Source organism: Paenibacillus sp. JNUCC32 (genome assembly GCF_014863545.1).
GTDB lineage: Bacteria > Bacillota > Bacilli > Paenibacillales > Paenibacillaceae > Paenibacillus_AQ > Paenibacillus_AQ lautus_A.
The window spans coordinates 5,782,843-5,840,513 of sequence record NZ_CP062260.1 but is presented as its reverse complement, the minus strand read 5'-3'; the positions used below and the strand labels follow the sequence as shown (position 1 = coordinate 5,840,513).

Genomic DNA, 57,671 nt, shown 5'->3' with positions numbered 1-57,671 from the left:
ATGCGGACTGCCGTGATATTCGGCAATCGAGCCCGGTTCGACGACAGCGTCCAGCTTCTTACCACCTATTTTCTTAATCAGGAGCAAGAGCCCTATATCCAATGGAAGCTCAGGCCGGACGGTCAATCCGAGGTCACAACCAATGCGCTGGGCGATGATCTGCGAATCCTCGATGCCCTGCTGAAGGCGTTCAATCGCTGGGGCGAGGAAGAATACCTTCAATTGGCAAAAAGGATCGGGTCTGCACTCCTTGCGATTCAAACCGAAGGTTACCTCGTCGATTATCATGATTTTGCACGGAATGAATCCGCCGCCGCGTTAAGCCTGGTCTACGTTGACTTATCGGCACTGCGCGAAATGCATAATAACGGAATCCTACCCTCCCAGGATTATGAACGATATCAAAACCTGCTCGCTCATATGCCTTCGGACGGCGTTTTCTATCCCAAAACCTATCACATCGGCTCCGGCCAATATGAGTACGACGCATCGGTCAATCTGATCGACCAATTGATCGTTGGCGTCCATCTCGCCGAGATGAATCATCCGCCGACAGATCTTATAGCGTTCCTGAAGGGAGAATTCCGCCAGCATCAGCGGCTGGCAGGCCGCTACACCCGTGAAAGCCGCAAACCGGACGCGGATTACGAGTCGCCTGCCGTTTACGGTCTGGCCATCATTCTGGCGCTGCAAACCAATGACCTCCCATGGGCGCAGCAGCTGCATGAACGCATGCTCCAATTCCGGGATCAGGATCCCGCTTATCCGGGAGGATACGTGTTTGACGGGAATACGCATGCTTTTGATAACCTGTTTCCCTTGCTGGCCGAGACGCTGTTCGAGCAGTCCAAATGATGATCCTGCCATCTTCTTTGGCATGACTACAAGCTTTCGATCAGCATGTACACACCGGTAAAGATCAAAATGATATAGGTAAAGATCTGAAACACGCGCTGGTTGATAACGTTGAATAAGCGTTGTCCGATAAACAGCCCGATGAATACCAGCGGCAGCGCGATTCCGCTCGATACCCAGACTGTCTTGGACGTTCCCGCCACGATCACCTGAATGATCAAACTCAGGGAGTAGATGAACAAATAGAAGGCCAGGGTCGTCCCTCTCAGTTTGGCCTTTTGCGTATCGGTGCCCGAAAAATATAACAGCAGGGGCGGACCCGGCATGCCGATGCTCGTCGTTAGAGAGCCTGAGAGTCCTCCCACCGCCAAGTCCCTGCCGCGGCTTTGGTTTATTCTAAACTTCAGCATCAGCATGACGGTCAGGGCCAATATGATCAGACTGACGCCCCGCTTCAGATAGCCGATATCGATGAGCGAAAAAATAACGATGCCCAGAGGGAGACCTGCCGCGCTTCCGATCACCAATCGTTTAAGGATGCCGTAGTCGATGTCCTTGCGGATTTTGGCAATCAGGGCAGCCGATATGACAAGCGATAGAATCAGATTAATCTGGATGGCCTCGGCGGGCCGGAACAACAACAGCAGAAACGGCGTAGCCAGGATGGAGAACCCAAAACCGGTACTGGTCTGGAGAATCGACGCCACGAATATGATAACCGCAAATAGTATGATATCCACGCTGCACCTGCTTTCTTCACCTATTCGGGGAGCTCCTATACGAAGCAAGCCCATCCTGTCATTGTACCATAAGGCCATCACAAGACTGCTCCTCATTTGTTGCCGCAATAGGCTGCAAAAACCCTGGTTAGACGAGAAAAACCCTCCTTGATGGAGGGTTTTTGCTGCTGCTATTCATGATGGAACCGTGCTAACACATCTTAACTCTTTTTAACGAATTCCGATTTCAATTTCATGGCCCCGAATCCTTCGATCTTGCAATCGATATCGTGGTCGCCGTCGACCAAACGTATATTTTTCACTTTCGTGCCTATTTTTAATACGGATGAGCTGCCTTTTACTTTAAGATCTTTGATTACCGTTACGGAATCGCCGTCGGCCAATACATTTCCGTTCGCGTCTTTAATGACCCTCGCATCTTCCTCATGCTCTGCTTGGGACCCCGGGGTCCATTCATGAGCGCATTCGGGGCAAATCAGGAGGTTCCCATCCTCATACGTATATTCTGAATTACATTTCGGGCAATTCGGCAAAGTAGACATCGTTTCGTTTCTCCATTCGTTTTACAATAACTATACCCTATATTCGAAACAGATGTCCGCTATATACTTCCGCCCCTGAAAGATTAAGCCTTACCCCGTAATGATCGACTTGGCCTTCTCCAGCGCGGAGATGACCTTATCGCACCACGCATCAAACTCTGCGTCCTCCCGCTGATGTTCCGGGTGGGCTAATATATAGTCCACGGTCTGCTTGATCCCTTGATCGGCACGGATGGTTGCCACGAATTCAGGGACCAGCCGCTTCAGCTTGCTGTTATCGAACACCACCGTATTCGCTTTGTCTCCCAGTAACGACCCGCGGAAATCCTGCGTGCTGGTAGCATCCAGGAACTCGGAAGAGACATGCACCGCATTCAGCTGTACGCCAAGGGCATCCGCAATGATTTCATAAATTTGATTCCAGGTAAGCGACTCGTCAGAGGTAATATGCACCGACTCCCCGATGGCATGGATATTGCCCATCAGGCCGATGAAGCCTTTAGCAAAATCGCGGTTATGCGTCAGGGTCCACAGCGACGTCCCGTCTCCATGAATAAGGACCGGTTTATTCTCCAGCATGCGCTTTACGACCTGCCAGCTTCCCTGGCTGCCGTGCACGCCGAGCGGAATGGACCGCTCATCGTACGTATGGCTTGGCCTTACAATAGTCACCGGGAAGCCATGCTCCCGATACTGCTTCATCAGATAATCCTCACAGGCTATTTTGTTTCGGGAATACGCCCAGTATGGATTGGATAAAGGCGTCCCTTCCGTAATGCGATAATCGGATAGGGGCGTTTGATAGGCTGAGGCCGAGCTGATAAAGATGAACTGTTTGGTTTTTCCTGCAAACAGGCGGTAATCCCTTTCCAGATGGGCGGGCTCGAATGCAATAAAGTCGGCCACAACATCAAAATCGAGATGCTCAATTAGTTTCGTTACTTGGTCTTCGTCATGAATATCGGCTTGCAAAATATGTGCGCCCTCGGGCAACGTGTCGTTTCGGTTCCCTCGATTGAGCAAGTATAACTCGCAACCTTGTTCAAGCAGCTGCTTCGTAATCGCCGTGCTGATCGTTCCGGTTCCTCCAATAAACAACGCTTTCATAAACTGCACCTCCGGTAGCAATAATGAGAAGACTGACTGCAACTTGACCTTCTATCCCTTACCATAGCATGGGCACGGGTGCATTACAATTTCCAAAAAGGGTTGACCCGCACAAGACTTTGAGCAGAGTGTGGAGCAGGAAGCATTATAGGTCGTGCGTGAACCGGCATGAGGCTAAGGTGCTGTTGTAACGCGCAGAAAGACTCCCGTCTGCTTGCGGCAGGCGGGAGTCTTTTCGTTTCTAATAATGTCGCATGCTTAGGTTATTTCACCCACTTATGCAGCAGAGGCCCTTCCTCTCCAAAGACAGGATCCGTTTCCGGTACAGGCACGCTTTGGATTTCGTTGATCGCCTGGGCCCGATCCGTCGGATTACGCTCCCTCATGTTCGGCGTATTCCCTTCGGGATAGGCACCAATCACTTCGAAGTCGGGCGTACTGGTAAGCTTCATATGTGCAGTACCCGCCGGCAGGACGATCACGTCACCTGTAGCAAGCTCCAGCCGCTCCCCTGCATCCCCGCCCACAAGGACGGTCGCGCTTCCGGACCGCACGCCAAGGACTTCGTGCGTATTGCTGTGATAATGATGGTAATCGTATACGCCGCCTGACCAGCTGCCGCTCCAGCGATGCCGGTTAAAGGCTGCCTCCAACCCGCTCGGGTCATCCGCGAATACCCCATTGTACACAATGACAGGCAGGTCGGGATTGTTGGGAACCTCTCCATCGTCATTCACGAAAAATGATCTGACATGTACTTCCACGGTCATCCACTCCTTTCGATTCATTGTTCACTCGTGTACCAGTACCCGGGCCGAGCGTGTCTCAAACAATCTTCCTACAAGAAAATTTCCATATAACCCGCCATAATATAGAAAGGAATCGACCCAGTTTCTCTGTATTATATTCACTAGTTCTTTAGTCCGGAAAAAATGATTGCCAACCCAGAACCTGGAACTATATTATAGAATCACGAATCCAGCGAAAGAGCCGGATTACGGTATACATCAAAACAAGGGGGAACATGCTTGAAACACAAATTAATCGTAAAAGTGATGACCACAGCAGCATTGCTGAGTGCTTGCGCCTTCCCTGCGCACGCAGCTCCGACATCGCTTACGGACATCTCCAATTCTTATGCAAAGGATGCCATCCTGGAGCTTGTCGACAAAGGAATCATCAATGGGAAAGGCAATGGCACGTTTGATCCTACCGGTAAGATTTACAGGCAGGACTTCGCCATTATCTTGGCCAAGGCTTTGTCTCTGGACGTAACATCAGCGCCTCCGTCACCAACATTCAGCGACATACCGGCCACTCATTATTCTTACAAATTCGTGGAGGCTGCAGTCAAAGCCGGCCTAATCAAAGGCCAGGGCAATGGGGAATTTGGCTTAGGAGAGAACCTATCACGACAGGATATGGCCGTCCTATTCATCCGGGCTCTCGGCGTAGATGCAAGCGGAAAGGCTGCCGAACAGGGTAAATTGAATTTCAGCGATGCAGCCTCAATCTCAAACTACGCGAAGGATGCCGTTGCTGCAGCCGTTGAACTAAAGCTGCTCAATGGCCTAACGGACGGCTCGTTTAATCCTGCCGGCAGTGCGGACAGGCAATCGGTAGCCTTAGTAGCAAGCCGCTTCCTAAAAGCCAAGGACGAGCTCCCTCAAATTCCCGATACGACACCGGAACCAGGCAATCCAACACTTCCTCCAGCCACTGAAAAGCCTGTGGCACCACCTACTACCAATAACAATTCTAGCGGCGGCGGTTCTACCGCTCCAAGCAATCCCGGCACGCCCAGCCAAGCCGATACGACACCACCTACGGTGACCATGGTTTCAACCTCTCCGGTCATGGCTGATCTGCACGTTATCGTTAAAAGCACAGAATCAGGCATCGTGTATCTTGTTCCCGCTTCAAAGACAGCCACTACCAAAGCCCAACTAGAATCGTTGGTGGCCGAGAAGCTCGCTAACAAGGCAATCGTAGCCTCCGCCAATGCGGAAACCGCCATCACAACAACCCATTTGGCCTTGGGCAACTATAAAGTCTATGCAGTGGATTCTGCAGGCAACGTATCTGCGGCTACCTCCACGATCGTGCTGCAGGCACGGGTGATGGAACAGCCTACCCTTTATTTTTCCGATCAGCGCACCCTTGTATTCGCCTATAACGAGAACCTGAATCCTCAGTTTGTTCCTAAGGTTGAGGACTTTTCCGTTTATACCGAGGATGGAACTCTAAAATTCCCGAAGGCCATAGAACATGTACGCATCATAGAGAATAAAGTGGAGATCGTGCTTGCGGAGACGTTACCGCTCGGGAGATCCGTAAAAGCAGCTTTTAACCCTCTTGATTCCGGTGCTTCAGTCCGCAGCCTCACGGGAAAAATCTCTCCTGTTGTAGGTCCCGCATCCGTTACCTATTTGCCGGACAACGTAAAGGAAATGCTGGACGATCTGATTGCGGAAGCCAATGCATTGATGGAGAGCGCCGAGATCGGAAACACGTTGGGCAAATATCCGCAAGAGGCGGTCGAAAGCCTTAACGGGGTGATTCAACTCGCATCATCCGCAGCTGAGAATCCGGATGCAACACCCCAGACTCTCGCAGAAGGTTATAACAGTCTGTCTTCCTTTATGGGAGTTTTCCGGAACCTTCAGGTTAAGCCGTTAACGATATCGCTTGCCCAACAGGATGATGTGTTCATTCTGAACAGCCCTATCCATTCTGTAAACAGCTTGGTTACAATAACAGACGATGATTTTTTTCATACTCCGGGTGACACATACACCAAGCGGAACATTAAGAATTTGGTTCAGGTGCAGCGCAATGGAAATCAAGCACCTATTCAATATCAATACAATGACGCCCAGCTAGCATTCGACATTTATCAGAGTAGTGAAGTGATTGGTCATATTGAGATCGAGTCTACCGATCCAACCATTGTGCAATTGACCAACGAATCCCATTATGGAATTTCGGTGAAGCCTACTGCAAAAGCTGATGAATCAGTACAAACTTCACTCATTTTCAAAGTGATTGAGAACGACAATGAGACGGGTCGGGTGGAGTTGCCCGTAAAGTTCGATCTAACGGCTCCTACGGTAACCCAAGCCACCTATGATCCCTATAATGGGCTCTTCACTTTAAGAATAGACGAAGCTATTAATAATGACATATATAATTTACAAACGCCATTATCAATGAATATCGCGCATTCACCAAGTGGAGATTTCACCGATCTAATTCAGCTATCTCAACAAGATTTCTTTATCTCGGCAATTACCGGCCAAAAGCTCATTCACATCACTCTTCAGCCTTCAGGTATTGCCAAAATATCGACCAACCCGCCTGGTGGTAAATTCAAAATCAACGTCAACGGTCTGAGCGATTTTGCTCGAAATCACAAGCCACAAGTTATTGAAATTGATGCATTCTAATTGCCATGAAAACATCCATTGAGGTTCGCGCTTTCCAAGGCGCACTGCCTTCAGAGTTCAGCTCGTTGGTCCCCCCTGAGCTGCGGGACTATCTGCGCGTACTGCCGCCGAACTGCATCGCATTGGGAGCGATCGGCGGAGGCATGCCGCTTGGAATTGCGATTGCGAAGCGGAACGGTGCGGAATTGTCAGCCAACCTGCAAGCACTAGTCATAACCGAACCCTGCCGACGGCAGGGGATCGGGCTCCAGCTGTACGGCATGCTCGAATCGCTGCTGCGGCAGCAAGGGATATGTTGGATCAGGACCGAATACTTGGGGGCCAGCCATGTTGCATCGTTGGAAGCTTCCTTTCTTCAGTCATGCGGATTTCCTGAGCCTGCACCCGGTATCCATGTATGGAACGGTTCCTTTGACATCCTGAAAGAACTGCCGCGGATCCAGTCTCTGAAGCTGCCCGGCGATTACCTCGCTATTCCGTTTCACGAGCTTACGGGCAAGGAACGAGTGGAGATGGCCAAAGGAAACGGCGACTGGTATCCGCCCATCCTGGATCCTTTTGCCGAAGAGGATTTGATCGACCGACAGCGGAGCCTGGCATTGCGGTATCGGGATGCGATCATAGGCTGGATGATACTGGAGCCGTTCCATGCACAAACCTTGCTCTTTAAAACGATGTTTGTGAGGCAGTCCCATCAACGAACAGGGCGCGGAATTACGCTTCTGGCCGAGGCTAGCCGGCGAATTGTGCGTGAAGGGCAATACAAAGATTGGATATTCTTCGTCGAAGCGGACAATGCGGACATGGTCCGATTCATGCAGCGGCGGATCCATCATCCGAATGTTCAGAAGGAGATACTATGGAGAACGGTCAAAGCACTTTGACCGTTCTCTTGTTGTATTCGGACATCCGCAGCCTGATATGTCATCATACCCGCTGCTCTAACGCCTGTTTCAACCGATTCAGCTGTCGAACATGATGACGATAATGCATCTCAATGAGCAAAAACCACTCTTTGGCATGCAATCCTCCGAACCTCGGATGGGGGACGGTATGCTGCAAGGATGCCTCACCAAGCTTCGGTTCGGTTTCTTTCACCCGATGGAGGACGGCATTCAAGCCTTGAATCAGCTGCTCCTTGTCTGCGGGCTGTTCCGGGGTATACTGCGGAGACGGCGGAACCTGAATGCGGATGGGCGGGAAACTGCCCTGTTCGAATATCGCCGCTCCCACTTCCGTTTTTCCGGCCGGGGAAGCTGCCGCATCTCCATTCATGTTCAAGCACTGGTCGATGTTCCGCAGATGCATGTACAGTGCGGATTGAATCAAGTGCTGGTACATTTGCCCGATCGACCACTCGTCCTCCGCTGGCCTATATCTTAATTGCTCCTCGCTGAATCCATCCAGCTCCTGCACATATACCTTTACTGTCTCTTCCAAGCGCTGCAATGCTTCCTTTGTATTCATATCAACAACCCCTTCATCGTCTTTGTACCGAATATACAAAAACGCTACTGACAACGTCATGTCAGTAGCGTTTAAACATCTTCTCCGCTTCGTCACGGATTCGGTCTCGGAAGGATTGCGGTTCAAGCACAACGACATCCGATCCCCAGCCGAGCACCCAATGCAGGATCTCCTCAGGACGGCGGACGCGAAAGCTCACAAGCAGTCCTTCCTCGCACTCCTCTAAAGTCTCTATATAATAGTTGCCGGCTTCCTTCACTCGATCCGCGATGCCATGACTTGCCAGAACCCGTACCAGCAAATTGCGGTCATCCCGTGGCCGATAATTCTCCAGATGAAAATCCGGCGGCATCTCAAAGCGCTCCTCAAGGATCGTCAGGTCCTTCATGCGGGACAACCGAAAATGACGAATGCCTTGCCGGAGGTCGCACCAGGCAATCAATGTCCATGAGCCTTGAAGAAAGGCCAGGCCATAAGGGGCCGCCGAGCGAAAGCTCTTTCGGTTGCCTTTGGAATCCGGCATGTTCTTCACGTAATGGAATTCTATCTTCCGTTCCTCAAGTATGGCCCTACGAACCAATTCCAGATAATCCCTCTCTTCTCCTAAAGCTGCCTTGCTGCCGGGAGCAAGGAGCCGCATGGTCTTTCGAACCCGGGCAGCGTCTGCGCGGACACGGTCCGGCAGAATGGACTCTATCTTCTTGCGGGAAGCCCTAGCCTTCTCGCCATAGTCTGCGTCAAAGCGCTGCTCGACGAAATCCGTTCCTATGAGCAGCGCCACGGCTTCCTCTGCCGTGAACATGATGGGCGGCAGAAAGTACCCCTCCATTAACGAGTATCCTTGCCCGGGGGCTCCGATCACGGGTACGCCTGCTTCACTAAGAGCCTGAATATCCCGGTAGATGGTCCGGACGCTCGTTTCGAATAGGGATGCCAAATCTTCGGCCCGCATAACCTTGCGCTGCTGCAGCTCAAGCAGGATGGCCAGTAATCGATCGGTCTTGTTCATTCTATGTTTACCTCCGAAAGGACTTAAACCTCTCCCCAGTACACCTTCGTCTCGTAGTCAAAAAACACGCAGCCATCCTGCTCATTCCGCTCATAGATGGTTTGGAGCTCCTTCATCATCGGCTCGTAGTTCGGATGCCCGGGCAGGGGAGCATAAGATGACGAGTGAAGGCGACCGCATAAGCCTTCATAATCGAATGTCTGCCGATTGAAGAATTTCGCCTCCTTCATATCTCCTGAACAGAAAAAGGCCGCCAGCGTTTCATGCCCAATATTCTTCTGGTCCACTTCTTTATAGTCGGTGCCATAGGTAAGGAGCAACTGCTCATATGCCCCCAGGAACGGCGTTCCCTCCGTGAGCCTGGAATTCCATATCAGGGCAACCTTCCCGCCCGGCCTCAGAATCCGCCGAAACTCCGACTGGGCCGCATGACGGTCAAACCAGTGAAAAGCCTGGGCGCTCACGATATGATCCACCGATTGATCGGGCAGCCCCGTCATTTCGGCCGAACCGGAAACCATGCGGAAGCCGGGCTCGCCGCCAAGGTCCGACTCGGCAGCTTCCCGCATCGCCTGATTGGGCTCCACGGCGGTCACATGGCTCCCCCGTTTCAGCAGCAGCTTCGTGAATATCCCCGTCCCTGCGCCAATATCGGCGATATCGCCATGCAGTCCCACCGTGTCATACAGATAATCCATGACCTCCTGCGGATAACTCGGGCGATACTTCGTGTACGAATCCACGCGATTCGAAAACCGTTCCTTGCTGTTCATCCTAAACCACGCTCCCATCCAAGATATAAGCGAATCCTGACTACGACACCCTTTCGTTTCATTAGATGAAACTTCATTTCATTTTCATAACTCCATTTTATAGCAAATGCTGTTTAATCTCCAGTACTTGCTGCTGGGAGGGGCTCCCGACCTTCATCATCCACGAACTGCAAAAAGCCCAGCCTCATCTGGATGCAGACTAAGCGGGCTTTTTCCTTATTTCGTAATAAGGTAATAGCTGACACTGCCGAGCATAAATGGATGCGCTTGAAGCTGAATGTCTTAGCAACCGTCCGCCTTACAAGTTGGTCATGTCCGCAGGATGCCGACAATGCTTTGTGAAGTTCAAGGCTCATACTCGCTCAGCTTCCCTTCATATATCAACTGCAGGCGCTCGCTTTGGCGAAAATCGTCCGGCGTCACCAAGGCAGGCAGCTTATCCCATAACCTTACTCCGGAACGCTGCAGAATCTCGGCCACGAATTGCGAACAGAAATAGGAATTGCTGAATTCGATCGGTTCCTTCAGGGCGATGCCCAGGACGCCCAATATGTTATAGAAATACTTTTTATCCTTTCGGATAAAAGCCTGCAAAACCCGCTTCATCTTCGCGATGTCGCGTTCGGATACCTGAAGCTCATAGATCACGCAGGTCGTGTTGGGGTACTTGCTGAACGTTCCCGTCTTCAAATCCTCTTTTACAAATCCGCCGTTCAGGGGGTTGTTAGGATTCTTCCTCCCAAAACTATATAACTCCGACAGCTCCCGGTTAAAGGAGATCGAGGCATGATTATAAGGCGCTCTCGTATAGCCCTGAATGACTTTCGTAAAGAGCGTTCCGGTATTGGTAAGCAATATAAAGACCGATTGATCGTCTACCATTTACGAAATTTCCCCTTATCCGTATTGAATTATTCCTTCATAATAACATATGATTCTTTTAGTAGAACAAGAATCGTACCCCGTGACAAGTTGGTGATGACAGGCATATGGAAAGCTCGCTTTTAACCTTGATCCTTATATTCTCCGTCTTATCGGTCATCCAGCTCCTGTATTACGTGATGAGTAAGACGCAGCCGAATATCGACTATACCGAAGTAGGATTCCGCATCAAAACCTGGTGGGGCATGCTCGTCATCTTCTGTTTGGCGACCCTTTTGAATCCCGTCGTATCCCTGCTATCCCTTATGGTGCTGACCTTCTTTACGCTCAAAGAATATTTCTCGATGATCAAAACCCGGAAGGCCGATCGCCGTTTATTTCTGTGGGCTTATCTAACCATCCCCGTCCAATTCTATTGGATCTATATCGAATGGTACGGGATGTTCATCGTGTTCATTCCAATCTATGTATTCTTGGTGCTGCCGCTTCCACGGTTGATCAACAAGGGCACCGTCGGATTTATGCGCAGCGTCAGCTCGACCCAGTGGGGACTCATGCTCATGGTATTCGGTCTCAGCCACCTGGCTTATTTTCAATTTGCCACGCCCCAGTATGGAGCTGGGCTCGTGCTGTTTCTCGTCGTCTTAACGCAGCTGAACGATGTGGTGCACACGATCGCTTCCCTCTATTTCGGCAAACGGAGAATCGTGCCGACATCGAACCCGAATCTCACTTGGGAAGGCTTTGCGTGCGCGTTTCTCGTTACCACCGGATGCTCCTATCTCATCTATCCCTATCTGACGCCGCTTAGCCCGACCTTCGGCCTCTTGTCCGGCATGCTGATCAGCCTCGCCGGCTTCTTCGGCAGCTTGACGGTTTCCGTGCTGAAGCGCGATTTATTAATCGGGGATGACGGACGATTCGATGCTTTGAAGAAAAGTTACCTGAGCCGCGTCGACAGCCTGACGTATACCTCGCCGATCTTTTTTCATTTCATCCGTTACTTTTACGATTTTATGTAGTTTCGCCTCTCACGCAAAAAATAGGTTAACAAGGCTCAGGGGCCTGAACCTCTATAAGCCATAACCATGCGAGCTTAGGCTCAACTTGGTTATGGCTTTTTCGTGGATAGAATGTATTAAGGCGAATATCCCTGGAGCCTCAAATCCTCATAATGGGAAACCTGGTTTCGTCCATTTTGCTTGGAGGCATAGAGAGCTTCGTCCGCTTTTTGCAGGAGCGTCGCTTCATTGGCGTCCGGACTGGCCGTGATGATGCCGATACTGATCGTCATGCTGCCCGTTTTCCAGCTGAAATCCTGGACTGCCCGCCGTAACCGCTCCGCGCCGGCCTTTGCTTTCTCCGCATCCGTTTCCGGGAGGATCATGACAAACTCCTCTCCGCCATAGCGGGCCACCGTCTCCCCTTCGACGGCGTGGGTCTTCAGGATGGTTGCTACATTAAACAGAACCTCATCCCCATACCCATGTCCCCAAGTATCGTTCACGCGCTTAAAATGATCAATGTCGATGATGAACAACGAAAGCGGAATCCGGTTATGGTTATACTGCATCAGCTGCTCTTCCAGCTTCTCCTGAAAGAATCTCCGGTTCTTCAATCCGGTCAGCTTGTCGGTATTCGACAGTTCCAACAGAACCGCGTTAATCTCCATGAGCTCCGTCTGCTTCCGTTCAATCTCGGCATGGATCTGCTGCAGCTCGGCCAATGCCTGGTCTTTTTCCCAATAGGCCTTCTCAATCTGCTTGTTGGCCATCCGAAGCTCCATTTCATAATCGAAACGTTTGCCCATCTGCACCAATACGCAGTCCAGCCGTTCCTGGCCCTCACGCTCCAATTTGCGTCCATTCAATATAAACGGCACCGATTCCCCCCGGCTGTTCTTAAGCCGGATAATCAACTCCTCCACATGCCCGTCCAGATTGATATGCGGATAGAAGTAAGAGTGGAATATAAGCTTGTTCGCCGTCGACATCATAGCTTCAAAATGCTTCTGCACCACGTCTTCCAGCCGATACCCCATCATGTCGAGGAAGGTCTGGTTCACCTCCGCCACCATGCCTTCGTGGGTGATGGAGACATAGCCGCATGGCGCATAGTTCAATCGTTCATCCATTGCTTATCGATCGATCCTTTCCAAATACATTCCCGCTAGCCTGTATACGCCGCTTCAGATTTCAGATAGTCATTGATCAACGCAATCGTCTCCTCGGGATGGCTGATATGCGGATAATGCCCCTTCGCCTCCATCAAGCGGAACGTACTGTTATCCAGATGACTGTGCAAATACTCGCCTGCGGCAATAGGGACGATGCTGTCATCCGAGCATTGCAGGATCAGCGAGGGAATCGTGGCTTGGGATAACGCCTGCCGGCAGTCCGAGAAAAAGGTGACCTCGGCGAACTCCCTCGTAATCGCCGGATCCGCCGAAATAAAGCTGCGCTCCAGCTCTTGGGTCAGCTTCGGCATCTCCGGGTTCTTCATCGCGATCGGCGCGAGGAAGCTTGCCCATCCGGCAAAATTCATCTCCATCATATCCAGCAGCTCCGTCACATCGCTTTTATCAAATCCTCCGACGTACCCGTCATCATTCAGATATCGCGGAGATGGCCCGATCATGATTAATTTCGCGAAATACTCCGGATGTTCGATCGATGCCAGCATCCCGATCATGGAGCTGACCGAATGACCTATAAAAATCACGTCCCGAAGCTCCAGCGCCTCCACAATGTCCAGCACATCCTGCGCATAGCCGCGAAGGCTGTCGTACCTCTCCGATGTATACGCCGACAAATTAGAACCGCCCGAGCCCACGTAATCGAACAGCACGATCCGATAAAACGGTTCGAAGGCAGGCAGGATGTATCTCCACATGCTCTGGTCGCAGCCGAAGCCGTGCGCCAGCATGAGCGTACGCTCCCCTGTCCCCAGCACCTTCACGTGATTCCGTGCAATAACCTCATTCATGACATAAACTCCTCTATGCTCTTCCTTCTTTCTCTCCATTCTAAGGGACCCTATGTAAATATCAAGTCATTTTGCCGAATGTTTGTCGATTTAAGACGAGTTGAACCGAAGTTAGGCGAAAGATGAACGGGCTCCATGTACATAGATGCTTAATCGCTTTAGCCGCCTAAAATATAGAAAGAAGAACCTATACAGAGACTGTTCTCGAAAAGCCTCTATGTATTCGTTTTCTTGATCCATGGAGCGGGTTTACATTTCTAGCACGATTGCGATAGTTTATTACATAGGATGTCATTTGTATTTATATGGAATTAGAGGTTATAAATGTATGATTTTATCCCTCTATGCCCGATTTTATCCCTTGACATCGAATGGACAGAAAAAGCGCTCGCCTAATCCGCACCCCATAGAGCAGGCCCAAGGCGCATCATACTGGTCTTCATCACAAAAAGACAGAGAAAGAGAGGAGTGAGGAGTTTGCAGTACTTTTTTTATGGATTAGCCGGCGTGTTTCTCGTGTTTCAGGCCCTCTACACGTTCATCCCGCTGCTATGCAGCAAGGTGAAGAAACTGAATTCCGATCTCGCCGAAAAATCAATCACGGTGCTCGTCCCCGCTTACAACGAAGAACTGACGATCCGGAATTGCATCGATGCCATGGCGGGCTTGCGCTACCGCAACTATGAGATCATGATCATCAACGACGGCTCCAAGGATGGAACCTTATCCGCCCTAGATGAGCTCCTGGATTTGGAGCCGAGTGTCAGGACGGCCGATAGCAAGCTGAACTATAAGCCAATAAAAGGATTCTATCGTTCCAATCGATACCGCCATATTTACGTTATCGATAAGATGAATGGCGGGAAAGCCGACTCGCTGAATGCTGGTATCGACTATGCCGTCTCCGACATCGTCATCACCCTGGATGCGGACAGTATGCTGGAAGCCGACTCGCTCAAGTATGTGAATCAATATTTTCACGATGACGATATCATTGCGCTAGGCGGTACGGTCAAAATCGTGCAGGGTGCCGTCCGGGACAAGAACGGTGCCGTCGTCGAGAAATTTCGCGGAAAAGGGCTCATCAAAAGCCAGATCATCAATTATACGCACGGCTTCTACGTCCGCAAGCTCACGCAATCGTATTTTAATTCGATCGTGGTGATTTCAGGCGCCTTTGGCGCCTTCTATAAAGACGTCCTCGTTCATGTCGACGGCTTCCGCAGCACGGTGGGGGAAGATATCGACATTACGCTCAAAATTCACGAGTACATCAAAGCCAATCAATTGAAGAAAAAACTCGTCTACGCCCCGGAAGCGGTATGCTACACCGAATGTCCGGAGAATCTGCCGAACTTCTATAAACAGCGCATTCGCTGGCAGAAGGCCTTCATTGACTGCATTCTGATCTATTGGTCCAGGCTGTCCCGGAAGTTCAGCGTCAGCGTGAGCCTGTTCTTTGCGATTGACGGATTTATGCTGGGGACGCTCTCGGCGTTTACCACGATATTTTATCTGGGGCAGACGCTGGTTGTGGGCGGGAACCTGTGGCATGCCATTATCTTTCTGCTGATGAGCGTGGTGCTGAATGCCGCGCAGATCGTCATCTCCCTGTACTTATGCCGTAAATATGGCAGCACCTATGCGTTTAGCGATTACGTGAGGATGTTCCTGTTCAGCCAAGCGGAACTGCTAACCTATCGGAATTTGCTGCTGTACATTAACATTGCGGGCACGTTCAAATATTTTGACAATGATGAGGGCTGGGGATTCGTGGAGCGCAAAGGCGTGGCCGCCATCAGCCAGAACATTGCCGCTGGATCGAACTAAATTATAGTGAAGGAGACTGCCGAAACCGCATGGTTCCCAACAAACGAATCGTCTATGTCGATATTCTAAGAATTCTATCTATCGTAGCCGTCATTATCCTGCACTACACGGCAGAGGTGCTGACCAGCACGAATGATTTCCACTCCTCCTCATGGTGGATCAGCAACGGATTCAATTCCATTTCCCGGTTCGCCGTCCCGGTTTTCTTCATGATCAGCGGAGCGATGATTCTGCGGACGAAGATAACATCCTACCGTGAGTTCTATACGAAGCGCGTCGTGCCGTTGCTCATCCCCCTCCTGACATGGTCGCTCATCTACGGCTTGTACAATCAATACTATCTGATGCGAAGCAAGCTGAGTGCGTACGAGTTCGTTATCGACTTCGGCTACCGGCTGCTGACCGACCGAAATTACGTCCATCTCTGGTTCCTGTACGCTATTATTGCCATCTATATGACGGTGCCGCTAATCAGCAAATTCATCCAATCGTGCAGCGAGAAGGATCTGCGATATTATCTGCTGCTCTGGTTCATCGTCAGCATCGCCTATCGTTTCATCTCGGATGCCGTCTTCCGCGCAACGGATCAATACATCAACATTCCGATCATGAACATCCCGTTCTTCATGGGATTTCTGGGTTATTTCATCCTGGGGTACTATCTCTTCCATTTCGAGCTGCCGCTTAAAGCCAAAAACATTCTGTACAATCTGGGCATCGTCTCTTTTTTTATCACGCCGGTTGCCACCTACTTCGTATCGCTGCGCAGCGGCGTACTGGATGAGATGTTCTATGGCAATTACTCCATCACCACGTTCTTCATGGCTGTCGGGTTGTTTATCTTTTTCAAGGGGAAGGAAGCCCGAATCAGCGATAAAGTGAATCATAAAGTCCAAAAATTGATCAGCTCGCTCTCCCGTGCCAGCTTCAGCATCTACCTGATTCACCTGCTCGTTGAAATGATGCTATCCGGCCGAACCGAAATCGAGGCCACGTTCCTGGAAGCCTCCCTTAGTCTGATTGTGAATATCACCATTATCTTCGCCATCAGCTATATCACCGTCAAGGTGTTAAACCTAAGCAAAACGGCAACCTACATTCTATTCGGCGGGCGGGGTTAAAGGACGATGAGAATAACGATATATACGAAAATATTCATTGTGGTGCTGCTTGCAGGCATGGGTCTTTACTTCTATCAGATCTCCGCGGCGGAGGACCGGAAAATCACGGCGGTCTACGTGGAGGCTTGGCAGGATTACCGAAACATCAAGCTATCGGAGAAAGGCGTGGACATTGCGTTTATCGCTTTTGCAAAGATCAAGGGAACGGAGCTCTACTTCCATGAAGACATCACGACCAACAACCAAATCAAAGAAAACATCAAGCAGTTGAAGGCGGCGAATCCGAAGACCCAAATGGTGCTGGCTGTAGGCGGCTACGGAGCCGACGGCTTCTCGGACGCTGCGCTGGACGGCAACCGGTACCTCTTCACCGAGAGCATCATCAACCTGGTCAAGGAGCTGGACCTGGACGGCGTGGACATCGACTGGGAGTATCCGGCGTTCCATGCCTGGAACACGCAGAAGGCAAGGCCGGAGGATACGAGGAATTTTACCAGTCTGATGAAGGAGCTGCGGGAGAAGCTGTACAGGCTGCCTCACAAGAACAAGAAATATCTGCTGACCTTCGCTTCCGGAACGCAGGACTGGTACTTCCAGAACGTCGAGGTCAAAAAAGTGGAGAAATACGTGGATTTCATCAACGTCATGACCTACGACCTGACAGGCAAGTGGTCGGATACCACGGGCTTTAACTCCAATCTGTACGCAGACAGCCAGGGGAAATCCAAACACTCCATTGACGGCATCATCTCCATGTACCTGGACCACGACATCGACAGCAGGAAGCTGCTGCTCGGCATCCCTGCCTACTCGTACGGCTGGAAGAACGTAAAGGAAAACAAGGGGGCCAAGAACGGCCTCTTTGCTCCCGGAACGCCCATCGACATCGACAAGGTAAATCTGCATTATAAGCAGATCGAGAAAGCCTACCTGAACAAAAATGGCTTCAAGCGCTACTATGACAACAAAGCCAAGGCTGCCTACCTCTATGACGGCCATACCTTCATCAGTTACGAGGATCAGGAGGCCTTGAAGGAGAAGGTGAGCTACATCCAAAGCAAGAATCTCGCGGGCGCGATGGTCTGGCAGTATTCGCAGGATGCAGAGGACGGCATCGTGAAATATTTAAGCGAGCATTTGAACGAGCGTCAGCAAGCCGCCAAACGGTAACATGCGGTGCCTGCCTTAAGCGGAGCTGCACCCCTGCCCTGGGGGAGCGGTAGTTCTGGTAGCAACCAACTCTATACGTGAAAAAAAGCCGGTGATCCTCGCAGTCGAATGCGGATCATCGGCTTTTTATTATGTAGGCAAGACTCCTGCGGTGCTTACCCCCGGCTGTATAGAGGGTAGGGCTTGCCGATTGACATCATTATCTTCTCTTGAGAATTCCCAAGTACTCGATCCAGGGCCCCACGTCATGCCGGTAACGCTCGGCCAGGACCCGCACAATTTGAGACGTATGCGTTAAATCGTGAACCACCCACGTCGACAGCAGCTCTCTTAATTTCACCACGCCGAATGCCGGGTGCAGGCCCGTCCGTTCGAAATCCGGCGCCGAATCCATCAGAACCTTCAGTTTAGCCAGATTTTGAGTACGGATGGCCTTGAACGCCTGCAGCTTTTGATCGATGGATTGCTCAGCCGCCTCGTTCAAGTGGGCGTAACGGTCAAAGGGCGGAAACGGCTTGTCCTCCCCTTCCTGCAGCATAAACTCCAGCCGCGGTATCCAGTTGGTCCGCTCAGCTTCGATAAGGTGCTCGATCACCTCCATGGCATTCCAGGTGCCTTCCCCTTCATGGCTCCTAAGCCATCCATCCGATAAACCGGATAACATGTGCTCCAAGGTGACGGGGGTTCGTTCCAGAATCTCAACGGCTTCCTTGATATCAAAATTCATGCTCCCTCAGCTCCCATCTGTTCCGTATTCACCATGCCACTTCCTATGGAAACCGGAATCGTCTCGATTTAATAACGCAATCGACTTATTCTTGGTTCCATATAATCCGTAATTTTTACATTGATCACTTTTCACCCGTGATTCTAACAGCCTCTATGCGACTGTATCGATTAAAGTAAAGAACGTTGTCCTTTTTGATCCATCTAATCACGATATGGCAGAAGATAAAGAACCATAACAGGCCTGTAAGGAAAACCACCCCAATTGCAAAAAGGTTGGCTAGAAGATCTTCTCCCATATGATTCGAAAATATCTCCGATAAGGCTGAGCACAAAAAAGGCAAATAGACAATGGCGTAACGTCGGCTCAAGCTTCCTATCCAATTCCCCTTTTCCGGAAGTAATCTCATGCGAACGATCTTGGAGCCCAACGTATTTCCCTTCCAAATCACAGGGATAACGACCATCAACACAAAGAAAACAATGGCAAAGATGATCTCGTCAACCAATAATCCTCGACTCTTCAGTAGCCCTAATATAAAGCCGGTTATCACTCTGGCAATCATAATATTTAGAAGAATCTCCATGAGTTGGGCACCAAAGGTTGCTTTTCTCTGATTGTGAAAGAAGTGGCTTTGCTCACTAAGGGTTTCCCGCGATGGTATTAACACCAAAAACATGGGGGCGAGTATAAAGCCAAGTACAGTCCCAACCGTATTCGTCAACAAATCATCTACATCAAATATACGATAGGGGCATTCAAAAAAGCCAAACAAAGCGGTTCGTTGGGTGATTTCAAAGAAAAGCGAAACACCAAAGCCAATAAGAGCAGCATGAAACCATTTTGCTTTACCTTTGAAAAAATACCTCAGAAACACACCTAAAGGAAACAAAAGCAAAACATTAAAAAACATTTGATAAAAGGCCCGCGTTGTTAACAAATGGAGATAACTTGAGGGGTTCGTCCAATGAAATCCGCTTTCACGCTGAATATCCCGTATAAATTGAAACGGTCGATACTGAATGAGAATCGTACCGGGATCCATTGAAGCACAATTATTCCGAGCACTGGGGAGTGGAAAAATCACTAAAAAGAAAGCACTTAATCCATACAAGATAAAACTAAAGATAAGTAATGTTCTCCAAAAGCTAAAGTACCCATGTTTACGGTACTGATAAACGGCCCAAGGAAGCGTCAGAAAAGACGCTAATAAAAAACATACGGAGATCGCAATGAAAATAGGCAATACATAAGCTTGCATTTCATTCTCCCTTTCTAGAAGCAGCTAGAGAAATTACAACTGAAAAGATAAATAATCTTTAGTCTTTTATATAAGCATTTCCAAAAGATCGATCTGGCAATACGTTATGATCCATTTCATCAAAGGGCACAGAGACGTAAATGATCTGTGAATAAAAAATAGATATTGACTTGGTGTTAACACCAAGTTGTACGATAACGTTGCAACCCGTTACGAGCTGCAGAAATGAGGTGACCTCATGGGAGAAACATTCTCCATCAAGCAAGTGTCTGAACGAACCGGATTGACCGAGGATGCCATTCGCTATTACGAAAAAATCGGGCTCCTCCCCTCTCCCAAAAGAAAGGATAACGGCCATCGTGTCTATCACATAGAGGATGCCGAAATTATGGAGTTGATCACATGCCTGAAGAAGACAGGAATGTCGCTGGAGGATATGAAAGCCTATGTGCATCTTCCCTTTAAGGAAAATATTCAATCCGTTCCGGAGCTGAATGCCATGCTCCAGAATTACCGCCAAAAAATTACCGGTCAGATTTCGGACCTGCAGCGCATTCTGCGTTTCATCGATGACAAGTTAAACCAAAATCAGTCCCTGCTTAATCCCGACAAGGCGGCCAGCAAAGAATCCGAAGTATAGGAGATTTACACATGACAGAGAAAAGAATGAATAACGTCGCCTTGATCACGGGAGCAAGCTCCGGCATTGGCTTGGAGTTAACCAAGCGATTGTTATCCGAAGGCTGGCAAGTCCTCGCTTTGATCCGTTCTGCCTTTCCAACAGACGATGCACGGATTCAAGATGCACTGCGATTGCGGCAGCTCAGAACGTACAAGGCTGATTTATCGGATTTCACGGATCTCCAAGCCTCGCTGGATCAGATCAAGAAACACGAGGGTCATATTGACTTGCTGTTCAATAACGCAGGCGTCTCCTTCGGCGAATTATCCTACTCCCAACAAGGACGCGAGATGCATTTTGAAGTAAACTCTATCGTCCCTTATATCATCTTGATGGAACTGAAGGAGCTTCTTGGGAAAGGCAGCTTCAAGACGGTAATCAATACGTCTTCGAATGCGTTGTTGTATCTCAAACAGTTCGATCACCGTACCTTGGCGTCCCCTGTCGGGTTCAAGAAGCTGATTGGGCCTTATGCAGCGAGCAAATTAGCCTTATCGTTGTGGACTCAGGAGATCGCCCCTTCCATGCAGGCAGATGGCATTACGATCCGAAGCGTCTGTCCGGGAGGGAATAAAACAACCATGACCACAAACGCCGGGATGCCAAAATTCATGATTCCGATCCGTAACCTGTTCTTCTCCCATCCCAGTGAAGGAGCTTCACGCCTGTATGAAGCAGCGCTAGGTCAATCCCGACAATCGACGGGGGCATTTCTCAACAAGGGTAAAGCAACGCCTTTAAAATTCTCAAGCCAAGGTGCAGAGCTGCTTAGCAAGATCGAGCTAATCTATAAGCAAGAGTTTGCAGCCAAATCTTAGAACCTATGCAGTTGAGAGTTCGTGATGTTTCCAGCCTAGCTCATGAAGGCTAGTTATCGAGCTGCCATTCCTCCATGAATCGTAGGGTGTTGCGAGCATGATAATCAGCCAAATTCGAAGCAAAGACCCGATCCGGAAATCCACGGTGAAGAAGCTTCAAGCCGCCCGAGGTTAATGAGATATAGTGATGCAGACGGTAAAATAGCATCCGATTCGGATCAAGCCCGTTTTGTTGGAAATACCGATAATGCTTCCCGAATCGCAGCTCCAGAAATGTATGCTCATGCTCGATGTCGAAGAATTGCGCACCTTCAATATCAATGAGATAAGGCTCTAAGCGGTCTGTGACCAGGACATGGTCGGGTCCCAACTCGCCGTGGATAAAACCATATCGCTTGCGTGAATCTATCCTGGATTCCAGTTCATGCAACACAGCGAGCAGCCTGTCGTGATTCTTCCGGATACTCTCGTTATGCAGGACGATGTAGGACAGCTGTTCCTTGGCATTTTCCAGTTGTACAAGATGGCATCGCTCCCGTTGGTTCCCGCTTTGATCGGGCTTTCCGTAACTCTGCCTGTGGTTTGCATGCATGCGTTCGATCATGCTGCCTATCCGTTCCAGGACCTCATCCCGGACCCGTTGGTCCGGGTCCTGAAGGTAAGCTTCTGCCTTCTGTCCTTCAATACATTCAACAAGAGCATAGTCAAACGGGTAACGGTCCTGTCCCGTGTGAAGATCATATAGAGCAGGCGTAGAAATACCATGATTCCTTAACCATCGGTTATTGGTTTCGAACGAATGACCGCCAAAGGATCGTTCATGCACACGCTCGTTCGCTATTTCTTCCTGAAAATAATTCTTCGTCAAATCCCACACATACAGCACGCAGGCAAATCCATTGCGACAGTGAATTTTATAGACCACCTTTTGCGCTCCGCCATGCATCTTCGTTATATCCGCGACAATATATCCGGTACCCAAAACCTTCCCGACATACTCCTGTACTTCTGTTTCATCGAGGTGACAGGTCCAACTCATGAAACCACGCTCCATTCCATTGTTTTTGCCGGCTCCCCCACTCTATGGCATTTCCGGGCAAAAATATAGACTATTTCTTTCGGCTCTGCTATGATGTTGAATTAGGTCTCGAATAAAACAGCCATACGATTTATAGCCCTTGGACGCTTGGTCCAAGGGCTTTTTTGATGTGTTTTATATATAAAAAAGACCAAGCAAGGTCATTCTTGCTTGGTCTTGATGCATCTCGGATATCGGATCTCGCATCCGCTGCCCGTGGTACACGATGATCAACTATCCATCCATCATCTTCGGGACGTTCCACGGGTGGCAATCCTTCCCTTACGTGCCGCAGAAGGTACGGTAAGGACGGGAACGCTCGGGCACGATCGCATATTCCGCTTGTTCCGGGGAATGCGCGTATGGATCAGACAGAACGTTCAGCAGCTCTTTCATCACGCTGTAGTCCCCTTCGTTCTCCGCGGCTTCCAGCGCTTCCTCCACCCGATGGTTCCGCGGAATGACCGCAGGATTGCTGCTGCGCATCAGCTGATGGGATTGGTCCCTGGATTCCTGCTGGCGGCCAAGCCTTGCTTGCCAGCGCTCGTACCAGGAAGCTAATTCCGGCGTGCCGTTTAGAGGCGTGTCCTCCAGCTTGTCAAACGTTAGCGCACGGAAGGTATTGGTATAGTCTGCCTGCTGATTTTTCATCATCTTGAGCAGGTCTTCGATCAGGGATTCGTCCTCCTCCTCTTCATGGAAGATCCCCAGCTTGGCTCTCATGCCTGCAAGCCACTGCTCGTGATACAGATCGGTGAAGGACCCAATCGCACCCTCGGCGAGCTTGATTGCCTGCGCTTCCTCTTCATGCAGCAGCGGAAGCAAGGCTTCCGCCAATCTTGCGAGATTCCAAGCGGCAATATACGGTTGGTTGACATAGGCATAGCGGCCTTGAGAGTCGATGGAGCTGAATACCGTATTCGGGTCAAAGGCATCCATGAAGGCGCAAGGCCCATAATCTATCGTTTCGCCGCTGAGGGTCATATTATCGGTATTCATCACCCCGTGGATAAAACCGACAAGCTGCCATTTGGCGATCAGGACCGCCTGGCGCTGGATGACCTCCTGAAGCAAGACCAGATAACGGTTGGCACCGTCACCAAGGTCTGCCTTAGGGTAATGCCGCTGCAGGGTGTAGTCCGCCAGAGCCCGTAAATCCTCGGTTGTCCCCGCTCCCCTAACATATTGAAACGTCCCCACTCTTACGTGACTTGAGGCCACGCGGGTCAGGATGGCGCCCGGCAAATCTCTTTCACGGGTGACAGGCTGGCCGGTCGCCACAACCGCCAGGCTGCGGGTAGTCGGAATGCCCAGCGCATGCATGGCTTCGCTGATAATATACTCGCGCAGCATCGGACCCAGGGCAGCCCGGCCATCGCCTCCCCGGGAATACGGCGTCCGGCCCGAGCCCTTGAGCTGAATATCCATGCGATCTCCCTGCGGCGTGATTTGTTCACCCAACAGAATCGCACGGCCGTCGCCCAGCATCGTAAAATATCCGAATTGGTGCCCGGCATATGCCTGAGCGAGCGGCTCGGCCCCCTCGGGTATCTCGTTGCCAGCAAGCATTGCCGCTCCCTCCGGGCTTTGCAGGGCATCGGCGTCCAATCCCAACGACGCTGCCAGCGGTTCGTTTAGAACAATCAGTTCCGGCGAGCGCACCGGCGTGGGATCTTGCTTGGTAAAAAAAGATGCCGGCAATAACGCGTAACTATTGTCAAAATTCCATCCTATATCGTTCAAAGCTTTCCGGTTGGTCATGGGATCTCCTTCTTCAAGCAATTTGATGATGACGGTATCTACCTATTATTTAAACACAAGTCGCTCTTTGTAGGGTTTACTGAGGGAAATTTATTATTCTGCTGATTAATTGCTGCATTCATAAAAAAAATCGCCATCGAGAATCCCTCGACAGCGATGTTTGGTTCTTACGAATCCTTAGTCCCGATTCGCCAGCTTCGCCAGCAACCGGATAATTTCGATGTACAGCCAGACGAGTGTTACCAGCAAACCAAACGAGCCGTACCACTCCATATACTTGGGTGCGCCATGATGCGCGCCCTCTTCAATAAAGTTAAAATCCAGCACGAAATTGAGTGCGGCGATGATGATGATCACAACGGAAATTCCGATACCGATCGGTGTGCTGTCATGCAGGTAAGGTACCGTTACGCCGAACAGGCCGAGAACCATGCTAAACAGGTAGACAAGCGCAATGCCGATCGTTGCCGCGATGATCCCCTTTTTGAAGCCTGGCGTCGCCCGGATCAGACCCGTCTTATACGCGAGCAGCATGCCCAGGAATATGCACATCGTCAGTAAAGCCGCCTGCAAAGTAATGCCATAGTACAGATATTCGTAATGCGCGGATAATGCACCCAGGAAGAAGCCTTCCAGGATCGCATAGATCGGCGCCAGATACGGCGCTGCCTTCGGCACGAAGCTGATGATCAGCGCCAGGACAAAACCGCCGATCGCTCCGCCGATCATGAACGGGAATACCTCATACCCGTTAAAAAACATAACCCAAGAAATGACCGCTGCCCCGATCAGCAGCGCGAGCAGCATGAACGATTTGTTCACCGTTCCGCCAATCGTCATCGTTTCCTGATTGTTGTAATACCCACTCTTCTCAAAAGTTTCTTCGTTGAGTGTCGGATTTCCACTGCGCCCTATCAAATAAATTGCCTCCCTAACCGTCTGTTTTATATCCATTTTAACATAGGTTGGAATATTTTAGGATACGCAAAATATTGCATTACAGACGAATCCAACCGAATTAGAAACTAACGGTATGCAAATAGAAAAAAAGCATCTCCTGCAGGGGATGCTTTCTTTGTTAGAAGCGAGATCATGGATCGTGAATTCGCCTTGCCTATCTTTTTACTCCAATCCACTAATGAAGGCCTCGAAGTTCGCGGCAAGACGGGTGATTTTGTAATCGCTGGCCTTGTCCACATGAATAACCTCCGGCTCTCCATCGTTCCCCGATGAACGGTAATCCAGCATCACGACCTCGGACGGGGAAGGACAATCGCAGATCACCACGCCAATCTCAGGATATCCGCCGTTCTCGATCATAAAGCGGCTGCCCAGGCTTCCGCACAAGGATTTTTTCTTGTCTCGTCCGATTCCCAGAATACCTGATATTTCAATAAAATCCTGTGCTCCACCCTCTATAGGGAATTTCCGGTTTCGGGGAATCCCCCCGTTATGTACTTTCATGGCTTGAATATAAGATGCCGGCAGCTTGAAGACCAGCGCTTCCTCCACGGATTCGATCAGCTCGTCCGTAGGCGGAGCAGAGACGTATTTATCGGCCTCCGGGGCGCCGTCATCCCAGAAATTCAGTACGTCTGGATCCATATAAGACACGGCGGCACTGGACTTCTCTGCTGGCTTCGGAGCCGTTTTGTTCCGGATCCATTCCAGAAACTCCAGCGTATCCTCATCTCCAGGTTCTAAATGATCGGCCACTTCAAACGCTTTGCGAGCATCTTCGTAACGATCCAAATAGTAATATGCGAGCCCAATGCGGTAATGCCACAGCGGATCGTCCTTGCCCTCTTCCTGAATGGACAGAAATTGCTCAACCGCCTCTTCGTAGCGTTCGAGATTGTTCAGCGCCCGGCCCAAATGGCTGATCAGCGCATAATCCCGCTCTTCTTCCGGGATCTCCGAAATCGCATCTACGATTTCTTCAAATTCGTCCTCTTCATGCCACTCTTCCAGCTGCTCCAAAAGCTCCTCATTCATCGTTCATGCCTCCCACTCTATTCATCCTTTCTGAAATTATACCATTCCAGCATAGCCCTCTCCAGCATGGAAGCTACAGAACTGATCGAGTATATGACAACAAGCAAGCACACCTGCGGTTATTACGTTCAATACAAATACAGAGGACACTTTTTCGGCGTCCTCTGTATTCATCGCTAAACTTTATTTGGATTGACCTAACATGCTCATTAGAACGGTTACGGCCTCTGCCCTCGTGGTTTGAGCGCTTGGATTAAACTCGCCTGCGCCAATTCCCTTAACAATACCAAGTTCCTTCAGCGCTTCAACAGAGCTTTTCGCCCAATCAGGAATAGCCTTGTCATCTGAAAAAGAGGTTGTGGGGATGTCCTTGATGGATAGCTCGAGCGCATTCGCAATCATTGCTGCCATCTCAGCACGCGTCATTTTTGCATTTGGACGGAAAGAGCCATCCTGATAGCCTCGAATAATGCCAGCCTGGACGGCCTGCGAAACTGCCTTCCTAGCCCAGTCACCGATCCAAGCTGTATCTGTGAATATCAACTCCGCTCCAGCATCTGTCGACTTCAGCGCATTCATCAGCATGAGGGAAAATTCTGCACGCGTCACGGTGTTGCCCGGCTCGAACGTTTCATCCGGATATCCCGTCACGATACCCTCACGCACCGCTTCCTTAATGCTTACTTCTGCCCAATGTCCGGAAATATCGGTAAAGGAAATTTCCGTTGACGGGTCTGTTGGTTTGTCGACAACGGGCATTCCGTTGGCTTTATTTACTACGAGTGCTGCATACTTCGTAAAGTGATTGACCTCTACGGATATATAATTCTCCTGTATGATGCTGCCCTCGACTTTCACCCATGCCTTTTTCACTTCATTAAAGTAAAAGACGGCCGCTGTTTGATCGCTCTTTAAGCTTGCGGCGTCGTAAGCTAAACTCAGTTTCACGGGTTTGTTAAAATTCCCCGAGACGTTTGTTAGAACTTCAAATACCGGGCTTGCCAAAACCTCGTTATTCTTTAAGAGAGCTTCGGTATGTTGTATTTTCTCTATCGATAATTTCAGCTCCTGAGGTGTGGCGCCTGCCGGAATGGAGATGATGATTTCTTTCCCCAGGCTAACCAACCCAGGTCTTCCTGTTGGCAGCGTGATTTTTCCATCGGATGAGGTAACTGTATTGTCCATGGGAGCCGATGGTTTGGACGAACCGCCCTCGCTGGCTGTACCTCCCCCATTAGAAGAACCGCCACCGTTAGAGGAGCTATTCTCGCGGGTCACAGTAATCGTGTAGATTCTGGTCGATTGATCGCTTGCCGTTACAACAATCGTGATCGTATTCGATCCCACGTTTAGCAGTATATTGGAGCTTGCTTGCCCGCTTAGTACTGAAGTACCGTTAACCGTTATCGTAGCATGACTATCAAGTGCAGTCGCCGTTACAGTTAATACGGAAACGGAGTGAGGCACGCTTGACGTGTACACTTCAGTTCCAGAAGCAAAGACAGGGCTTAGTGTCCCGTTCGATAACGCTACACTGCTCAAATCCGCAGATGCCGGCACCGTGAACACTGAGTACGAATTGGATTCCGTCAAGCCTGCTCCCGCATTGCCTGCGTAATCGGTCACCCCCGAGTTATCAAGCGTGATGTTATTCGTCGCAGCATTTACATTGGAATTCGGCGTGAGCGTTGCAGTCCATGTGATGTTGTCAGATGAACTAACGCTGCTTAACGCACCGTTTACCACCGTCAGGTCCCCATTGGCGAAGCCACTAACCGCTTCCGAGAATGTAATGGTCACCAATGAAGTTTCGCCAATAGATAACGCCGTGTCCGCTACTACAATGGTGGCGGTCGGCCGCTGTGTATCGATCGCGTAATTGTTCGAATCGGAGGTACCCTTACCCGCTTTACCTGCTGCATTCTGTACGCCCGTATTGTCGAGCGTAATGACATTGGTTGCATCTGTGATGCCAGTAGTTGGTGTTAACGTCGCCGTCCAGGTGATCCCGCCATCGGACGTACTTAAACCGCTTAATGTGCCATTCGCTACCGTCAGATCTGCTAGCGTAAAGCCTGTTACCGCTTCCGAGAACGTGATCATTACCAATGAAGTTTCACCAATCGATAGCGCCGTATCGGCAACCACGATCGTGGCCGTCAGCTGTGTCGTTTCAATCGCGTAATTGTTGGAGCTAGTGATACCAACTCCCGCATTGCCCGCCAAATCGGCCACGCCCGTATTATCGAGCGTGATGATGTTGGTTGCATCTATGATGCCAGAAGTTGGCGTCAACGTCGCCGTCCAGGTGATCCCGCCATCGGACGAGCTCACGGCACTCAGCGTACCGTTTGCCACCGTCAGATCTGCATTTGTGAAGCCTATTACCGCTTCCGAGAACGTAATGGTCACCAATGAAGTTTCGCCAATAGATAACGCCGTGTCGGCTACTACAATGGTGGCGGTCGGCCGCTGTGTATCGATCGCGTAATTGTTAGAATCCGTGGTACCCACTCCCGCATTACCTGCCGCATTCTGTACGCCCGTGTTGTCCAGCGTAATGACATTGGTTGCATCTGTGATGCCGGCGTCTGGCGTCAACGTCGCCGTATACGTGATATTGTCGGACGTGCTCAAACCGCTTAATGTGCCATTTGCTACTGTCAGATCTGCTAGCGTAAAGCCTGTTACCGCTTCCGAGAACGTGATCATTACCAATGAAGTTTCTCCAATCGATAGCGACGTATCGGCAACCATGATCGTGGATGTCGGAGACGATGCATAGACTACACCGGTCGGCTTGAGAAATAACAACCCCGCTACAATAGATACGATTAGAGATAACAGCCCTATTTTCTTGGCAAAATGCATATGTGCCTCCCCTAATGAGTGGATAAATTCCTCAATCTATCAAATTATGTACGTACCGTCGGAATTATCGCAGTTTACGCCATATTCCATATGATGTGAATTACTTTTATCGACAAATTCCAACCGCCTTCTATTGTATATCGTCCATTTCTTTCAAAATAGTGACTGCTGTCATGAAAATCGTCATTTTACATCCCCATATCATAAAAATGATAGCTCCTATCGTGTTAACCAAAAACTCCCACGCTTAGAAAAAAACCAAAACACTGACATAAAGACGTCAGTCATCACCGCTCATAATAGCCATAAAACCAATCTTAATCGTCCTAGGAGGAAATATATGATAAACACAAACCAAACAATGCGGGGATTTGCGACCATCAGTTACTGGGCAGATGATATGGAAGCGGCAAAGGCTTGGTATTCCGACCTGCTGGGTATTGCGCCATACTTCGAAAGGTCAGGTCCCGACGGGAAACTGGCTTACGCCGAATTTCGGATTGGGGACTACCAGCACGAGCTGGGTCTCATCGATCGCCGTTTTGCCCCTGGTCAGCCAACGTCCGGCCTCGGCGGAGCGATCATGTACTGGCATGTCGATGATATAGAGGCCACCCTCAGCCGATTGAAATCCATGGGTGCCCAAGAATACGAACCGCTCACCCACCGCGGGGAGGGATTCATTACGGCATCCGTCACCGACCCCTTCGGCAACATACTAGGCATCATGTACAATGCTCATTACCTAGAGATACTGAATTCCAGAATCCAGGGGTAACCGGAAGCATGCTACTTCACTCTTCGATCCAGCAAAAAAGGAGCAGCCTAAGCTGCTCCTTATCTTAACGGCATCTACATGGCATCCGCATGAACTTACACAACATAATCCGCCATAATATGCTCGATATCGAACGGGGTCACCCCATGTTCCACCGAGAAGATCGTTTCCGCCTGTTCCGCATGATCTACGGACTCTCCTCTTGCCTTGGCATGCAGCATGAACAGATCATACAGATCGGGCTTCCGCAGGGCTGTCATGGCTTTGCCCATCAAGACCATCCCCTTCTGATTCCCCTCTACATTGTTGTAGTAGTGTGGATGTCTGGTTAGGGACAGATCGGTCCAGATGACCGTACGCTCCACCAAATCCAAGATAACGGGAATAGCGATCTGCGTATCGGCGGCGACATCGATTTTATTTGCCACCGTCGAGGGCTCGAATATTTCACCGGAACCGGGTTTCTTCCGCATCATCCAGCCCACGAAGCACTCCGGCAGGTTGCAGTACGGTTGATTTGTATACGAATGAAGAGTCGCCACAATATAACGTCCGCCGTATTGGACGATGGTTGGAATATGCAGATCAATGAATTCGCATGCTCCTTGAGGAGCTGACACGATATCCCCGCTGTGCACGGCCCTGTAATGGGAGGACCGCAGATTCGTATAAGAAATATGCTCGACGTACTGCCAGTCGTGATCATACATGACGGCGGACAGGTCAATATCCACGCGGCCCGTAGGCTCTCCGTTCACGCGTCCTTCCTTCCACCAGCTGAAGAAACGGATGGTATCCCCTTCCGCCATCGGCACCCGGCTTCCCCGAACCAACGTATGCAGGGCTTTGCTTGCCGATCTCTGCGAGAACGGCACATGATAGTCCTTCAATCGCTTATCGACATAGGCCTTCCCCAAGGGCGGCAGCGCGGCGAACCGCTGGATCAACGCCTGCTCGCATACCTGCACGATATCTCGGCATGCCGCTTCATCGATCTCCGGAAGCGTATGGGGTACGGCAAAGGCTTTAGCCACATTTCCTTTCGGGAAAAAGACGCGCAGCTCTTGAGGCTGGCGGCGGCGGGCAAAATGATTCTTCACTTGCAGCAAGACCGGCGTCGATACTTGATTCGCCACCTCGCCAAACGCCAGAACGACATACTCCGTATGTTCGGTGGAACGCAGCAACTGATCCAATCTGCGGGCAAACTCGCCCGGACGCTGCATCAACAAATCGATCAAATTCCAGACCTGGCCGTACTGAAATGCAAGCTCGACACTCCCGTTATAGGTGGTAAAGGGCTTGTGATTCCGCAAAATATCAAAGGCTTCCTCGCAGCGTTTATACCGGTGCTTATATTCGGAAGGATGGAGGATTTCGCCCAAACGAATCCAGCGGTCCTTAAATCTGAGCATATCCTCCGTTATCGGATGACAGCGTTCCAGCAACCCCAGCAGCAGCCGTCTTTCGCGCCGCTTAAATTTGCGAAACCGGGTGGCTTCCGCCAGGCTGACATCTCCGCCTGACCAAGCCACCGCTAGACGAAGGACATCGGTTGCGGTTTTGAAATAACGCCCGATCCGCTCGACGTTCCCCTTGTCATGCTTCATTAACGCAGCTGCCACGAATCCCGCATTCTCCTTGAACGGAATCTCGGAAGGGAGAATGACATCCAGTTCCTCGGGGTCGACAAGCTCAATAACGGCCTCAATATCCCCTTTATCCGTTGGGGAGATGGAGCCTTTAGCTTGGATCAGCTGGCGTATCATGGCATAGAAATCCGCCCTGCTTCCCAGATCAATGGTTTTCAGGTTGATGTCATCCTGCAGCGGAGGTCTCTCTTCATGCTCATATGCAGGCAAATCCCAAGTCAGATCATGATAGATGGCATTCAGGTACAGCTCCGCATCGTCCTCCTCCATCACCTGCAGCGGGAACGCGGGATACATCGGCACATATTTTACATGCGCGCCTACCATCACCCGTAAATCGTCAATCAGCGGTTGATAAAGCGCTTCGAACTGCTCTTTGGATAAGGCTCGCACGGCGTTCAGCAATGGATACGAGAACGTATACCCAAGCTGCTCGATATTCTTCACGGCCGTCGCCAGATAAGCTTTTGGGAGACGATCCGATTCATTCTCTGCATCAACCATCAATTTGTTCGCTCTTCGTAAATAAATCGAGTTCATCATATCAAGAGTCCAGGAAAGCCATATCCCTAATGTCATTGAAAGAATTATAGAAGGAAGGAATATGATAGCCTGGACGCCTCCTCTCTTGAAACAAACTCCCTCAGGAAAGCTGCGACCCTAGGTTCGCCAAATGAAGTAGAAGGAAGGATCGCAATAGCCTGAAGGCCAAAGGTTCAAAGTCCATGACCTCAAATCTTTGATGAACCCATCATCCCATACCTTGCAGCCGGCCAACAGGGCGAAAGTATTACGACTTTGGAAAATGAGGAATGATTTCACTCTTCATCATGATGAAAAAGCGACCGCCGCAGTCCCGGCAATCGCTTCCTTGGTTAGTGTTATTCATTTTCATGAGAACTGCCAGAAGCCCGCTACCGGGTCCTGAACGTCATTCGTGGTGATTTTGGCGTAAATATACAGAGCTCCAAAGCCAAAAGGATAACTGCTGTCCTCTCGGAGCAGTGTCTCGGGATACCCATCTTCGTCCACCTGAAACAAAAAGGAGAATCCTTCCTCCCTCAGCTTGGCCGAATAATAAGCTTCGTCTTGGACCAGTCTCGGGCTCCCGCCGAATTTGATCAGGAAAGACTGATCCATCGAATGGAGGTCGCTGCATGTCTCTCGATGCGAAATAAGATGCTTGATCAGGTCCGGGTGCGCAAAATGATCGCTCAAGCTCTCGCCAGTCATTGGGTGCTCCATTACCTTGATAGAGCAATCAGGATATTGATTGTGCTCTACGTATTTCTCATAGTCATTAGGGATGAAAATAGAGATCATAGATGCAGGCTTGAAAGGATGAATAAGACTTAAATAGAAGTAATAGCCCAGGTCACCTTCTTGAATGGCATCCGCTTTGTCGTCGAAATAGGCCGGGGCATTGCCGCCGATCCAGCCCGTACTTTGTCCTGTAGATGGACCTCGACCGGCCTCATACAGTATACAGTCCTTGCGCTCAGCTAAAATATTCGCGTAATTTTCCATACATATGATATGAATCCGGTTAAAGGACCCTTTCCTCCTGCTGATTTAGTTCATGCAATGCCAAGTGATTTCGGCTTAATAGCCAGTCCTGCAGAAATGGACTAGAACAAAAAAAAAGCGAAACCCCTAGACTTATCTTTTTTGCTAAAATAAACTTAAAATGGAAGCCGTACGATTTTCGAATTCCCGATCATGATTGGAAAGCGAGGTGCAGCCATTGACGACCCTTATTGTGATCATCGTCATTTTCTCACTGATCACGCCGTCCTTCTTCATCGCGAAATTCACCAAGGAATTACGGGCGAACAACATCCGAAACGTGCAGCGCAAGGCGATTCTCGCGAACGGTACGCCCGCTCAAGCACAGATCAACTCGATCCGGCAAACGAATGTGCAGGTTGACGATCAACCCGAAGTGTTGCTGGACCTAAGCGTCACCAAACCGGATGGCGAGACGATCCATACCGTCGTAAGAACCGTTATCCCGATCATAAGCATCCCCACGTTCCAACGAGGCAATATCATCGAAGTAAAGCATATGACCATAGACAATGAGTTGAAATTCGAGGTCGTAGGCGCCTATATACCTTGACCCTGAATTCTCGATTACAGCTCTCCCTCAAGAAAACGGATGAGGTACGATTCAGGCTGCGCAAGGAACTCGGTAAAGCTGCATAGATCGGCATACGTCTGATGCTCCACATCGTAACAGCCAATCAGGCCCTTTTTCTTCGGATTCCATACGAGCTGCAGATCGGAGTAATTGTCAATGTCGGCTGACAGGCGCAGAAACTTTTGTCGGCCGACTTTCATCTCGATCGTATCTGTCAGGGTGAAGAAATCGATATACCCGATTTCATATTCATTCTCCGGCAGCTTAAGCCGCAGCTGGTCTCCTGTCAGAAAACGGACCAATTCATCGGTCAATTTATACTTTTTCAGCGCATACTTCTTGTTCTCTAAGCTATGAAACTCGGCCGGCTCCAGCGATTTCAAGTAGTCGGCCAGGACGGTATCCTTATTGCCGACCGCAATCGTATACGGCCGCTCGCCGTCCTTTTCCGCCAACGTCACGTCAGCGCCGCGCTCAATCAGATGCTTGACCATGCGCTGATTCCCCATCCGCGTGGCCACGGTTAGCGGAGTCGCTTGATAAGGATAGACCATATCGGGCTGATTATAATTGATGTCCGCCCCATGATCGAGTAGATAATCGAGTGTCTTATAATCATGGTCCGACACGGCTTGGCGCAGCACCGCGCTGCCATGCAGCTTGAGATCCAATCCCAGCTCATGAATGAGCGGGATGTTTTTTTTGTTGCCGTAATAGGCCTGTGCATATGCGCCTGACCCGGTTTGATTGAGTTTATCCAGCTCGGCGCCCTGCGCTGCGATATAACGAACGATATCTTCCTTGCCGTACCGCACCGCTCGCAAAAAAGCCGGATTATGATGGACATTCAGGTTAACGCCGTGCTCGACCAGCAGCTTCACCACATCCGTTCGCTGCGAGACCAACGCCAGATCGAGCGGGCTTAACGTCGTATATCTGCTTAATACGATGCCCTCCTCGATATCCCAGCCAGCGGTTATTGCCTCCTGCAAAGCCGGAATGTTCCCTTGGTAGATGTGCATCGCAATCTCCGGTAATTCCTCGAATTTGCCGATATCTTTCAGAACGATCATCGATATTCCTCCCTGCGTAAATCCTGTGTATGTATGCTTCTTCCTTATTTCAATAATTGGCTGATTGAGCTCGGCGAAACGGCTGTCCCTTACATCGGGGAGCATTTGAATGACAAGCCTAAAGAGGATACGCGGCTGATCTTGGAGACGGCAGTTCGAGATTTGGGACAGCTCTAGCCCTGCCGCTTGATACGCTCCTATCACACGAACAGCTTCGCTCCTTAGGCGCCTACAAAGAATATGGCTGGGCTTTTCCTGCTGCGATGTTATCGGGATGAACGTCTGCAGGCTCATGTCCATTCATGCGGAGATACATATATTCCGCTTCTTCCAGTGGCATTTGCAGCGTTCGGCTGATTTCATAGAGGTCGATGTCCTGCGCCAGAAGCTCCCGTGCCTGATGGATTTTTCCATGCAGCCAACCGTGTTCGAGCATCCATTCTTTCACCCGGTCCAGAAGCTGTTTTTGGGTCTCCGCATCTGCGTGCTTTTTATATTCAGCAACGGACTCCGACAGATAGTCGTAGAGATAACTCCCCAGTGCCTCGCGCTGCTCGTGTTTGGACATTCGTTGGTACTGCTCATAACTTAAACTGATATCCAAGTCGAGGGTATGATCCCTGCTATCAAAACGTCTGGATGTTTTTCGGCCATAACTTTCCGGCAAAACGCGAAATACAACAAAGATATCGAACGGAAACTTCCAGGCGGCAGCCAGTTCCCCTAACGGCAGCAGCTCGTCCCTTAATTGACCTACGCACGTTCCGTGTGCATCCAGCGAAAAAGCCAGCTTCATCCCATGTCCCCCTTATCTTAAACGCAGTTCCCCACTTGATGAGTACCGATATGGATCTAAGCGTTATGATACCCTTTCGCACCCTTTCGACAGGAGCCATGCCTCTATAACGGCAAATGCCTGCCCTGCATCCTGTTCATAGAAGACGGCTACCTCTTGCTGATAAGCATAATTGAATCGTACATATCCGCCCAGTTCCCGGTAGAACAAGCTGCATGTATATTCGTTTTCCACGCACAGATCCGGCGAAAAGGACGCTTGACACATACCGGCCAGCTCGGTCAGCGAAGGCTGATCCTCCCCTGGCGGCAAACGCAAAAAGAGATGGCTCCGCGTACCCGTCCACGGTTCGTAATAGACGACTCCCTCTTGGCTGCTTCCATACACCTGACGGTATATTTCATCCAGCACCGCGGCGTACAGGCCTTCATCGTTCCGCTCCCGTGACTGCAGCAAGATTGCCTGTATATGGTCCGCATGCCGAGGAAGCCAGAGCAACTGAGCCGTCTGGGGATGCACCGCCAGAAAATCACCGTCCACCGTTGTGCCTATAGCGATACACTCTGCAATCTGCGGCTCCGTAATGGGACTGTCATCGTCATGCTCCCATAACCCGTACTCGGCAAAAGGCCGCAGCACCTCCCTATCCGGCTGCTGGACATTCATCCACCCGCAGTAAGTCCCTTCGCCGAATCGCTGCATAAACCGGACGTAGCCCGGCGGATAAACCCCCTCTTCCTCTCTTCCAAGCACTTGACTTTGGCCATCCGACAGCGGCCTCGGTCCCGATACGATGTACATGATCACTCCTCCTGTTTTATTCTATTATTCCACAATTTTCAAGCCATGACGAGAACCCCATCCGACTTCTTCCGTTCGTTCTCCCTGCTTTTATGACACGTGTCATACGGATCTCTTTACAGGTGTGAATGTTGCGCCAGGGAGATCGTACCTACAATAAAAAGACAAGAGAACCTAGAAGAAAGAAGGAATGGAAGAATGGAACAACGTACGGGCAGAATTCGCCTGCTGGATATTTTGCGGGGCTTCGCGATCCTGGGAACGCTCGGGACGAATATTTGGATCTTCGCACATGCGGGGGATCTACGCTACATTACCACCTTTGATCACTCCGGCTGGTGGGGAGCGGACGATCTTCTCCGGATGATCGTCTTGTTTCTGGTAAACGGGAAGCTGCTCGGACTGCTGACGATCATGTTCGGGGTCGGTCTGGAAATGAAGTACCGGCAGGCCAAGCGCAAAGGAAAGCCGTGGCCTGGCGTTTATTTATGGGCCGTTTTGTTTTTAATCCTCGAAGGCCTGCTGCATTTTATATTAGTCATGGAGTATGACATCTTGATGAGTTACGGGATTACCGCCATCATTGCAGCCTTTATCGTAAAGGGCGGCGACCGGCTCATCGCCCGCACGATGAATGTAATCGGCAGTATCTTTGCCATCGCGATCCTGGCCCTTGCGGGACTCATGCTGGCAAGCGGGGCCAGCGTATCGCTGGGCAGCTTTGACGATGTCGCTGCTCTCTATCAGGAAGGCACTTGGATCGAGCAGGTCCGGTACCGGCTGGCGAATTTCCTCCCGTTGCGAGCGGAGGCCATCCTCGTCATCCCGACGAACGTGTTTCTGTTCCTGCTAGGGGTTCGCTTTATGCGCTCAGGCGTATTCGCCCCGGACGACAACGGCAAAAGGCTGCGAAAAAGGCTATTCAAGCTGGGTATATATGTCGGCGTGCCGCTCAACCTGCTCATATTCGTTCCCGGCGGCTCTTTCGATCTACCGGTGCGCTATTTATTCGCTCCACTTATGTCTATGGGGTATATAGCAATCATTGCGAGAATGATACAATATACGAAATGGGAATGGCTATGGTGCCGCCTAGAGAACGTCGGAAAAATGTCACTGAGCTGCTATGTACTCCAGAACATCATCGCATCCACCATCTTTTACGGCTGGGGGTTGGGGCTTGCCGGCAAGCTGAATTCAGCGGCCACTATCGCCATCTGGCTGGTTATCTCCGCATTTCTGCTGGGCATGGCGTCCCTATGGCTCCGCCGCTTTAAGCTGGGGCCCATGGAGACCGCCCGCAAACAGGCGATAGGTTTCTTCGAATCAAGATAGCCGAAATTGGAGGCTTGATATGTTCTATAAGTTGTACCCGAGGGATCAGATCAAAAGTTATTTGCTCATCGATATCATACTGACCGTATTCTTATGCTACCAGGTGTTTCGTTCGGATACGGCGCTGGGACTGTGGGGCAGCCTTTTGCTGCTCCTGCTGTTCCTTGTTTCATTCTATGTCGCATTATGGCGTCGGGGCGGCTGGCTGCTGGCTGCCGTGCTGGCGGGCCTGTTCGCTGTAGGCGTACTCGGGGTGTATACGGGGCCGAGCACCCTGCTGTTCGGGATCATTTTTGCCGATTTGCTGGGCCGGTCCAAGTCCAAGGTACATATCGCCATCGGCTGTGCGGCCATTGCCCTATCATTCCTGCTCGTGTTCGTTTTCCGAAAGGAGCCGCTGCTCGAAACGTCCAATGCCATTTACCTTCCGATCATGATCATACAGTCGGTATATCCGATCGTCATCTACATCAAGGAGAAAGCAAAAAGCCTGCAGGGGGAGCTGGATGAAGCCAACGAGCAGATCGCAAAGTATATCCAGCAGGAGGAGCGGCAGCGAATCGCCAGGGATCTCCACGATACCTTGGGGCAGACCCTCATGATGATCAAAATGAAGAGCGAGCTGGCAACGAAATGGGTGGATAAGGATCCGAGCCAGGCCAAACGGGAGTTAGGCGAGATTCTGGATACCTCCAGAACCGCCCTCAAGCAGGTAAGGGAGCTGGTATCCGATATGAAGTTCATCTCGCTGGCAAGCGAGCTGGAGCATTCGGCCAAGCTGCTGCATACGGCAGGAATATCGCTGAGCATCGAGAATCCGGAGAAGCCTCCACTGTTATCCAGCGTGGAAGAAACGATGCTGGCGCTCTGCGTCCGGGAAGCCATGACCAATATTATTAAGCATAGCCGGGCCGAGCGGTGCACCGTCAAACTGGAAACGAAGGATCATGCCTTCGGGATCCATATCGCGGATGACGGCGTGGGTCTTGCGGGGAACGCCGGCGGAAACGGCCTTCCGTCGATCATGGAGCGGATGAAGACGCTGGGCGGGTCCTCCGCCATCGACCCGTTGCCTCAGGGGGGCACCAAGGTGTACCTGAAACTCCCGCTTCGCCGGCATGAAAAGGAGGACGCATCATGATTCGAATCGTCATTGCAGAAGATCAGCAAATGCTTCGCGGCGCATTCGCCTCACTGCTCAATTTCGAAGACGACATCGAGGTGGTGGCCGAGGTGCCGGACGGGCAGCGCGCCTGGGACGCGATTCGGCAGCATCAGCCGGACGTGTGCCTGCTCGACATCGAGATGCCTCATATTAACGGCCTGGAATTGGCCGAGTCCATACGTCAAGCAGGCCTATCCTGCAAAATCGTGATCGTCACGACCTTCGCACGTCCCGGTTATTTGCAAAAAGCGATGGATGCGCAGGTGGAGGGTTATCTGTTAAAGGACGAGCCCATCGATTTCTTGATTGAGGCCATCCGGCGGGTCATGAAGGGCGAGCGGGTCGTGAGCACCGACTTGGCGGCCGCGCTCTTCATGAAGGAGGAGAATCCGCTCAGCGAACGGGAAATCGAAATGCTCCGGTTAACCAAGGAAGGCATGACTACCGGCGACATCAGCAAAGCCTTGTTTCTGACAAGGGGAACCGTGCGCAACTACCTGTCCTCCGCCATCCAGAAGCTGGAGGCGGATTCCCGGCAGCAGGCCGTCACGATCGCGGAAGATAAAGGGTGGCTGTAAACTCCCCGGGATACATATGTAGGAGGTGAAGGAGATGAACGCTTTGACCCATACGACAGCCAGCGTGCCGTGGCAGCGGTTGACGACAGCCTATGGAAGAGGCACGGATATTCCTCGGCTATTGGAAACACGACAATATAAAGAATTGGCCAGCCTGATCGAGCACCAAGGCACCCTGTGGCAGACGACGCCATGGGCCCTGCTTATGCTCCTGCGGGAGCTTGCCAAACAGAAACCGGAGCAGGTCTCTTCAGAAGAAATGGAATTATACTTATCCGTAGCTTCAGCCATAACCGTGGAATATATGGATTCGGCACAAACGGTTGAAACGATGGATAAGCTGCTGGACGAAAGATACTTATGGCCGGAAGACGACGAAGAAGACGATTTGCGATGGGAAGAAGAGGAACCCCCCGGTTATGAAGCGGAAATCTTCATCAGTTATTATTACTTCAGTTATGTGCTGCTGCAGGAAGCGGCTCATGTTTTCCGAGCGATCATGAACAGCAGCGATCAGCATGCCGACTCCATTTCGGAGCTGCTGGCACTGCTCGAGCCGAAAGATGCCGATATGTAGAAACATGCAGGTTCGGCAAAAAGCGCGAGCCTCCGGTACCGACACCGGAGAATCCTACATAGGACAGCACGGATTTAAACCTTTTTTAAACGAAACCATCCGCTCGTTTTAACCTTGATCCGTTATCATACAAATAATTGCGATAACAAGGAGCGAGCGTGCGTATGAGAGTTCTGGAAATGTTGTGGGTTGCAGCCTGCGTTGCGATGCTGATAATACTGTTGAGCCGTAACACAATAAATCGGAAGGCTGGCGCGATCGTCGGCATCGCTGGCGGTTTGCTGTTCGCCGTGCAGCTGCTGGTCGAGGGATACAGGTGGCAGATGATTCCGGCCTACATCGTCACCGCGTTGCTCTTTGTGTTGGTTCTGTTCAGACGCCGAACGGTCAAGAAACCGCTGCGGTACACGATATGGGGCCTTTCGGTCGTTTTGCTGGGCGGATCGGCTGCCTTATCGGCACTGCTGCCGGTTTTCCATTTACCGACGCCCTCGGGCGAGTTCAGGGTGGGAACGGATACGCTCCATTTCGTTGATGCGGACCGGGAAGAAACGTTTACCGAACAAAAAGGCGACAAACGTGAGCTTATCGTTCAGGTATGGTATCCGGCCGCAGCGTCTGGCCAAGGCGCCGAGAAAGCTACGTTGTTTCCGAAGGATAAAAGGCTCTTTCACACCTATATGCAAGCATATTCCGACTATCTGGGCCTTCCCGCGGCCGCGTTAGACTATTGGAAATACAGCCGGGCCAACGCTAACGGCCATGCCGGTTTGCGGCTGGCGAAGAATCCGTATCCGGTGGTGCTGTTGTCGCACGGCATGGGGGTCGGCAGAATTTTGCATTCGTCCCAGGCCGAACATCTTGCCAGCCACGGCTATATCGTATTTGCCATCGATCATACGTACAGCACGGCCGCCACCGCATTTACCGATGGGCGCGTAACCGGTTTTCTTACGGAACAATCCCAGGAGCGATTATTCGAGGACAGCCGCACTATTTTGAAGGTGTGGAATGAGGATATCGCCTTTGTCACGGATCAGTTGGAGAGGCTTCAATCAGGCGCCGTCGCCAGCAAGTTTAAAGGAGCCTTAGATCTGGACAACATCGGCATGATGGGCCATTCCTTCGGCGGGGCTGCAGCCTTTGAAGCCGTTTATTCCAACCCGCGGATCAAAGCCGGCGTGAATATGGACGGAACGCTATTCATAACGAAGGACCGGGACGACATGGAGAAACCGTTTATGTTCATGGAATCGGAGGATTTTATGAAGGTGAACGAACAGCAGGCGAAGTATCGCCAAACCCCGGCTACGGAAGCCGAGCTCCAAGCACTGGGGTTAACGCGAGAACAATTCGACATGATTCTGGCGAATCGGGAATTGGAACTGAAGCTGATGGATCGCTTATCTCAACAGGGACTAGGACGGACCCTTTATATCGAAGGTGCAGGACACTATAATTTCACCGATCTTCAGCTGTACTCTCCGCTTACCCGCCTGACCGGCATGACCGGAAGCATGAATGGATCTAGGGGAGCCGAAATCGTCAACCGCTACGTGCTGGAATTCTTTAATCAGCATTTGCGCGGAATGGAGAGTAAGCTTCTAACCGGTCCCTCGGAGGAATACCCGGAAGTGAAGTATCCGGACCGGGTGTTTCTGGAAGGCTAGATTGCCTTACGCTCTATACGTGCCTGACATGTCCCTCTAGTTGTTCATAACCAGCCCATATTTCTTAACGACCCACGAGTCAATCAGATCATTCACCGCTTGTTGACTTATGCGAACAGCCGGCTTCTGCTCTTGCATAGCGTTTGCGGCTTGTACCGAGAATCGAAGCGGCTTGGTCATTTTTTTCATGGATGCTGCCATTTCTTCGAAAAAAACATACGTCAACGGCCGGTGTCCCCGAATATCCTCATACAGATAATACTTTCCTCGTTCATCCTCTGCATCGATTCGAATTCCCTTTGGAAGGGAGAGCAAGATATAGGGTAATTCATCTTCTGCCCACTGACCCCGGTAGGGGAATGAGACACCTTCATTTCTGACAAAGAATCCGGAGCTTTCATCCCCCTCAGCAATCGAAATAGAATAGACAAAGAAAGGGTGGTAATCGGGCCGGTCCTGCGCCGTATAATACTGATAATAGGTACGATACGCCTCAGTCACCTGATCTAGATCATGCTGGATCATGGCATGGTTCGTACGATGAAATTTGGCCTGTTTTTGCTCAAAGCGTGCCAACATTTGGTTGAATTCTTCCGGCGTTATTAAAAATTTTAGTTTATAAAATCCGCTGTTTTTCAATCTCTCCATTCATCTCACCGCCTGATATCGTTTTATCCCGAGGTTTAGATGCGTGCATGAAAAGTAACCCGGGTTCCTTCGCCTAACCTGCTCTGAATATGAAGCCCTGTTCCGAAGTGCCGTTTTAATCGCTGGTCCGTATTGATCAATCCGACCCCGGACTGATGATTTGCTGTTCTCTCTAGGATTCGCTGCAATTGAGCTTCATCCATCCCGATCCCATCGTCCTGAACGATTATCTCGGCATGCGTGGCATGGACGGAAATTCGAATATGTACGGTTCCCCCATAAGTGCGCTTCATGACGCCATGCCTTATCGCATTTTCGACCAAGGGCTGGATCGAAAGGAACGGAATTTGCAAGGCTCCGCAGTCGTCTACCTCCCAAACCACCTGCAGCCGATCTTCAAACCGAACCTGCTCGATATAAAGATACGAGCGCACCAGGCTCAGCTCCTCCTCGATCGGTACAAGTCCAGCCGTGTCTTGGAATCTGAATTTATATCTCAGAAAGTTGCTGAACTCCTCAAGCAGATTCCGCATCTTGTCCAAATCAACGTCGCTTAGGGCCGTCACCGCATTTAAAGCATTGAATAAAAAATGAGGCTGGATTTGCGCTTGCAGCCATGCCGCTTCCAGTCGGAGCTGCTCCCGGACCGTTTGTTTAATCGTCGTTAAGGCCTCAATCCTCGACCTGATTTCCAAGGCCTCCACCGGCTTGGTCACATAATCGTTAGCCCCCGCCAGAAACCCGCTTTGGATGTCTTTCGGTTGGCTTCTTGCAGTAAGCAGCAGCACAGGGAGCTCCGTGAGCGTAAACCGCTCGCGAATCCTCCGCGTCAGCTCATACCCGGACATCTGCGGCATCATAATATCGGAGATGACCAAATCCCACTCCTTCGCATCCAGTACAGCCAACGCTTCTTTACCGCTTGTTGCCATCGTCACCTCGTATTCGTCCGGCGGCAGTATGGCTTCAAGCACCTGAAGGTTGACGGGATCGTCGTCAACGATGAGCAATAGCGGTCGGTTACTTCTCCTTTCGGGCAAAGCTCCTTGTATCGCGGCTGGCGGGAAGATCTCCTCTTTTTGCAAACCGGCCCCAATGGTATCCTGCATCGGCATGGTCGGCAATGTTGGCGGTCCGTTAGAGTTCGAATCATGCTGCTCTTCCTCTGTTTCGAGCCCTGCCAGCTTTAACGAAAACGTAAATATCGAGCCCTCCCCTGGAACGGAGGCCACCTCAAGCGTACCCCGATGAAGCTCAATAAGCTGCTTGCTAATGCTTAGACCTAACCCAAAGCCGCCTTCGATCATGGTCTCGCTGGCGCTCACCTGCTCATACGGAAGGAACAAGCGCCTCAGCATGGCTTCATCCATTCCGATCCCCGTGTCGGCAATTGCGATATAAGCTCTGTCATCCTCTGTAAAAGCTTGAATCGAAATATACCCTTCATTCGTATATTTTACGGCATTATGCAGCAGATTGAACACGACTTGAATCATCCGGTTCTCGTCCGCCAAGACGGGAGGGAAATCCTCCGGGATCTGATTGACGATGCTGACCGACTTCACTTCCGCGTTAAATTGCAGCATATCCATCACCCCCGTCACGATGGGCTGGATCGATACGGCTTTTTTCTGCAGCCTTGGATTGCCATCCCGCAGACTCATGACGTCCATCAAATCGTTTAATATTAGTGTTAGACGACGTCCGACGGTCAGAATCGTTTCAAGCTCTTTCACACTCCTGTCCTGCAGCAAAGGCCGTTCCCGGTTCAACACGGATTGCGACATGTTAAGCATGCTGTGCAGCGGATTTTTGAATTCATGGGACGTGTTCGCCAGGAATTGATCCTTATGGTCATTCACTCTTTGCAAGGTTGCGGCAATCTCTTTCGTGTTCGCATGCATCTTGAAATAACCCTTAAACCATACAGCGGCCAAGCATCCCATCGAAAGGATCAGGTCAAACGGATAATGGGCAACACTTAAGGCGCTTTCCCGCAAGAACAACGCCCACAGGAAATGATGGACCAACGCAACCATGGAAAAAAGCAACAGCAAATGGTCTTTAATGCCCTTCATTATGGTTTTGGTGATTGCAATAATCGTGATGACGGCCGTTACGCAGCCCAACAGCAAATAAACCGGGAAAAGCATGATCACCTGAGACGGAGCCAAGAACAAGGTAATGCCGGCTGTTCCTAAGATCGTGGCGGCATAAACGGGATGAACCCTGTTCCAATAAGAGAGTTCGCGATGATTCGTGCATTCCAGCAACGCATAGCATCCAATCATAAAGGCGGCGTTGGACAACCGAAAATCCCAATCGCTGCTGATGTATATGAATTGATGGAACAGCTTCTCATCCGTGCTCAATATGCTCGAAAGGGTTACGCAGAGGGTCAGCAAGGAAAAATACAGCAGCCTCTTTTCCCTATTCCCCAGTAAAAATAAAATGAGTGCATAAACGGAATGCATAAGGAAGATAACGGCTCCCAGTGTTTGCATCGAAACCGAGAGTTTCATTTCTTTGGCCACGGCTTCCTCTGAACCCAATTTAATGGATCTGGCTATGCCGCTGCTTCGGCTATCCACATAATTGGCCGCCTGAATCACTAATTCGATGACGCCGTTGCCGTCCGCCGTAAAGCTTGTAGTATACGGCAGGTTCTTCGCGGTATAGGCTTCCTTCGTGTCCGCCACCCGCCCGGATTTGGCAAGCAAACGTCCATTGACATATAATTCGGATGACGAACGTACGCTAGGCACGCGAATGCTATAATTCAGCTTCTCCTCGGGATTCACTAGAATACGCAGGCGATAGGAAGCAAATCCATATGGAGACGCTTTGCCATTACCATGCAGAGCTTGATTCCATCCCCCCGGAACCGCAATCAGCTTCGGCTTCGGCCCGCCTGATGCATCCTGCCCGCTCCCATCCAGCAGCCACTGCATGGGATAAAACTCCCACTCTCCGTCAAGCAACAGAATGCCGCCTTCTTCGGCATCCCATTCCCGCAAATCGAGATGCCCCTTATTTATCGTCACCTGCTGTTGATCAGGGAACACTTCCACCCACAGCATGCGCATGCTCGATAGAATCACTATGAGTAATCCTATTAACCATAAAATGTGGCTCTTTTTTATTTGGTGACTTGGTAGGCTCTTTGCCAAAGATATTCCTCTCCTAATCCACTTTAATGTAAGCATAGCTCCATTATTTACAATTGCAAACCCAAATGAAAGAACAACCATTGATGACTGCCATGCCATCAATGGTTGTTTGTTCTACTCATTATTTATCGGTCAGACCGGTCACTTTCAGCATTCTTGCCATCAATGCCGTCCTCAGCTTGTGTCATTTGCGCAGCATCCATATACTGTCCTACATAAGATTAACAACCCTATCTATACAAAATCTATACACGACACGCTGGCTCAGGGGCCTAAACGGCGCTTCTATGACGGATCGGGACGATATAAATAACCAAAAAAGAGTGTTCCCCCATGAAGGGAAACACTCTTTCTAGTCATCCGTACTATTTCAAGCCCAGCACTTCAACATCGTAAATCCGTGCAGCCGTGTCCCCGCCCTGTGTCGCCTTCTCGATCTGAAGACGCACGTACCGTGCGGAGGTAAGTTCGATGGCATGGCTGCTGATCCCTTGCGTGTTGTCTTTGACCGAGACGGCATCCTTCCACTCCTTGCCGTCCGAGCTTACTTGAATGGAGAAAGCCCGCGTGTTGAACGCGGCAGGCTCGCCTCCGGCTTCCGCGTGCTTGATCACGAATTCGCTGACCTTGTGCTCGGCTCCCAAGTCTACCGTCAGCCAGTGCGGCCCGTCTCCGACGGCACACCATTTGGTGGCGGCATTGCCGTCCACTGCAAATGGCGGCGCTTCCTTCTCGTTCACGAAGCTGGATGCGGACGCGCTTTTGCCAAGAGCAAGGTTGCCGACGCCGTTCTCGGCTTCCCGGGTTACCGTGATGAGCTTCTTCTGGATCCGATCCTCGCCAACGCTATTTTTAGCGGTCAGCGTGACCTCGTACGTTCCTTCCTCGGGATAGGTCACTTTAGGATGCTGGTCCGTACTGGACGCCGGCTGCCCGCCAGGGAAGCTCCAGCTCCAGGACTCCGTCACTTCCGAGGAAAGATCCGTGAATTGCACCGTTTCTCCCGGCGCAATCAGGGTTTTATCCGCCTTGAAGGCTGCCGTCGGCTTCGGATATTCCGGCCAGTCGAAGCTGGCGGATGCCGCCTTTCCTTGCTGGTAGTGGCGGTTTACCGGAATCACAACCATTTCGGTTGCCTCCTCCTTAAGCGAACGCTTCATTTCCGGTACGTAATAAACGGTATTTCCCGTCATGCCCATCAGTTCGTACTTGCCGTCCGGAAGGATGCGATAAACCTGATAGTACAGTACGTCTTCATTCTGTTTCGGCGCTTCCCACGACAAGCGCGCATCACCATATATTCCATCGCGGAAATCATTCTCGATAACCTTCAAATCGGTTACCGCGTGCGGTTTCTTCGCCTTGTCGTTCACCTGCGTAACCGCCAGGCGGCCGATGTTGGCCCGATAATCCGCCTGATCCGCCGCGGACTCGAATTGAAGCGAGATTCCGGCAATCGTGCGGCCTTTATACTTGTTCAGCTTGACGCTTCCCTGCTTCCAATCCTGATTCGCGCCCGTGGCGGTCCACTTGCCAGGCTCGAAAAATTCGTACCGATCCGGCGCATCGGAGAATGCCAAGCCGATCTTCACCTTGGCGTCCTTGGCATTGTCGGCATACACGAGTGATACTTCCGTGGTCGCTTCCACCGGGATATTCGCCTTATACAGCTTGAGATGGGTGGAGGAGCCTTTGCTTACGGCACCCGCCACTTGAAGCGAGCTGCCGCCGTAGTAGGATTTGCCGAAATCAAATCCCGGTTTCAGGGCCTCGCCTTTGCCGTTAGTCTCCGCGATCCATCGCCAGGTCGGCAAAATATCCTGCAGGCTCCGGTTGCTCCAATCGCGGCTTCGCATCACTTTGCCGTCCACCGCAAACAAATGGCCGTTGCCCGTATTGAAATGGGTGACGAATTCGGAGTCGGTCAGCACGGTTTTTGCAACGACATCATGGGCAATCCCTCTCCAGGCAAGCGGATCGGTCCCTGCAGGCTGTGACGTGTTCGCTGGATTCATTCCGGGTCCCACCCAGAAAATCTGCTCCTTATTCATGTACTCCTCATGGGTTTCGGAGCTGTTGTACGCCCAATCCGGACGGTAAATGCCCAGGGAGGTCGTGGCTTTCTTCCCGTCCGGGAACAGAACCGGCCAATTGAACCTGCCTTCGTAGCCCTTCGCCTCCACGTCGATGCCGGCATATAGATCATACGGACTGCGGCCAAGCTCCGCCGCTTTGGCCGGGGAGTTCAAGAACGGAGTAATGTAATCGTATTGGCCGTTCTTCTCGTCTTTGAACTGCCAGCGGAAATCGATGAACATGTTGTCGGAAACCCGCTGATTTCCCTGTTGGAAGAACATTTCGTTCTTATCCGTCAGGGCCCCCTGCCACTTCACCGGTCCCTCCTTGATCATGGAATCGTACCAGATCACTTCCATGCCGGGTCCTTGGTTCTGCTGCAAGTAAGTCAGAAACTCAGCCATCTTGGCCGCATCTTCCGGCGTTCCGCCCTGCGTTTCCTGATTGATGAACCAGCCGTCGAATCCGTAGTACGTCGCTACCTCGATCAGCTTATCCGCAACCGGGAAAGAACCGTCCTCCCGCTGCTTTAACAGATCATGCAGCCACTGGATTTTGCCTCCGTGCTCGGTTTGCGGCAAGAAAACGGTTCCAAAAACAGGAACCCCATTCTTATGGGCCGCATCGATGACGTCGCTGCTTGGCGGAACGATTAATCCTTCGCCTGCGGAGCCGCCCCACATGACCAGCTTGTCGATGTACTGCCAATTGCTGAACGTATAGGTATGGAACTTCTCCGAGCCCTGCGAAGGAGCTCCGCTTGTGCTCGGATACATGGAAGCGATCGATAGCACCTTTACTTCTTCCTTGGCGTTGCCGTTTACTTTGCTTCCTTGGATGCGCTGATCCTCCAGCTTCACCGTTCCCCGGTTAAAACGGGCATCCTTGTCCTTGGACGGCGACCATTCCAGCAGCGTGTTCGGATACCAATACGACGAATCCGGCTGGGCCGCTTCGGCTTCTCCGGCAAAGCCCGTCAGGGATGCGGCAAGCAAAGCCGTGCTCATCCATGCCGCCATTCTGCGCTTCCACTGGGTTCTTGCGTAATAATCCGGTTTGATTCGTTTCATGGGAAAACCTCCTATTATTCGAAGATCATTTCGCTTACGCACATTGGAACCTTTTTCGGTGAAGAAAGAAAGGACAGAGAGAAACGGCCGTAAGGAACAGCCGCTTCTACCCTTCATACCCTTTACGGATTACTTGTTTTGAGCCTTCCACTCATCGAACTGCTTTTGAGCTTCGGCGATCACTTTGTCGATGCCGGCATCCTGGAACTTTTGTTTAGCCTTCGGCAGATATTCTTCAGGATCGACGGAGCCGGTGTACAGCGCCGGAATAAATTCCTTGGCTACGTTCGTGATGGCCGCGACCTCCGTTTTGACCGGAGCCGTGTCGAAATTAAAGCCGAACGTAGGCGCCACTACGGCAGAGGTATTAAATTTCTCGAATGCTTCCCATTTGTCCTTCGGCTCGCCTTCGTGAAGGTACGTCAGGAACATGTTGCCGAGCGCGAAACCAGGCATCGCATAGTTCTCCTGCATGGCAGGCATATCCTCGATATACGGCTCTTCAAGCTTCTTGTAGTGCGTTCCTTCCAAGCCGTATTGAATCATGTTCCGGAGTTTCACGTCCGTGTTCAGCAGGTTCAGGAACATCATCGCCCGCTCCGAATTTTTGGAGTAAGAAGAAATGGCCATCATCGAACCTGCTGCGGAGCTGGTGTAAATGACAGGATCATGCATCGGTCTGGTCACGATGTCATAGCCCGCGTTTCTGGACCAGCCAAGCTCTGCGTATGGCTGCGTAATTTCGCGGTCCACGAGCCATTTGCCGGTTTTGATGTTGTCGATGCCGTCCAGCGTTGCAATGTCCTCACGCACATAGCCCGCTTTATAGTATTTGCGCATGGTCGTCAGCGCCGATTTCAATTCAGGCGAATCCAGCAAATTCACGAATTTAAAGTCCTCGGTGTCCAGATACATGCCGATCGGAATTTCATCGCCGAGCGGGTAGTCAAACGGCATGTACGGTTTAAAGCCTTTCGGTACGGCAAGCGGCGTAATTTCCGCAGGCTCGTTCTCTTTAATCGTTTTGAGAAGCGGTTCCAGATCTTCAAGCGTGGTCACCTTGGAAATGTCCAGGTTGTACTTATCCAGATACTTTTTGTTGAAGCGCCATACAAATTGCTGTGCCAGTTCCTTGTTGGCCGGGATGCCATAGTTGACGCCGTTAACCTTCGTTCCTTCCAGGAAACGGGGATCCAGTACTTCCTTAATGCCTTTTCCGTACTGATCGAGCAGTTCGTTCAACGGCTTAAACGCGCCTTTTGCCGCATTTGGAAGGTAATCGAACGCCCACGAGCTGGTGAAGGCGATGTCGTAATTCTCGCCGGAGCTCGTAATCACCTGCATCCGCTGGCTGTAATCGCCCCAGTCGATCATGCTGATTTCGATCGTTGCATTGATTTTTTCCGTCAAATATTTATTGATTTCCTCTTGAACCATAGGCAGGTCTTTCTGATTTGGCCCGATCATGTACATTTTCAGTTTGACCGGATCCAGTTTGGAGGCATCAATGGTGCCGTCGCTTTGGACAGCCGCCTCTTCCTTCGCTGGTTCACTTGGCTTACTGCCGCCTTCCTTGCTGCCGCAGGCCGACAGTACAACGGTCAGCAGAAGCACGAGAGCAAGGGACAGTAAAGAAATCTTCTTCTTAAACATGAGTTTTTCCCCCTGTGTCACTTAATGGTTATTGCTATATTGATACCGCTTACACACCCGGGACATGAAAGCCGGATTTCTCCGGCAGTGTGCGCTTGCGGGTTCAACCTTATGAAATTATCCTTTGACCGAGCCTACGGTCAGACCCTGGACAAAATACCGCTGGAAGAACGGATACGCCATGACGATCGGCAGCGTGGCCAATACGACCATCGCCATCCTTACCGTCTCCGTCGGCAGGCCGGCGGCCACATCGAACGAGCCGATATTCTGCGCATTCTTCGTCAGGAAGTCCATGTTCTTCTCGATCTGCATGAGCATGAACTGCAGCGGTGGCGTCGCCTGCGGATTGTTGTAGTACAGCAAGGCGTTAAACCAGTCGTTCCAGTAGCCCAATGAGCTGAACAAGCCGATGGTGGCGATCCCCGGCAGCGAGACCGGCAGGACGATACGGATAAAGGTCAGAAATTCGCCGGCGCCATCGATTTTGGCGGACTCGATAATCTCATCCGGAATCGTCGTTTGAAAAAAGGTCCTCATGACGATGATGGAGAACGCGCTCAAGGATAGCGGAAAGATCAGCGCCCAGATCGTGTTCTGCAGATGCAGGAACTGGGTCATCACGATATAACCCGGTACCATGCCGCCCGAGAACAACATGGTGAAGAACGCCAGAAAGCTGAAAAACCCTCTAAATTCAAAGTTTCGGCGGGACAAGGCATACGCATAGGTCGTAACCAGCGCCAGACTCACCAGCGTTCCCAGCACCGTGACCAGGAGCGTCAAGCCGAATGAGGACAGCAATTCGCTTCCCGTTTTGAAAATATACTCGTACGCGGCCGTGCTGAACTGGCTCGGCAGCAGCCTAAAGCCTTCCAGGACCAGCGTCTGTTCGTCCGTCAGGGAAATAATGATAACAAATAGGAACGGAAAGATACAGGAGAACGAGAAGAGCCCGATCACGATATTGAAAATCGTATTCCACAAAGGGGAGATGGCATTATAGTCTCTCTTCCTTGAACGCTTGGCCGACTGGCGGGCGGTTTGCGTTGATAGCTGCGACATTGAAGTTACACCTCCCTCGGATTAGAAGATCGCATGATCTTTTTCGATTTTTCGAACGATATAATTGGCAACCAGAATCAGAACCAGTCCGACAAACGATTGGTACAAGCCCGCTGCCGTGCTCATGCCGATGTCTCCCATGTTGATCAGACCGCGGTAGACGAAGGTATCGATGACGTTCGTAACCGGGTACAGCGCGCCCGAATCCTTCGGAAGCTGGTAGAACAATCCGAAATCGGAACGGAAGATGCCGCCGATCGCCAGTATGGTCAGGATGATCATGAGCGGCTTCAGCAGCGGAATGGTGATGTACCGCACCTGCTTCCACTTGCTGGCGCCGTCGATGACGGCCGCTTCATAATAAGACTTGTCGATCCCTGTGATAGCCGCAAGATAAATAACGCTGTTGTAGCCTACGCCTTTCCAGATGCCGACAAAAATGATGATGAAGGGCCAATACTTCGCTTCCGAATACCAGCTGATCGGCTCTCCTCCGAAATAGGTAATGATTTGGTTCAGCGTTCCTTTGTCCACGCTCAGAAAGGTGAACGCAAAATAACTGATGATGACCCACGACAAAAAATGCGGCAGAAACATACCGGTCTGATATACCTTGGCCGTCCGCTTGTTGACAAGCTCGCTCAGCATGATCGCAAACCCGACCGCAATGACCAGGCCCAGAATGATAAAGGCGAGGTTATAAAGAATCGTATTTCTCGTAATGATATAGGCATCATTGGTCGTAAACAGATACTCGAAGTTTTTGAATCCTACCCATTCGCTGTTGAACACGCTGGCGAAGAAACCGTCCGGGCTGATGCGGAAATCCTTAAAAGCGAGCACGGTGCCGAACATGGGCAAGTATGCAAAGATCAGAAACCAAATGGTTCCGGGCAGTATCATCAGCAGCATGAACCGGTTGCGTATAACCTTTTTGATGAACCCCGACATGGGCACTCCTCCTCTTCCCTGTTAAATGCAAGTGATGCGACCGAAGCTTTAAAATGTCCCATGATCGTTGTCAATGCGGCTTTATCCAAGAGCCGGCCGTTATCTTCTCACTCGTCCTTTAACTACTTTTATTGTGCCAAGTAAGCGCTACCGCCCTCAAGTTGAAAAATACTAGAACGGTATGGATAAATTAAAGAATCCTTCACAAACAACAAGAAAAACAGGCCAAAGCGGATTCGCCTTGAGCCTGTCGCAAAGAGAAACGTTGGTGTTAGATCCGATACATGGACCTCATCTCGGTTGGAGATACGCCCGTATATTTTTTGAACTGCCTGTAAAAGTACGAGCTGTCCGTGTAACCTACGCTGAAAGCGATATCCGCCGTCTTCTGATCGGTATGCAGCAGGAGCTGCGTCGCTTTCTCGATGCGGTAATGGTTCAAATAATCCGAAAAGCTTGCGCCGACCTCCTGCTGAAAGAGCTGCCCCAAATAATTCGGATGCATCTGCAGCCGCTGGCTCAGCGTCTTCAAGGATAGCTCTTCCGGATAATGGTGCTGCACCTGCTCGACAAGGAACGATACATGGGGGCTGTACCCCTGTTCCGCTTCCTGCAGGCGCTGGAGGCTGCGCTCGACAATGCGCCATACATGGCTTCGGAGCCCCTGGAGCGTATTAATCCGGTGCATTGGCGTGAACACCTCGCTGTAGTCGGGGCTTTTCTCCACATCCTTTGCCGCTATCATCAATTGGACAGCCGCATTCATGCAGGCTCCCCTGGGTACCGTCTGCGCCCCGCTGCCGCCGTCAAGAACGGATTCGATGTAGGCCTGCAAGGACGAAACATCGCCTTCGATCAGCAGCTTCGCGAAGGCATCGGGGCGAACCGACGGCGAAGATGCCGGATCGGACTCCGGTTCCGCAGGCGGATGGTATAAGGTCTCTTCATCTCCTGCAATCAGGCGGGCGTTGAAGTGGCCTTTCGCTAGCCTGTAGCTCTCCTGAATATCTTTAAAATCATGGACAGCCGCATGACCTTCGGCGCACCACATGCGCAAGCCGGTCAACTGCCGCAGCTTGGCCATGGCTCCTCTCATCCCTTCCCGCGCAGCATCCTTCCGCTCCTTCATCGAGGCCGTCAAAACAACGATGTCGTCATCCGCATCGGGAAAACAAATGACCTCATGATCTCCCCCAAGCTCCTCCGAAAGAGCTTGGCAGCATTCATCCGCCAGGCTGGTCAGGCGGAAGAGCTGGGATACCGAGCGCTCGTCGGATATGAGCCGCAGCACGTTAACCTGGTATGACGGATAATGCAGCGGAATGCCGAGAAGCTCGGCTCTTTGCTTGAGCTCCGAGCTTTTGATTTCGCCGTTCACCCATCGCTGCAAAATATTGCTGCGGAGAACCTTCCAATCCTCCTCGGAGCGAAACCGCTTCAGCTCCTCGCGTTCCCAATCGCCCCGGATATGCTTGATCGTTGCTTCCAGCTCCTCGATGTTGATCGGCTTCAAAATGTAATTTTGGATGCCGAGCGTAATCCCTATCTTCACATATTCGAATTCCTCATACCCGCTAAGCACAATGAACTTGGTGCGGGGATGCATGGCTTTCACCTTCTTAATGAGCTCGAGTCCGTTCATTCTTGGCATCATAATATCCGTGATCAGCAGATCCACAGGCTCTTCCTTCAATTTCTCTAGCGCCTGCAGCCCATCGTTGGCCGAACCGGACACGTGCAGATCGTATTCCTGCCAATCCACAATCGTGGCCAATCCCTGAGCAATCAAAGGCTCATCATCAACAAAAAATACGCTCCTCATGTCGTCTCCCCCTTGCGAAGCTTCGGTATTTCCATGCGGACCTCCGTTCCCTGCCCCTCCGTGCTGCGGATGGTCACGCCGTAATCACTTCCGTAATTCAGAACGATCCGTTCATGCACGTTCATCAGCCCGATCGACCGGTAGCCCTTGTCGGGAGGCTGGAGAACCTTGTCCAGCGTCTGGCGGATCTGGATCAGCTTTTCCTCCGGTATGCCCGTTCCATTGTCTGAGACGGTAATCACGACCCGGTCCTCTGCCCCGTGGGCCCGGACAGAAATTTTATTGTTGTCCTCAAGCGGACGGAATCCGTGAACGATATAGTTTTCCACGATGGGCTGGATGAGCAGCTTGATAATGCTAAGGTTTTGGATTTCCGGGTCGACCTCAATTTCCGTCTCCAGCCGCCCTTCATAGCGGATGCGGAACAAGTCGAGGTAAACCGAGCACATATCGATCTCCTCTTCAACGGTAACCATCGTGCTCTTCTTCACCATGTTCTTGAACATGACCGACAGGCTGTATATCATTTGGCCCACTTCCTTCGCTCCCACGAAATACGCCTTCATGCGAATGGATTCCAGCGTATTGTATAAAAAATGGGGATTGATCTGCGACTGCAGGGCAACCAGCTCCGCGTTTTTTTGCTTGATTTCCGAGGTGTACATCTTATCGATGTACTGCTCCAAACGGTCGCCCATGTCGTTGAACCGGCGGGAAATTTGCTGCAGCTCGTCTTCGCCGGACATCTGGATGCGCGTCGACAGATCGCCTTCGCCGATGCGGTTCATCGAGCGGATGATCCGCTGCACTTTTTTGGAGAATTTTCGAACGATCGTGAACGTAATTGCAAAGCTGGCCGCCATAAATACAAGCGTGACCAGGATCAGTCCGGTCCTCAAACTCTCCGTATTCTCCTCGATCGAGGATTTCGACACGATACCCACCACCGACAAGCCCGCATTCCCGACATTCAACATGTTCACCTTGGAGGGTTCGTCCAGCTCCACCCAGTCTCCGGCTTTTTCCGGTTCCAAGTGGTAGGGATAGGTTTGACCGTAATACACATCCTCCGAGTCGTAAATCACGGTTCCCTGGGCGTTCAACACCATGATCCGGCCTTTGACCGAAGCTCTGCTCTCGAGCCAGGTCGATATTTGCCGGGCGTCGAACTCCACGTTCAACATGCCTACCCGTTCCAGGGTCCAAGGGTCCTTCAGCTCTCGCGAATAGGAATAGGACCTTGCACCGGAGCCTGCGGCTGAACCTGAAAGCTCGTTTAGCGGCATGGTATCCCAGCTGTGCTGCTCCCGGCGGGCGAACCAGTTCTCCCATTTGCTTTTGGAACCGGATTCATTATTCAGCTGCTGGTTGGTCCGGCTGATGTGCATATAAAAATCGTTCGGATAACTGTAGATGGACACGCTTTTGGCGCTGGGCTCCTGCTCCAGGTAATTCTTCAGCAGGGTATTGAAGGACCGCAAACGCTGCTCCCCCGTCTTGGTGTACAAATCCAGGCGGTATTTGAGGTAACTCTCATATTCGTTGTTCAAAAAATAGATCAGCTCGTCGCTCAGCGTGGCGTCGCCGTAAATCTGCTGGAATATATTCTGGATGCTCTCATACTGCCGGCTCAAATAGATATTCAGGACATGCGCGGATTTGAGATTCGCATCCGTCTGCTCACGGAGTATGCGCTGCGTTTGATATTGATAGACCAAGGTCGCCGCAATCGCGAACAGCACGATCATGACGGCCGAATACAGCACGACGATTTTGTTGAACATCTTTCGCTTCAGATGGTTTAAATAAAATTGGCGCAGTCTGAAAATATGTAACACACCCTGTTCTATAATGGTCACTTCGGCCCCCAGTGTACACCGTTTCCGTAAACCCGGCAATTGCATTCTGCAGCTCTGTGAACGAGCGCTGCTGTACCGGGACGGCATAGATGGGCTGTGCCGGAAACGGCAGGCTGGATTCCGTTCGTCCCCACCGAACGTGTTGTAGAGTCGCTAGGCATGGGAGTGGATGTGCCGAATCCTTCAAGTTGCCCGCATAGGAGATCCAGAGGCAAACAAGAGGTTTTGCTGAAGAGAACGCGCAGAACCGTATCGCAGGTTTTCGAGGATCCGTCGTTTATGAAAGAAGGCTTGGCATGTCGCTGCTTAGATAACGTCCACCTGCCGCGAAACTAGAGGAATGCCCTGCTGGATGTTGAATATCTATTAAGGATCCGTGTTAGCTACTGCCGTGTTCCTGATGAATGAAACCTTTACGAACCGAGGATATGACCGATGAAACTTCAATTCCTATATAACGAATATCTCAATCTGAAATTCAATAGAGGATTACCGTCCACTCCGATAGGCGGCTTTGAATACGGCCTTCTTGAGGACGGTGGCGCTGCATTATTCTTTGCCGAGCGTAACGATGAGGCTTTTGTGGAGTGGACGCATGAATTGCAGCCGAGGGACGCCCATTATGTTGCGAGTCCGGACTGGAAGCCTGTGCTGTCCGACTCTTTTAAACAGCTGGACGTCTATGATGAATTGGTATTCTATTATCTGCTGTTTACGATCAATGCAACGACGTCCATAGCCAAGATCAACCCGTACAATGCCATGAATGATTTCATGAAGAGCTATGGTTTCTTTCAGTTGTCTCAATTGAACGGTGTCACCGGCTTGAACGAGGAACAGAGGCTGCAATTAAGAGACTTTTTCTTCTTTTTCTACCTATACGCGCACCCGGTTAATGAGGAGACCCTCTACGCCTTTTCATTCCGCGGGCAGGATTTGATCCATACCAAAACCAACATTCATGTTGAGCATTATGTAACTGCATATCACGATTACTACAGCGAGCATCTCGACAAGTATGCAGATCAAGTATTCATCGATCCCCCTGAAATCCAGGCATGCAAACATCTTACGCTGGAGCTGTTAAGGTCCATCGAGGGCAAATCGGCCAAGCTGGAGATGCCACCGGAAGAAGGATTAGAGGCCCTATTGCGGCTGATCAATGACGTTGATGGTTTTATGCACATGCATTCGGTGGATAAAACGACGCTATTCGGGATCATGAGCGATTTCCTCTCGGACGCTCGCTCCACCCCTTACCGTGATCATTGCTTCCGTATGCTGCTTCAGAATTATACCTGTTATGTCCTTTATTTTGAGTTTGAGCAAATTCATCATTTGGTGGATTATTTTAAAGATACGCCGGTATGGTGCGAGAGAATGATTAATTCCCTTTTTACGGATGCTATTTTTATGCAGAAGATCCTGCGGCATCACCGGATCGAGATTGCTGATTATACCAACGTGATTGCGTTCTTTAATGAGGAAGCGCGGAGGATTTATTTGTAATCGCTGAGGGAGCATTTTATGGAGACCTTGATGAAATAAACTGCAGCAAAAGGAGCGAACGCCGGATGCGTTCGCTCCTTCTTATGTCTCCCTCCCTGCTCTCTCCTCCCACTTCGCCATCAAACCTTTCAAATCCTCGACAAAGAATCTTAGCAAATTGGGG

48 protein-coding genes (2 of these 48 only partly in view) are annotated in these 57,671 nt (G+C 50.9%); 17 read left to right on the top strand and 31 right to left on the bottom strand.

Annotated elements, in window-relative coordinates; all coding sequences use genetic code 11:
• Nucleotides 1-855: the 3' portion of a glycosyl hydrolase family 8 gene (locus JNUCC32_RS25800; RefSeq protein WP_192570231.1), read on the top strand. It extends 252 nt beyond the left edge of the window; 855 of the gene's 1,107 nt are visible here — the last part of the coding sequence; its start codon lies off the left edge, out of view; it ends in the stop codon at nt 853-855.
• 26 nt (nt 856-881) lie between these two features.
• Here the strand turns inward: JNUCC32_RS25800 and JNUCC32_RS25795 are convergent, their stop codons facing one another.
• From JNUCC32_RS25795 to JNUCC32_RS25780, 4 genes are all read right to left on the bottom strand, one after another.
• Nucleotides 882-1,595 carry a sulfite exporter TauE/SafE family protein gene (locus JNUCC32_RS25795; protein ID WP_192570230.1) on the bottom strand — a complete coding sequence of 238 codons (714 nt, stop codon included), beginning with the start codon at nt 1,593-1,595 and terminating at the stop codon, nt 882-884.
• Between the two features lie 200 nt (nt 1,596-1,795).
• Nucleotides 1,796-2,137 (bottom strand): zinc ribbon domain-containing protein YjdM, encoded by a 342-nt coding sequence (locus tag JNUCC32_RS25790; RefSeq protein ID WP_096775651.1) that lies wholly within the window; start codon nt 2,135-2,137, stop codon nt 1,796-1,798.
• Between the two features lie 90 nt (nt 2,138-2,227).
• Nucleotides 2,228-3,244 carry an SDR family oxidoreductase gene (locus JNUCC32_RS25785; protein WP_192570229.1) on the bottom strand — a complete coding sequence of 339 codons (1,017 nt, stop codon included), beginning with the start codon at nt 3,242-3,244 and terminating at the stop codon, nt 2,228-2,230.
• Between the two features lie 263 nt (nt 3,245-3,507).
• Nucleotides 3,508-4,008, bottom strand: a complete 501-nt coding sequence (locus JNUCC32_RS25780; RefSeq protein ID WP_192570228.1) for a cupin domain-containing protein — start codon at nt 4,006-4,008, stop codon at nt 3,508-3,510.
• A 264-nt stretch (nt 4,009-4,272) separates the two neighbouring features.
• Between JNUCC32_RS25780 and JNUCC32_RS25775 the strand changes: the two genes are divergently transcribed.
• Together JNUCC32_RS25775 and JNUCC32_RS25770 are read left to right on the top strand one after the other, a co-directional pair.
• The gene (locus tag JNUCC32_RS25775) at nt 4,273-6,690 is read left to right on the top strand and encodes an S-layer homology domain-containing protein (protein ID WP_192570227.1); all 2,418 of its coding nucleotides are present in this window, start codon (nt 4,273-4,275) and stop codon (nt 6,688-6,690) included.
• Between the two features lie 5 nt (nt 6,691-6,695).
• Nucleotides 6,696-7,574 carry a GNAT family N-acetyltransferase gene (locus JNUCC32_RS25770; protein WP_192570226.1) on the top strand — a complete coding sequence of 293 codons (879 nt, stop codon included), beginning with the start codon at nt 6,696-6,698 and terminating at the stop codon, nt 7,572-7,574.
• A gap of 43 nt (nt 7,575-7,617) precedes the next feature.
• Here JNUCC32_RS25770 and JNUCC32_RS25765 read toward each other — a convergent pair whose 3' ends face one another.
• From JNUCC32_RS25765 to JNUCC32_RS25750, 4 genes are all read right to left on the bottom strand, one after another.
• The gene (locus tag JNUCC32_RS25765; RefSeq protein ID WP_192570225.1) at nt 7,618-8,157 is read right to left on the bottom strand and encodes a DinB family protein; all 540 of its coding nucleotides are present in this window, start codon (nt 8,155-8,157) and stop codon (nt 7,618-7,620) included.
• 61 nt (nt 8,158-8,218) lie between these two features.
• On the bottom strand, nt 8,219-9,166 hold the full coding sequence (locus tag JNUCC32_RS25760) for a helix-turn-helix transcriptional regulator (RefSeq protein WP_192570224.1): 948 nt from the start codon (nt 9,164-9,166) through the stop codon (nt 8,219-8,221).
• Between the two features lie 23 nt (nt 9,167-9,189).
• The gene (locus JNUCC32_RS25755) at nt 9,190-9,939 is read right to left on the bottom strand and encodes a class I SAM-dependent methyltransferase (protein WP_192570223.1); all 750 of its coding nucleotides are present in this window, start codon (nt 9,937-9,939) and stop codon (nt 9,190-9,192) included.
• Nucleotides 9,940-10,284: 345 nt separating this feature from the next.
• A complete protein-coding gene (locus tag JNUCC32_RS25750) occupies nt 10,285-10,821 on the bottom strand; it encodes a hypothetical protein (protein WP_009591201.1) in 537 nt (178 codons plus the stop codon).
• Between the two features lie 107 nt (nt 10,822-10,928).
• Between JNUCC32_RS25750 and JNUCC32_RS25745 the strand changes: the two genes are divergently transcribed.
• Nucleotides 10,929-11,843 carry a phosphatidate cytidylyltransferase gene (locus JNUCC32_RS25745; RefSeq protein WP_009591157.1) on the top strand — a complete coding sequence of 305 codons (915 nt, stop codon included), beginning with the start codon at nt 10,929-10,931 and terminating at the stop codon, nt 11,841-11,843.
• Nucleotides 11,844-11,959: 116 nt separating this feature from the next.
• Here the strand turns inward: JNUCC32_RS25745 and JNUCC32_RS25740 are convergent, their stop codons facing one another.
• Both JNUCC32_RS25740 and JNUCC32_RS25735 read right to left on the bottom strand, forming a co-directional pair.
• Nucleotides 11,960-12,955 carry a sensor domain-containing diguanylate cyclase gene (locus tag JNUCC32_RS25740; protein WP_192570222.1) on the bottom strand — a complete coding sequence of 332 codons (996 nt, stop codon included), beginning with the start codon at nt 12,953-12,955 and terminating at the stop codon, nt 11,960-11,962.
• Nucleotides 12,956-12,990: 35 nt separating this feature from the next.
• Entirely contained in the window at nt 12,991-13,806 is an 816-nt protein-coding gene (locus tag JNUCC32_RS25735) for an alpha/beta fold hydrolase (protein ID WP_192570221.1), read from the bottom strand.
• Between the two features lie 477 nt (nt 13,807-14,283).
• Here JNUCC32_RS25735 and JNUCC32_RS25730 point away from each other — a divergent pair, with 477 nt between their 5' ends.
• From JNUCC32_RS25730 to JNUCC32_RS25720, 3 genes are read left to right on the top strand one after another with little or no spacing between them, the layout of a single operon-like run.
• Nucleotides 14,284-15,636: a glycosyltransferase family 2 protein gene (locus tag JNUCC32_RS25730; RefSeq protein ID WP_192570220.1), complete on the top strand. Its 1,353-nt coding sequence runs from the start codon at nt 14,284-14,286 to the stop codon at nt 15,634-15,636.
• Between the two features lie 29 nt (nt 15,637-15,665).
• Nucleotides 15,666-16,757, top strand: a complete 1,092-nt coding sequence (locus JNUCC32_RS25725; protein ID WP_192570219.1) for an acyltransferase — start codon at nt 15,666-15,668, stop codon at nt 16,755-16,757.
• Between the two features lie 6 nt (nt 16,758-16,763).
• Nucleotides 16,764-17,927, top strand: coding sequence for a glycoside hydrolase family 18 protein (locus JNUCC32_RS25720; protein ID WP_192570218.1), 1,164 nt, complete (start codon nt 16,764-16,766; stop codon nt 17,925-17,927).
• 199 nt (nt 17,928-18,126) lie between these two features.
• Here the strand turns inward: JNUCC32_RS25720 and JNUCC32_RS25715 are convergent, their stop codons facing one another.
• Both JNUCC32_RS25715 and JNUCC32_RS25710 read right to left on the bottom strand, forming a co-directional pair.
• Complete coding sequence (locus JNUCC32_RS25715) at nt 18,127-18,654, bottom strand: DinB family protein (protein WP_192570217.1); 528 nt, start codon at nt 18,652-18,654, stop codon at nt 18,127-18,129.
• A gap of 124 nt (nt 18,655-18,778) precedes the next feature.
• On the bottom strand, nt 18,779-19,915 hold the full coding sequence (locus JNUCC32_RS25710; RefSeq protein ID WP_192570216.1) for a VanZ family protein: 1,137 nt from the start codon (nt 19,913-19,915) through the stop codon (nt 18,779-18,781).
• A 238-nt stretch (nt 19,916-20,153) separates the two neighbouring features.
• On the opposite strand from JNUCC32_RS25710, the gene JNUCC32_RS25705 reads away from it, so the two are divergent.
• Nucleotides 20,154-20,555, top strand: a complete 402-nt coding sequence (locus JNUCC32_RS25705) for a MerR family transcriptional regulator (RefSeq protein WP_015738023.1) — start codon at nt 20,154-20,156, stop codon at nt 20,553-20,555.
• Nucleotides 20,556-20,566: 11 nt separating this feature from the next.
• On the top strand, nt 20,567-21,415 hold the full coding sequence (locus JNUCC32_RS25700; RefSeq protein WP_192570215.1) for an SDR family NAD(P)-dependent oxidoreductase: 849 nt from the start codon (nt 20,567-20,569) through the stop codon (nt 21,413-21,415).
• 49 nt (nt 21,416-21,464) lie between these two features.
• Here the strand turns inward: JNUCC32_RS25700 and JNUCC32_RS25695 are convergent, their stop codons facing one another.
• From JNUCC32_RS25695 to JNUCC32_RS25675, 5 genes are all read right to left on the bottom strand, one after another.
• Nucleotides 21,465-22,454 (bottom strand): aminoglycoside phosphotransferase family protein, encoded by a 990-nt coding sequence (locus JNUCC32_RS25695; protein ID WP_192570214.1) that lies wholly within the window; start codon nt 22,452-22,454, stop codon nt 21,465-21,467.
• Between the two features lie 321 nt (nt 22,455-22,775).
• On the bottom strand, nt 22,776-24,254 hold the full coding sequence (locus JNUCC32_RS25690) for a protein adenylyltransferase SelO (protein WP_192570213.1): 1,479 nt from the start codon (nt 24,252-24,254) through the stop codon (nt 22,776-22,778).
• A gap of 177 nt (nt 24,255-24,431) precedes the next feature.
• Complete coding sequence (locus JNUCC32_RS25685; protein ID WP_192570212.1) at nt 24,432-25,172, bottom strand: Bax inhibitor-1/YccA family protein; 741 nt, start codon at nt 25,170-25,172, stop codon at nt 24,432-24,434.
• A 204-nt stretch (nt 25,173-25,376) separates the two neighbouring features.
• A complete protein-coding gene (locus tag JNUCC32_RS25680; protein WP_192570211.1) occupies nt 25,377-26,249 on the bottom strand; it encodes an SMI1/KNR4 family protein in 873 nt (290 codons plus the stop codon).
• Nucleotides 26,250-26,432: 183 nt separating this feature from the next.
• Nucleotides 26,433-29,120, bottom strand: coding sequence for an Ig-like domain-containing protein (locus JNUCC32_RS25675; RefSeq protein WP_192570210.1), 2,688 nt, complete (start codon nt 29,118-29,120; stop codon nt 26,433-26,435).
• A 340-nt stretch (nt 29,121-29,460) separates the two neighbouring features.
• Between JNUCC32_RS25675 and JNUCC32_RS25670 the strand changes: the two genes are divergently transcribed.
• Nucleotides 29,461-29,898: a VOC family protein gene (locus JNUCC32_RS25670; RefSeq protein WP_192570209.1), complete on the top strand. Its 438-nt coding sequence runs from the start codon at nt 29,461-29,463 to the stop codon at nt 29,896-29,898.
• A 95-nt stretch (nt 29,899-29,993) separates the two neighbouring features.
• Here the strand turns inward: JNUCC32_RS25670 and JNUCC32_RS25665 are convergent, their stop codons facing one another.
• Together JNUCC32_RS25665 and JNUCC32_RS25660 are read right to left on the bottom strand one after the other, a co-directional pair.
• Nucleotides 29,994-32,093, bottom strand: coding sequence for a cytoplasmic protein (locus JNUCC32_RS25665; RefSeq protein ID WP_192570208.1), 2,100 nt, complete (start codon nt 32,091-32,093; stop codon nt 29,994-29,996).
• Between the two features lie 348 nt (nt 32,094-32,441).
• A complete protein-coding gene (locus tag JNUCC32_RS25660) occupies nt 32,442-33,077 on the bottom strand; it encodes a hypothetical protein (protein ID WP_192570207.1) in 636 nt (211 codons plus the stop codon).
• A gap of 217 nt (nt 33,078-33,294) precedes the next feature.
• On the opposite strand from JNUCC32_RS25660, the gene JNUCC32_RS25655 reads away from it, so the two are divergent.
• Nucleotides 33,295-33,669 (top strand): hypothetical protein, encoded by a 375-nt coding sequence (locus tag JNUCC32_RS25655; RefSeq protein ID WP_192570206.1) that lies wholly within the window; start codon nt 33,295-33,297, stop codon nt 33,667-33,669.
• A 14-nt stretch (nt 33,670-33,683) separates the two neighbouring features.
• Here JNUCC32_RS25655 and JNUCC32_RS25650 read toward each other — a convergent pair whose 3' ends face one another.
• The 3 genes from JNUCC32_RS25650 to JNUCC32_RS25640 all read right to left on the bottom strand — a co-directional run bounded on the left by JNUCC32_RS25650 (nt 33,684) and on the right by JNUCC32_RS25640 (nt 36,360).
• Nucleotides 33,684-34,763: an ankyrin repeat domain-containing protein gene (locus JNUCC32_RS25650; protein ID WP_096777205.1), complete on the bottom strand. Its 1,080-nt coding sequence runs from the start codon at nt 34,761-34,763 to the stop codon at nt 33,684-33,686.
• A 229-nt stretch (nt 34,764-34,992) separates the two neighbouring features.
• Nucleotides 34,993-35,559, bottom strand: coding sequence for an Imm44 family immunity protein (locus JNUCC32_RS25645; protein ID WP_192570205.1), 567 nt, complete (start codon nt 35,557-35,559; stop codon nt 34,993-34,995).
• Between the two features lie 63 nt (nt 35,560-35,622).
• Entirely contained in the window at nt 35,623-36,360 is a 738-nt protein-coding gene (locus JNUCC32_RS25640) for a hypothetical protein (protein ID WP_192570204.1), read from the bottom strand.
• Nucleotides 36,361-36,558: 198 nt separating this feature from the next.
• Between JNUCC32_RS25640 and JNUCC32_RS25635 the strand changes: the two genes are divergently transcribed.
• From JNUCC32_RS25635 to JNUCC32_RS25615, 5 genes are all read left to right on the top strand, one after another.
• Nucleotides 36,559-37,695, top strand: coding sequence for a DUF418 domain-containing protein (locus tag JNUCC32_RS25635; RefSeq protein ID WP_192570203.1), 1,137 nt, complete (start codon nt 36,559-36,561; stop codon nt 37,693-37,695).
• A gap of 19 nt (nt 37,696-37,714) precedes the next feature.
• Complete coding sequence (locus JNUCC32_RS25630; RefSeq protein WP_192570202.1) at nt 37,715-38,836, top strand: sensor histidine kinase; 1,122 nt, start codon at nt 37,715-37,717, stop codon at nt 38,834-38,836.
• A complete protein-coding gene (locus JNUCC32_RS25625) occupies nt 38,833-39,438 on the top strand; it encodes a response regulator transcription factor (protein ID WP_096777211.1) in 606 nt (201 codons plus the stop codon). The genes JNUCC32_RS25630 and JNUCC32_RS25625 overlap by 4 nt, the downstream gene beginning before the upstream one ends.
• A gap of 34 nt (nt 39,439-39,472) precedes the next feature.
• Complete coding sequence (locus JNUCC32_RS25620) at nt 39,473-40,015, top strand: hypothetical protein (RefSeq protein WP_192570201.1); 543 nt, start codon at nt 39,473-39,475, stop codon at nt 40,013-40,015.
• Between the two features lie 164 nt (nt 40,016-40,179).
• Nucleotides 40,180-41,685, top strand: a complete 1,506-nt coding sequence (locus JNUCC32_RS25615) for an alpha/beta hydrolase family protein (protein ID WP_192570200.1) — start codon at nt 40,180-40,182, stop codon at nt 41,683-41,685.
• Nucleotides 41,686-41,721: 36 nt separating this feature from the next.
• Here JNUCC32_RS25615 and JNUCC32_RS25610 read toward each other — a convergent pair whose 3' ends face one another.
• The 8 genes from JNUCC32_RS25610 to JNUCC32_RS25575 all read right to left on the bottom strand — a co-directional run bounded on the left by JNUCC32_RS25610 (nt 41,722) and on the right by JNUCC32_RS25575 (nt 55,999).
• Nucleotides 41,722-42,333: a hypothetical protein gene (locus JNUCC32_RS25610; RefSeq protein WP_192570199.1), complete on the bottom strand. Its 612-nt coding sequence runs from the start codon at nt 42,331-42,333 to the stop codon at nt 41,722-41,724.
• 35 nt (nt 42,334-42,368) lie between these two features.
• A complete protein-coding gene (locus tag JNUCC32_RS25605) occupies nt 42,369-45,539 on the bottom strand; it encodes a hybrid sensor histidine kinase/response regulator (protein ID WP_228468823.1) in 3,171 nt (1,056 codons plus the stop codon).
• Between the two features lie 329 nt (nt 45,540-45,868).
• Nucleotides 45,869-48,649, bottom strand: a complete 2,781-nt coding sequence (locus tag JNUCC32_RS25600) for an endo-beta-N-acetylglucosaminidase (RefSeq protein ID WP_192570197.1) — start codon at nt 48,647-48,649, stop codon at nt 45,869-45,871.
• 129 nt (nt 48,650-48,778) lie between these two features.
• Nucleotides 48,779-50,302: an ABC transporter substrate-binding protein gene (locus tag JNUCC32_RS25595; RefSeq protein WP_096777216.1), complete on the bottom strand. Its 1,524-nt coding sequence runs from the start codon at nt 50,300-50,302 to the stop codon at nt 48,779-48,781.
• A 117-nt stretch (nt 50,303-50,419) separates the two neighbouring features.
• On the bottom strand, nt 50,420-51,367 hold the full coding sequence (locus tag JNUCC32_RS25590; RefSeq protein WP_009590967.1) for a carbohydrate ABC transporter permease: 948 nt from the start codon (nt 51,365-51,367) through the stop codon (nt 50,420-50,422).
• A gap of 21 nt (nt 51,368-51,388) precedes the next feature.
• Entirely contained in the window at nt 51,389-52,318 is a 930-nt protein-coding gene (locus JNUCC32_RS25585; RefSeq protein ID WP_009590960.1) for an ABC transporter permease, read from the bottom strand.
• Nucleotides 52,319-52,589: 271 nt separating this feature from the next.
• Entirely contained in the window at nt 52,590-54,140 is a 1,551-nt protein-coding gene (locus JNUCC32_RS25580) for a response regulator transcription factor (RefSeq protein WP_192570196.1), read from the bottom strand.
• Entirely contained in the window at nt 54,137-55,999 is a 1,863-nt protein-coding gene (locus tag JNUCC32_RS25575; protein WP_192570195.1) for a sensor histidine kinase, read from the bottom strand. Before JNUCC32_RS25575 ends, JNUCC32_RS25580 begins: the two co-directional genes overlap by 4 nt.
• Nucleotides 56,000-56,434: 435 nt before the next feature.
• Between JNUCC32_RS25575 and JNUCC32_RS25570 the strand changes: the two genes are divergently transcribed.
• Nucleotides 56,435-57,508: a hypothetical protein gene (locus JNUCC32_RS25570; protein WP_192570194.1), complete on the top strand. Its 1,074-nt coding sequence runs from the start codon at nt 56,435-56,437 to the stop codon at nt 57,506-57,508.
• An 81-nt stretch (nt 57,509-57,589) separates the two neighbouring features.
• Here the strand turns inward: JNUCC32_RS25570 and JNUCC32_RS25565 are convergent, their stop codons facing one another.
• Nucleotides 57,590-57,671: the 3' portion of a uracil-DNA glycosylase gene (locus JNUCC32_RS25565; RefSeq protein WP_192570193.1), read on the bottom strand. Its footprint extends 518 nt past the window's final position; the window shows 82 of its 600 coding nt (coding positions 519-600); its start codon lies beyond the right edge, outside the window; its stop codon occupies nt 57,590-57,592.

What these genes read in the sequence shown, in the direction of transcription:
- JNUCC32_RS25610 (WP_192570199.1), bottom strand. Translation starts at nt 42,333, where the DNA reads ATGGAGAGATTGAAAAACAGCGGATTTTATAAACTAAAATTTTTAATA.
- JNUCC32_RS25785 (WP_192570229.1), bottom strand. Translation starts at nt 3,244, where the DNA reads ATGAAAGCGTTGTTTATTGGAGGAACCGGAACGATCAGCACGGCGATT.
- JNUCC32_RS25770 (WP_192570226.1), top strand. Translation starts at nt 6,696, where the DNA reads ATGAAAACATCCATTGAGGTTCGCGCTTTCCAAGGCGCACTGCCTTCA.
- JNUCC32_RS25760 (WP_192570224.1), bottom strand. Translation starts at nt 9,166, where the DNA reads ATGAACAAGACCGATCGATTACTGGCCATCCTGCTTGAGCTGCAGCAG.
- JNUCC32_RS25630 (WP_192570202.1), top strand. Translation starts at nt 37,715, where the DNA reads ATGTTCTATAAGTTGTACCCGAGGGATCAGATCAAAAGTTATTTGCTC.
- JNUCC32_RS25700 (WP_192570215.1), top strand. Translation starts at nt 20,567, where the DNA reads ATGACAGAGAAAAGAATGAATAACGTCGCCTTGATCACGGGAGCAAGC.
- JNUCC32_RS25635 (WP_192570203.1), top strand. Translation starts at nt 36,559, where the DNA reads ATGGAACAACGTACGGGCAGAATTCGCCTGCTGGATATTTTGCGGGGC.
- JNUCC32_RS25580 (WP_192570196.1), bottom strand. Translation starts at nt 54,140, where the DNA reads ATGAGGAGCGTATTTTTTGTTGATGATGAGCCTTTGATTGCTCAGGGA.
- JNUCC32_RS25625 (WP_096777211.1), top strand. Translation starts at nt 38,833, where the DNA reads ATGATTCGAATCGTCATTGCAGAAGATCAGCAAATGCTTCGCGGCGCA.
- JNUCC32_RS25595 (WP_096777216.1), bottom strand. Translation starts at nt 50,302, where the DNA reads ATGTTTAAGAAGAAGATTTCTTTACTGTCCCTTGCTCTCGTGCTTCTG.
- JNUCC32_RS25590 (WP_009590967.1), bottom strand. Translation starts at nt 51,367, where the DNA reads ATGTCGCAGCTATCAACGCAAACCGCCCGCCAGTCGGCCAAGCGTTCA.
- JNUCC32_RS25605 (WP_228468823.1), bottom strand. Translation starts at nt 45,539, where the DNA reads ATGCTTACATTAAAGTGGATTAGGAGAGGAATATCTTTGGCAAAGAGC.
- JNUCC32_RS25665 (WP_192570208.1), bottom strand. Translation starts at nt 32,093, where the DNA reads ATGATGAACTCGATTTATTTACGAAGAGCGAACAAATTGATGGTTGAT.
- JNUCC32_RS25765 (WP_192570225.1), bottom strand. Translation starts at nt 8,157, where the DNA reads ATGAATACAAAGGAAGCATTGCAGCGCTTGGAAGAGACAGTAAAGGTA.
- JNUCC32_RS25675 (WP_192570210.1), bottom strand. Translation starts at nt 29,120, where the DNA reads ATGCATTTTGCCAAGAAAATAGGGCTGTTATCTCTAATCGTATCTATT.
- JNUCC32_RS25720 (WP_192570218.1), top strand. Translation starts at nt 16,764, where the DNA reads ATGAGAATAACGATATATACGAAAATATTCATTGTGGTGCTGCTTGCA.
- JNUCC32_RS25620 (WP_192570201.1), top strand. Translation starts at nt 39,473, where the DNA reads ATGAACGCTTTGACCCATACGACAGCCAGCGTGCCGTGGCAGCGGTTG.
- JNUCC32_RS25735 (WP_192570221.1), bottom strand. Translation starts at nt 13,806, where the DNA reads ATGAATGAGGTTATTGCACGGAATCACGTGAAGGTGCTGGGGACAGGG.
- JNUCC32_RS25680 (WP_192570211.1), bottom strand. Translation starts at nt 26,249, where the DNA reads ATGAATGAGGAGCTTTTGGAGCAGCTGGAAGAGTGGCATGAAGAGGAC.
- JNUCC32_RS25650 (WP_096777205.1), bottom strand. Translation starts at nt 34,763, where the DNA reads ATGATCGTTCTGAAAGATATCGGCAAATTCGAGGAATTACCGGAGATT.
- JNUCC32_RS25670 (WP_192570209.1), top strand. Translation starts at nt 29,461, where the DNA reads ATGATAAACACAAACCAAACAATGCGGGGATTTGCGACCATCAGTTAC.
- JNUCC32_RS25645 (WP_192570205.1), bottom strand. Translation starts at nt 35,559, where the DNA reads ATGAAGCTGGCTTTTTCGCTGGATGCACACGGAACGTGCGTAGGTCAA.
- JNUCC32_RS25790 (WP_096775651.1), bottom strand. Translation starts at nt 2,137, where the DNA reads ATGTCTACTTTGCCGAATTGCCCGAAATGTAATTCAGAATATACGTAT.
- JNUCC32_RS25600 (WP_192570197.1), bottom strand. Translation starts at nt 48,649, where the DNA reads ATGAAACGAATCAAACCGGATTATTACGCAAGAACCCAGTGGAAGCGC.
- JNUCC32_RS25755 (WP_192570223.1), bottom strand. Translation starts at nt 9,939, where the DNA reads ATGAACAGCAAGGAACGGTTTTCGAATCGCGTGGATTCGTACACGAAG.
- JNUCC32_RS25695 (WP_192570214.1), bottom strand. Translation starts at nt 22,454, where the DNA reads ATGAGTTGGACCTGTCACCTCGATGAAACAGAAGTACAGGAGTATGTC.
- JNUCC32_RS25715 (WP_192570217.1), bottom strand. Translation starts at nt 18,654, where the DNA reads ATGAATTTTGATATCAAGGAAGCCGTTGAGATTCTGGAACGAACCCCC.
- JNUCC32_RS25570 (WP_192570194.1), top strand. Translation starts at nt 56,435, where the DNA reads ATGAAACTTCAATTCCTATATAACGAATATCTCAATCTGAAATTCAAT.
- JNUCC32_RS25710 (WP_192570216.1), bottom strand. Translation starts at nt 19,915, where the DNA reads ATGCAAGCTTATGTATTGCCTATTTTCATTGCGATCTCCGTATGTTTT.
- JNUCC32_RS25745 (WP_009591157.1), top strand. Translation starts at nt 10,929, where the DNA reads ATGGAAAGCTCGCTTTTAACCTTGATCCTTATATTCTCCGTCTTATCG.
- JNUCC32_RS25660 (WP_192570207.1), bottom strand. Translation starts at nt 33,077, where the DNA reads ATGGAAAATTACGCGAATATTTTAGCTGAGCGCAAGGACTGTATACTG.
- JNUCC32_RS25705 (WP_015738023.1), top strand. Translation starts at nt 20,154, where the DNA reads ATGGGAGAAACATTCTCCATCAAGCAAGTGTCTGAACGAACCGGATTG.
- JNUCC32_RS25640 (WP_192570204.1), bottom strand. Translation starts at nt 36,360, where the DNA reads ATGTACATCGTATCGGGACCGAGGCCGCTGTCGGATGGCCAAAGTCAA.
- JNUCC32_RS25725 (WP_192570219.1), top strand. Translation starts at nt 15,666, where the DNA reads ATGGTTCCCAACAAACGAATCGTCTATGTCGATATTCTAAGAATTCTA.
- JNUCC32_RS25740 (WP_192570222.1), bottom strand. Translation starts at nt 12,955, where the DNA reads ATGGATGAACGATTGAACTATGCGCCATGCGGCTATGTCTCCATCACC.
- JNUCC32_RS25615 (WP_192570200.1), top strand. Translation starts at nt 40,180, where the DNA reads ATGAGAGTTCTGGAAATGTTGTGGGTTGCAGCCTGCGTTGCGATGCTG.
- JNUCC32_RS25690 (WP_192570213.1), bottom strand. Translation starts at nt 24,254, where the DNA reads ATGACCAACCGGAAAGCTTTGAACGATATAGGATGGAATTTTGACAAT.
- JNUCC32_RS25750 (WP_009591201.1), bottom strand. Translation starts at nt 10,821, where the DNA reads ATGGTAGACGATCAATCGGTCTTTATATTGCTTACCAATACCGGAACG.
- JNUCC32_RS25585 (WP_009590960.1), bottom strand. Translation starts at nt 52,318, where the DNA reads ATGTCGGGGTTCATCAAAAAGGTTATACGCAACCGGTTCATGCTGCTG.